Annotated in this window: 60 protein-coding genes, 1 tRNA gene and 2 pseudogenes (1 of these 63 running past the window's edge); 25 read left to right on the top strand and 38 right to left on the bottom strand. The window is 66.5% G+C overall.

Annotation, left to right across the window (positions count from 1 at the left end; genetic code table 11):
• Window positions 1-688, bottom strand: the 5' portion of a protein-coding gene (locus CWS39_RS19170; RefSeq protein ID WP_102144534.1) for a lysophospholipid acyltransferase family protein. 158 nt of this gene lie to the left of the window's left edge; the window shows 688 of its 846 coding nt (coding positions 1-688); it begins with the start codon at window positions 686-688; the stop codon falls past the left edge of the window.
• A gap of 119 nt (window positions 689-807) precedes the next feature.
• Here CWS39_RS19170 and CWS39_RS19165 point away from each other — a divergent pair.
• A pseudogene (locus CWS39_RS19165) lies at window positions 808-1,152 on the top strand (nuclear transport factor 2 family protein); the annotation flags it as partial.
• A 70-nt stretch (window positions 1,153-1,222) separates the two neighbouring features.
• Here the strand turns inward: CWS39_RS19165 and CWS39_RS19160 are convergent.
• Complete coding sequence (locus CWS39_RS19160) at window positions 1,223-1,714, bottom strand: NUDIX hydrolase (RefSeq protein ID WP_102144533.1); 492 nt, start codon at window positions 1,712-1,714, stop codon at window positions 1,223-1,225.
• A 53-nt stretch (window positions 1,715-1,767) separates the two neighbouring features.
• Window positions 1,768-1,917 carry a hypothetical protein gene (locus tag CWS39_RS29230; protein WP_199178203.1) on the bottom strand — a complete coding sequence of 50 codons (150 nt, stop codon included), beginning with the start codon at window positions 1,915-1,917 and terminating at the stop codon, window positions 1,768-1,770.
• A gap of 134 nt (window positions 1,918-2,051) precedes the next feature.
• Between CWS39_RS29230 and CWS39_RS19155 the strand changes: the two genes are divergently transcribed.
• Window positions 2,052-2,906, top strand: a complete 855-nt coding sequence (locus CWS39_RS19155; RefSeq protein WP_102144510.1) for an SGNH/GDSL hydrolase family protein — start codon at window positions 2,052-2,054, stop codon at window positions 2,904-2,906.
• Here the strand turns inward: CWS39_RS19155 and CWS39_RS19150 are convergent.
• On the bottom strand, window positions 2,812-3,159 hold the full coding sequence (locus CWS39_RS19150) for a DUF732 domain-containing protein (RefSeq protein WP_102144509.1): 348 nt from the start codon (window positions 3,157-3,159) through the stop codon (window positions 2,812-2,814). The two genes, CWS39_RS19155 and CWS39_RS19150, sit on opposite strands and share 95 nt — an antisense overlap.
• A 40-nt stretch (window positions 3,160-3,199) precedes the next feature.
• Between CWS39_RS19150 and cmaA1 the strand changes: the two genes are divergently transcribed.
• Entirely contained in the window at window positions 3,200-4,081 is an 882-nt protein-coding gene (cmaA1, locus tag CWS39_RS19145; RefSeq protein ID WP_102144532.1) for a cyclopropane mycolic acid synthase CmaA1, read from the top strand.
• A 15-nt stretch (window positions 4,082-4,096) separates the two neighbouring features.
• Here cmaA1 and CWS39_RS19140 read toward each other — a convergent pair whose 3' ends face one another.
• Both CWS39_RS19140 and CWS39_RS19135 read right to left on the bottom strand, forming a co-directional pair.
• Window positions 4,097-4,660: a hypothetical protein gene (locus CWS39_RS19140; RefSeq protein ID WP_102144508.1), complete on the bottom strand. Its 564-nt coding sequence runs from the start codon at window positions 4,658-4,660 to the stop codon at window positions 4,097-4,099.
• 82 nt (window positions 4,661-4,742) lie between these two features.
• The gene (locus tag CWS39_RS19135) at window positions 4,743-5,543 is read right to left on the bottom strand and encodes a nuclear transport factor 2 family protein (RefSeq protein WP_102144531.1); all 801 of its coding nucleotides are present in this window, start codon (window positions 5,541-5,543) and stop codon (window positions 4,743-4,745) included.
• Between the two features lie 86 nt (window positions 5,544-5,629).
• Between CWS39_RS19135 and CWS39_RS19130 the strand changes: the two genes are divergently transcribed.
• The 3 genes from CWS39_RS19130 (at window position 5,630) to CWS39_RS19120 (ending at window position 8,261) form a co-directional block, all read left to right on the top strand.
• Entirely contained in the window at window positions 5,630-6,037 is a 408-nt protein-coding gene (locus CWS39_RS19130) for a hypothetical protein (RefSeq protein WP_102144507.1), read from the top strand.
• A 94-nt stretch (window positions 6,038-6,131) separates the two neighbouring features.
• Entirely contained in the window at window positions 6,132-6,554 is a 423-nt protein-coding gene (locus CWS39_RS19125) for a hypothetical protein (RefSeq protein ID WP_102144506.1), read from the top strand.
• A gap of 39 nt (window positions 6,555-6,593) precedes the next feature.
• Window positions 6,594-8,261 (top strand): acyl-CoA synthetase, encoded by a 1,668-nt coding sequence (locus CWS39_RS19120; protein ID WP_102144505.1) that lies wholly within the window; start codon window positions 6,594-6,596, stop codon window positions 8,259-8,261.
• On the opposite strand, the gene CWS39_RS19115 is transcribed toward CWS39_RS19120, so the two are convergent.
• Both CWS39_RS19115 and CWS39_RS19110 read right to left on the bottom strand, forming a co-directional pair.
• A complete protein-coding gene (locus tag CWS39_RS19115) occupies window positions 8,258-8,449 on the bottom strand; it encodes a ferredoxin (protein ID WP_102144504.1) in 192 nt (63 codons plus the stop codon). The two genes, CWS39_RS19120 and CWS39_RS19115, sit on opposite strands and share 4 nt — an antisense overlap.
• An 18-nt stretch (window positions 8,450-8,467) precedes the next feature.
• The gene (locus CWS39_RS19110; protein ID WP_233213575.1) at window positions 8,468-9,640 is read right to left on the bottom strand and encodes a cytochrome P450; all 1,173 of its coding nucleotides are present in this window, start codon (window positions 9,638-9,640) and stop codon (window positions 8,468-8,470) included.
• A 179-nt stretch (window positions 9,641-9,819) separates the two neighbouring features.
• On the opposite strand from CWS39_RS19110, the gene frdD reads away from it, so the two are divergent.
• Window positions 9,820-10,173, top strand: coding sequence for a fumarate reductase subunit FrdD (gene frdD, locus CWS39_RS19105; RefSeq protein WP_102144502.1), 354 nt, complete (start codon window positions 9,820-9,822; stop codon window positions 10,171-10,173).
• Here frdD and CWS39_RS19100 read toward each other — a convergent pair.
• The 8 genes from CWS39_RS19100 to CWS39_RS19065 form a co-directional block, all read right to left on the bottom strand.
• Window positions 10,170-11,891: an AMP-binding protein gene (locus CWS39_RS19100; RefSeq protein ID WP_199178201.1), complete on the bottom strand. Its 1,722-nt coding sequence runs from the start codon at window positions 11,889-11,891 to the stop codon at window positions 10,170-10,172. The two genes, frdD and CWS39_RS19100, sit on opposite strands and share 4 nt — an antisense overlap.
• The gene (locus CWS39_RS19095) at window positions 11,878-12,735 is read right to left on the bottom strand and encodes an alpha/beta fold hydrolase (RefSeq protein WP_233213580.1); all 858 of its coding nucleotides are present in this window, start codon (window positions 12,733-12,735) and stop codon (window positions 11,878-11,880) included. The genes CWS39_RS19100 and CWS39_RS19095 overlap by 14 nt, the downstream gene beginning before the upstream one ends.
• 5 nt (window positions 12,736-12,740) lie before the next feature.
• Window positions 12,741-13,820 (bottom strand): fatty acid desaturase, encoded by a 1,080-nt coding sequence (locus CWS39_RS19090; protein WP_102144500.1) that lies wholly within the window; start codon window positions 13,818-13,820, stop codon window positions 12,741-12,743.
• A gap of 7 nt (window positions 13,821-13,827) precedes the next feature.
• Window positions 13,828-14,115, bottom strand: a complete 288-nt coding sequence (locus CWS39_RS19085; protein ID WP_102144499.1) for an acyl carrier protein — start codon at window positions 14,113-14,115, stop codon at window positions 13,828-13,830.
• Window positions 14,116-14,118: 3 nt separating this feature from the next.
• Window positions 14,119-15,063, bottom strand: a complete 945-nt coding sequence (locus CWS39_RS19080) for an acyl-CoA desaturase (protein WP_102144498.1) — start codon at window positions 15,061-15,063, stop codon at window positions 14,119-14,121.
• Window positions 15,047-15,970, bottom strand: coding sequence for an acyl-CoA desaturase (locus CWS39_RS19075; protein ID WP_233213574.1), 924 nt, complete (start codon window positions 15,968-15,970; stop codon window positions 15,047-15,049). Before CWS39_RS19075 ends, CWS39_RS19080 begins: the two co-directional genes overlap by 17 nt.
• On the bottom strand, window positions 15,967-17,613 hold the full coding sequence (locus tag CWS39_RS19070) for a fatty acyl-AMP ligase (RefSeq protein ID WP_158240378.1): 1,647 nt from the start codon (window positions 17,611-17,613) through the stop codon (window positions 15,967-15,969). The genes CWS39_RS19075 and CWS39_RS19070 overlap by 4 nt, the downstream gene beginning before the upstream one ends.
• 61 nt (window positions 17,614-17,674) lie before the next feature.
• Complete coding sequence (locus CWS39_RS19065; RefSeq protein WP_233213579.1) at window positions 17,675-18,457, bottom strand: acyl-CoA thioesterase; 783 nt, start codon at window positions 18,455-18,457, stop codon at window positions 17,675-17,677.
• 175 nt (window positions 18,458-18,632) lie between these two features.
• On the opposite strand from CWS39_RS19065, the gene CWS39_RS30065 reads away from it, so the two are divergent.
• From CWS39_RS30065 to CWS39_RS19030, 8 genes are all read left to right on the top strand, one after another.
• Window positions 18,633-19,349: a class I adenylate-forming enzyme family protein gene (locus tag CWS39_RS30065; protein WP_255413033.1), complete on the top strand. Its 717-nt coding sequence runs from the start codon at window positions 18,633-18,635 to the stop codon at window positions 19,347-19,349.
• Window positions 19,232-20,125: an AMP-binding protein gene (locus tag CWS39_RS30060; RefSeq protein ID WP_255413032.1), complete on the top strand. Its 894-nt coding sequence runs from the start codon at window positions 19,232-19,234 to the stop codon at window positions 20,123-20,125. Before CWS39_RS30065 ends, CWS39_RS30060 begins: the two co-directional genes overlap by 118 nt.
• A 234-nt stretch (window positions 20,126-20,359) precedes the next feature.
• On the top strand, window positions 20,360-20,962 hold the full coding sequence (locus CWS39_RS19055) for a glycoside hydrolase (protein ID WP_102144529.1): 603 nt from the start codon (window positions 20,360-20,362) through the stop codon (window positions 20,960-20,962).
• Between the two features lie 67 nt (window positions 20,963-21,029).
• The gene (locus CWS39_RS19050; protein ID WP_102144528.1) at window positions 21,030-21,836 is read left to right on the top strand and encodes an SDR family NAD(P)-dependent oxidoreductase; all 807 of its coding nucleotides are present in this window, start codon (window positions 21,030-21,032) and stop codon (window positions 21,834-21,836) included.
• A gap of 29 nt (window positions 21,837-21,865) precedes the next feature.
• The gene (locus CWS39_RS19045; RefSeq protein ID WP_199178200.1) at window positions 21,866-22,585 is read left to right on the top strand and encodes a Mut7-C RNAse domain-containing protein; all 720 of its coding nucleotides are present in this window, start codon (window positions 21,866-21,868) and stop codon (window positions 22,583-22,585) included.
• 47 nt (window positions 22,586-22,632) lie between these two features.
• Window positions 22,633-22,989 (top strand): hypothetical protein, encoded by a 357-nt coding sequence (locus tag CWS39_RS19040; RefSeq protein ID WP_233213573.1) that lies wholly within the window; start codon window positions 22,633-22,635, stop codon window positions 22,987-22,989.
• A gap of 33 nt (window positions 22,990-23,022) precedes the next feature.
• Complete coding sequence (locus tag CWS39_RS19035) at window positions 23,023-23,649, top strand: cutinase family protein (protein WP_102144492.1); 627 nt, start codon at window positions 23,023-23,025, stop codon at window positions 23,647-23,649.
• A gap of 4 nt (window positions 23,650-23,653) precedes the next feature.
• On the top strand, window positions 23,654-24,592 hold the full coding sequence (locus CWS39_RS19030; RefSeq protein WP_102144491.1) for a lytic transglycosylase domain-containing protein: 939 nt from the start codon (window positions 23,654-23,656) through the stop codon (window positions 24,590-24,592).
• On the opposite strand, the gene CWS39_RS19025 is transcribed toward CWS39_RS19030, so the two are convergent.
• Window positions 24,586-25,884: an acyltransferase family protein gene (locus CWS39_RS19025; protein WP_102144490.1), complete on the bottom strand. Its 1,299-nt coding sequence runs from the start codon at window positions 25,882-25,884 to the stop codon at window positions 24,586-24,588. The genes CWS39_RS19030 and CWS39_RS19025 overlap by 7 nt on opposite strands.
• Before the next feature lie 149 nt (window positions 25,885-26,033).
• Between CWS39_RS19025 and CWS39_RS19020 the strand changes: the two genes are divergently transcribed.
• From CWS39_RS19020 to CWS39_RS28925, 6 genes are all read left to right on the top strand, one after another.
• Complete coding sequence (locus CWS39_RS19020) at window positions 26,034-26,702, top strand: VldE C-terminal domain-containing protein (RefSeq protein ID WP_102144489.1); 669 nt, start codon at window positions 26,034-26,036, stop codon at window positions 26,700-26,702.
• A 333-nt stretch (window positions 26,703-27,035) separates the two neighbouring features.
• A complete protein-coding gene (locus CWS39_RS29225) occupies window positions 27,036-27,662 on the top strand; it encodes a VldE C-terminal domain-containing protein (protein ID WP_199178199.1) in 627 nt (208 codons plus the stop codon).
• Window positions 27,663-27,736: 74 nt separating this feature from the next.
• The gene (locus CWS39_RS19010) at window positions 27,737-28,006 is read left to right on the top strand and encodes a type II toxin-antitoxin system TacA family antitoxin (RefSeq protein ID WP_102144488.1); all 270 of its coding nucleotides are present in this window, start codon (window positions 27,737-27,739) and stop codon (window positions 28,004-28,006) included.
• 3 nt (window positions 28,007-28,009) lie between these two features.
• Window positions 28,010-28,522, top strand: coding sequence for a GNAT family N-acetyltransferase (locus CWS39_RS19005; protein ID WP_102144487.1), 513 nt, complete (start codon window positions 28,010-28,012; stop codon window positions 28,520-28,522).
• Between the two features lie 552 nt (window positions 28,523-29,074).
• Window positions 29,075-29,148 (top strand) — tRNA-Pro (locus tag CWS39_RS19000).
• A 353-nt stretch (window positions 29,149-29,501) separates the two neighbouring features.
• Window positions 29,502-29,894 carry a group I intron-associated PD-(D/E)XK endonuclease gene (locus CWS39_RS28925; RefSeq protein ID WP_102144486.1) on the top strand — a complete coding sequence of 131 codons (393 nt, stop codon included), beginning with the start codon at window positions 29,502-29,504 and terminating at the stop codon, window positions 29,892-29,894.
• A gap of 22 nt (window positions 29,895-29,916) precedes the next feature.
• Here CWS39_RS28925 and CWS39_RS18990 read toward each other — a convergent pair whose 3' ends face one another.
• The 9 genes from CWS39_RS18990 to CWS39_RS18945 all read right to left on the bottom strand — a co-directional run bounded on the left by CWS39_RS18990 (window position 29,917) and on the right by CWS39_RS18945 (window position 38,537).
• Window positions 29,917-30,870, bottom strand: a complete 954-nt coding sequence (locus tag CWS39_RS18990; protein WP_102144485.1) for a sulfite exporter TauE/SafE family protein — start codon at window positions 30,868-30,870, stop codon at window positions 29,917-29,919.
• Between the two features lie 224 nt (window positions 30,871-31,094).
• Window positions 31,095-31,862, bottom strand: coding sequence for a sulfite exporter TauE/SafE family protein (locus CWS39_RS18980; protein ID WP_199178204.1), 768 nt, complete (start codon window positions 31,860-31,862; stop codon window positions 31,095-31,097).
• An 82-nt stretch (window positions 31,863-31,944) separates the two neighbouring features.
• Window positions 31,945-33,348, bottom strand: coding sequence for a ribosome biogenesis GTPase Der (der, locus tag CWS39_RS18975; RefSeq protein ID WP_102144482.1), 1,404 nt, complete (start codon window positions 33,346-33,348; stop codon window positions 31,945-31,947).
• A complete protein-coding gene (cmk, locus tag CWS39_RS18970) occupies window positions 33,345-34,031 on the bottom strand; it encodes a (d)CMP kinase (RefSeq protein WP_102144481.1) in 687 nt (228 codons plus the stop codon). Before cmk ends, der begins: the two co-directional genes overlap by 4 nt.
• Window positions 34,028-34,771, bottom strand: a complete 744-nt coding sequence (locus CWS39_RS18965) for a pseudouridine synthase (RefSeq protein WP_102144480.1) — start codon at window positions 34,769-34,771, stop codon at window positions 34,028-34,030. Before CWS39_RS18965 ends, cmk begins: the two co-directional genes overlap by 4 nt.
• Window positions 34,764-35,459 (bottom strand): SMC-Scp complex subunit ScpB, encoded by a 696-nt coding sequence (gene scpB, locus CWS39_RS18960; RefSeq protein WP_102144479.1) that lies wholly within the window; start codon window positions 35,457-35,459, stop codon window positions 34,764-34,766. The genes CWS39_RS18965 and scpB overlap by 8 nt, the downstream gene beginning before the upstream one ends.
• The gene (locus tag CWS39_RS18955) at window positions 35,452-36,282 is read right to left on the bottom strand and encodes a segregation/condensation protein A (protein ID WP_233213572.1); all 831 of its coding nucleotides are present in this window, start codon (window positions 36,280-36,282) and stop codon (window positions 35,452-35,454) included. Before CWS39_RS18955 ends, scpB begins: the two co-directional genes overlap by 8 nt.
• On the bottom strand, window positions 36,279-37,142 hold the full coding sequence (locus CWS39_RS18950; RefSeq protein WP_102144477.1) for a ParA family protein: 864 nt from the start codon (window positions 37,140-37,142) through the stop codon (window positions 36,279-36,281). The genes CWS39_RS18955 and CWS39_RS18950 overlap by 4 nt, the downstream gene beginning before the upstream one ends.
• A gap of 132 nt (window positions 37,143-37,274) precedes the next feature.
• Complete coding sequence (locus CWS39_RS18945; protein WP_102144476.1) at window positions 37,275-38,537, bottom strand: amidohydrolase family protein; 1,263 nt, start codon at window positions 38,535-38,537, stop codon at window positions 37,275-37,277.
• 24 nt (window positions 38,538-38,561) lie between these two features.
• On the opposite strand from CWS39_RS18945, the gene CWS39_RS18940 reads away from it, so the two are divergent.
• The 3 genes from CWS39_RS18940 to CWS39_RS18930 all read left to right on the top strand — a co-directional run bounded on the left by CWS39_RS18940 (window position 38,562) and on the right by CWS39_RS18930 (window position 43,506).
• Window positions 38,562-39,410 carry an AraC family transcriptional regulator gene (locus CWS39_RS18940; RefSeq protein WP_102144475.1) on the top strand — a complete coding sequence of 283 codons (849 nt, stop codon included), beginning with the start codon at window positions 38,562-38,564 and terminating at the stop codon, window positions 39,408-39,410.
• A complete protein-coding gene (locus tag CWS39_RS18935; RefSeq protein ID WP_102144474.1) occupies window positions 39,407-40,162 on the top strand; it encodes an O-methyltransferase in 756 nt (251 codons plus the stop codon). Before CWS39_RS18940 ends, CWS39_RS18935 begins: the two co-directional genes overlap by 4 nt.
• A gap of 125 nt (window positions 40,163-40,287) precedes the next feature.
• Window positions 40,288-43,506, top strand: coding sequence for a DEAD/DEAH box helicase (locus CWS39_RS18930; protein ID WP_102144527.1), 3,219 nt, complete (start codon window positions 40,288-40,290; stop codon window positions 43,504-43,506).
• 11 nt (window positions 43,507-43,517) lie between these two features.
• Here CWS39_RS18930 and CWS39_RS18925 read toward each other — a convergent pair whose 3' ends face one another.
• The 6 genes from CWS39_RS18925 to steA all read right to left on the bottom strand — a co-directional run bounded on the left by CWS39_RS18925 (window position 43,518) and on the right by steA (window position 49,736).
• Window positions 43,518-44,066 carry a Uma2 family endonuclease gene (locus CWS39_RS18925; protein WP_102144473.1) on the bottom strand — a complete coding sequence of 183 codons (549 nt, stop codon included), beginning with the start codon at window positions 44,064-44,066 and terminating at the stop codon, window positions 43,518-43,520.
• A gap of 64 nt (window positions 44,067-44,130) precedes the next feature.
• On the bottom strand, window positions 44,131-45,078 hold the full coding sequence (gene xerD / locus CWS39_RS18920; RefSeq protein WP_102144472.1) for a site-specific tyrosine recombinase XerD: 948 nt from the start codon (window positions 45,076-45,078) through the stop codon (window positions 44,131-44,133).
• A complete protein-coding gene (locus CWS39_RS18915) occupies window positions 45,075-45,692 on the bottom strand; it encodes an NUDIX domain-containing protein (RefSeq protein ID WP_102144471.1) in 618 nt (205 codons plus the stop codon). Before CWS39_RS18915 ends, xerD begins: the two co-directional genes overlap by 4 nt.
• The gene (gene pyrG, locus CWS39_RS18910) at window positions 45,685-47,472 is read right to left on the bottom strand and encodes a CTP synthase (RefSeq protein WP_102144470.1); all 1,788 of its coding nucleotides are present in this window, start codon (window positions 47,470-47,472) and stop codon (window positions 45,685-45,687) included. The genes CWS39_RS18915 and pyrG overlap by 8 nt, the downstream gene beginning before the upstream one ends.
• A gap of 127 nt (window positions 47,473-47,599) precedes the next feature.
• Window positions 47,600-48,541: a copper transporter gene (locus tag CWS39_RS18905; RefSeq protein WP_102144469.1), complete on the bottom strand. Its 942-nt coding sequence runs from the start codon at window positions 48,539-48,541 to the stop codon at window positions 47,600-47,602.
• Between the two features lie 10 nt (window positions 48,542-48,551).
• Window positions 48,552-49,736 (bottom strand): putative cytokinetic ring protein SteA, encoded by a 1,185-nt coding sequence (gene steA, locus CWS39_RS18900; RefSeq protein ID WP_102144468.1) that lies wholly within the window; start codon window positions 49,734-49,736, stop codon window positions 48,552-48,554.
• A gap of 181 nt (window positions 49,737-49,917) precedes the next feature.
• Between steA and CWS39_RS18895 the strand changes: the two are divergent.
• Window positions 49,918-50,179: pseudogene (locus CWS39_RS18895) on the top strand (pyridoxamine 5'-phosphate oxidase family protein); the annotation flags it as partial.
• 7 nt (window positions 50,180-50,186) lie between these two features.
• On the opposite strand, the gene recN reads toward CWS39_RS18895, so the two are convergent.
• Genes recN through CWS39_RS18865 form a run of 6 tightly spaced genes read right to left on the bottom strand, consistent with a single transcriptional unit; the run spans window position 50,187 to window position 55,729 of the window.
• Entirely contained in the window at window positions 50,187-51,941 is a 1,755-nt protein-coding gene (gene recN / locus CWS39_RS18890) for a DNA repair protein RecN (RefSeq protein WP_102144467.1), read from the bottom strand.
• On the bottom strand, window positions 51,941-52,864 hold the full coding sequence (locus CWS39_RS18885) for an NAD kinase (RefSeq protein ID WP_102144466.1): 924 nt from the start codon (window positions 52,862-52,864) through the stop codon (window positions 51,941-51,943). Before CWS39_RS18885 ends, recN begins: the two co-directional genes overlap by 1 nt.
• Complete coding sequence (locus CWS39_RS18880) at window positions 52,861-53,670, bottom strand: TlyA family RNA methyltransferase (RefSeq protein ID WP_102144465.1); 810 nt, start codon at window positions 53,668-53,670, stop codon at window positions 52,861-52,863. Before CWS39_RS18880 ends, CWS39_RS18885 begins: the two co-directional genes overlap by 4 nt.
• A gap of 6 nt (window positions 53,671-53,676) precedes the next feature.
• Complete coding sequence (locus CWS39_RS18875; protein ID WP_199178197.1) at window positions 53,677-53,874, bottom strand: hypothetical protein; 198 nt, start codon at window positions 53,872-53,874, stop codon at window positions 53,677-53,679.
• A 21-nt stretch (window positions 53,875-53,895) separates the two neighbouring features.
• Entirely contained in the window at window positions 53,896-54,903 is a 1,008-nt protein-coding gene (locus tag CWS39_RS18870) for an HAD-IIA family hydrolase (RefSeq protein ID WP_102144463.1), read from the bottom strand.
• Window position 54,904: 1 nt separating this feature from the next.
• Window positions 54,905-55,729, bottom strand: a complete 825-nt coding sequence (locus CWS39_RS18865) for a tetratricopeptide repeat protein (protein WP_199178196.1) — start codon at window positions 55,727-55,729, stop codon at window positions 54,905-54,907.
• Between the last annotated feature and the right edge of the window lie 172 nt (window positions 55,730-55,901).

The following is a 55,901-nucleotide window of genomic DNA, read 5'->3' as shown; positions in this document are numbered from 1 at the left end:
GGATGTGCCCGGCCAGGTCGCTGATGTTCAGCCCCCACGGCAACGCCAGCGAAATCGGCACGCTCTTCAGCCGCAGCAACTTGTCGACCATCAGCAGCCTGGCCAGCCACTGCCCGCGGTCGAGGAACAACGCCGTCTCCTGTCCGCCGACGCTGGCCACCGGCACGATGGGCACACCCGCCTCACGGGCCAGGCGTACGTAGCCCTTGCGGCCGCCGAAATCGACCTCGTGACGCTTCCACGAAGGCCGGAACACCTCGTAATCCCCGCCGGGATAGACGAGCAGTGCGGCACCGGAACCCAGCGCCATCTTCGCGTTCTCCGGGTTGGCGGCGACCGTGCCGAACTTGCGCAGGAAGCCCAGCGGCGGCGCCGTCACCACCAGGTTGTGGGCCAATTGGTAGAACGGCCGCTCCACCCCGAAGTAGGAGCAGAAGGCCAGCGTGAACACGAAGGTGTCCGGCGGCACGTTGCCCCCACTGTGGTTGCCCACCAACAGCACCGCGCCCTTCGGGGGGATCCGGTCGAGGCCCCGCACGTCGGCGCGAAAGTACAGCGAGGCAAGGAGCCAGGTGCCCGGCAACTGGTCACGAATGTAATCCGGATCGCGACTGTCCAGATCGGCCTTGGGCACCCGAGACGCGACTTGATGCCTGACCCACCCGAGGACGTCGCCGAACCCTGCCATGTCGCTCATATTGACACCACCACGCGGTCGCAAACCGGCGTTCGGCGACTATGCCGAGGATTCGAGTGGATATATAACTTCAAACCTCGGCATAGCAACGCGTCTGTACTATTCCGGCCGTGAAGCTCAGCGTCGCGGACCGGCTGGCACTGACCGATCTCGTCCACCTGTACGCCGCCGCCGTCGACGACCGCAGATTCGACGATGTCGCCCAATTATTCACCGACACAGCCGAATTACGGTTGCCCGACCCGCCGAGACATCTCGAGCCGGTGCGCCACCACCACGGCCACGACGGTGTCCGTGCGGCGATGGCGCAACTGGCCACGATCGCCCGCACCGAGCACGCGATCGTCGGCGAGGTTTACGCCGAGGGACCTGACGCGAATTACGCGCTGGGCCGCATCACCGCCATCGCACATCACTGGAGCGTCGTCGACGACGAGGCGACCGATCTGATCTGGCACCTTCGCTACGACGACGAATACCTGCTCACTCCGACGGGATGGCGCATTCACGGCCGGGCGTTGACCATCAATGCGATCGAGACGCGGCCGGTTCGCCGCCTTCGAGCGCATCCATCAACCGATCGAGCAACGGACGCTGACCCTTCAGCAGCTTCGACCGCGCCTCATCGACGGAAAACCAACCCACGCGGTCGATTTCGGGATACTCCCTGACGTTTTTGGAGCCCTTCGGCCACTCCATCGTGAAGGTGTTGCTGACCGTGCCGTCCAAATCCAGGTCGCCCCGCACCGCGAACGCGGTGATGATCTTGCCGCTGGGCTGCCGCAACGGTTCGAAGTCGATGCGCGGTCCCTGCGGCGCAGTCTTGCCGAGTTCCTCGGCGAACTCGCGCAGGGCCACCGCCCATGGATCCTCACCCTCGGTGTACTCGCCCTTCGGGATCGACCACGCACCTTCGTCCTTACGCGCCCAGAACGGTCCGCCGGGATGCCCGATCAGCACTTCGACGATGCCGTCGGTGATCCGGTACAACAGCAGCCCGGCGCTCAGCTTCGGCATACCGAGCATCCTCTCATCACGAGATGCGCACTGCCGCAACCTTAGAACGACGGCTACTCGTCCCAGTCGGCCTCTTCGAGCAGTGCTTCGACCGCCCCGGCGAGGTGCGCCGCCGCATAGACGCTGTGGTGGCCTGACGCTTGTTTGAACTGTGCAAGTTCGCTGCCAACTTCGCGGAGCATGTCGTCGCTCACGCGTGCCATCGTGTCCCCTTCATGTCCCCCGACTGCGTCTGGCACGAATCACCATAACGTATTTGGCTTCGCCGGGGCAGTCGGCAGCAACGCGAACCGAACTGCGGTAGCCGAGTCCGTCACCACACCCTAAAGTCGCGTCCGTGGCGCGATACTCCCGGTATGTCGCGATCGGTGACAGCCAGACCGAGGGCCTGTGGGACGTCGACGAAACGGGCGCCCTCGTCGGTTTCGCCGACCGGCTGGCCGCGATGCTGGAGTCACTCTGCCCAGGTCTGAGGTACGCGAATCTCGCCGTGCGCGGTCGACGGGTGCGCCACGTCCTCGACGAGCAGTTGCCGGTGGCGCTGGCGATGCAGCCGGATCTGGTCACCGTGTGCGTGGGCATGAACGACGTGACGCGGCCAGGACGGCATTTCGACCGTGCCCTGGCCGATCTCGACGACCTCTACGCGAAACTCGCGGCATCCGGGGCGACCGTCGTGACGACCACCTTTCCCGACATCACCCGTATCTTGCCGGTCGGGCGGCTGCTCGCCGGGCGGGTGCGCAAAATCAACGACGCGATCCGGTCCGCGACCGACCGGCACGGCTTTCGCCTCGTCGACCTCTACATCGCGCCGTCGATGTCGGAGCCCGACACCTGGAGCGCCGACCGGGTGCACGGATCTACCAATGGACACATCCTTTTCGCCGCCGCGGCGGCCGAGGCGCTGGCGTTGCCGGGCAGCAGTCATGACTGGGCACATGCAACGGCGGGCGTCGACCCGTCATCGCCCCGCTCGCGGGCCTACTCGCAACTGTTGTGGACCCGCAACATGCTGATGCCATGGCTCTGGCGACACATCCGCGGCCGCTCCAGCAGCGAGGGCCGCCAGCCCCGGCGGCCGCAGCTCGCGTTACTCAGAAACCCAGAATTGACAGGGGAATCGGTGACGCCCCCGACCCGATCGACGACACCATTGCCGGGCAGAACATGGAGATCGCCAGGCCGGTGAACATCGTGCCCACGCCGAGTGGCATGCCACCGGTCTCGGCCACCTTCGCAGCCACATCGGCCGCGGTCTGGCCCGGCTCGGCCAGCATCGGGCAGACCGACTGACCCAGTGCCACCGCCTGCGCCGGGTCCGCGGCGCCGATTCCGGCTTCGGTCAGCGCCGCCAGGAAGGCGTCCTCGGCGGGTTCGGCCTGAGCTGGGGCGGCCAGCATGACAGCGGATGTGGCCAGGGCGCCGGCGAGCGCCAGCGGCATTGAGTATCTGCGGTGCACCGCAGAATCGTACGCTGTCACGATGGCCAATCCCCCGAAGGACCAGGACAGCCTCAAGCCGCACTTCGAAGATGTGCAGGCGCACTACGACCTGTCCGACGACTTCTTCCGGTTGTTCCTGGACCCGACCCAGACCTACAGCTGCGCGTACTTCGAACGCGACGACATGACGCTGGAAGAGGCGCAAATCGCCAAGATCGACCTGGCGCTGGGCAAGCTGGGGCTGCAGCCCGGCATGACGTTGCTCGACGTGGGCTGCGGCTGGGGCGCCACCATGCGCCGCGCCATCGAGAAGTATGACGTCAACGTCGTCGGTCTGACGCTGTCGAAGAACCAGGCCGCCCACGTGCAGAAGATGTTCGACGAGATGGACAGCCCGCGCACCAAGCGCGTGCTTCTGTCTGGCTGGGAGCAGTTCGACGAGCCCGTCGACCGCATCGTGTCCATCGGCGCCTTCGAACACTTCGGCCACGAACGCTACGACGACTTCTTCAAGATGGCACACGACGTGCTGCCCGAAGACGGAATCATGTTGCTGCACACCATCACTGGGCTGCACCCGACGGAGATGATCGAGAAGGGCCTGCCGCTGTCGTTCACGTTCGCCCGCTTCGTCAAGTTCATTGTGACCGAGATCTTCCCGGGCGGACGGCTGCCGTCGATCCCGATGGTCGAAGAGCACGCCACGGCGGGCGGTTTCCGGGTGACGCGGGTGCAGTCGCTGCAGCCGCACTACGCCAAAACGCTCGACATCTGGGCGGCGGCGCTTGAGGCCCACAAGGACGAGGCCATCAAGATCCAGTCCGAAGAGGTCTACGAGCGCTACATGAAATACCTCACCGGTTGCGCCGAGATGTTCCGCGTGGGTTATATCGACGTCAACCAGTTCACGCTGGAGAAGTAGCGCTTCAGATCCCCGTCAGATACCGGTCCAGGCGGCGTCGATGCTGTCGGCCACGTCGATGATCTTGGCCTTCTGCGACCCCGGGCTGTCGATCTCGCCGGCGACGTGGGCCGCGATGAATCGCCTGATCTCGGCGTCGACGCCGGCGACGATGCGCAGCACCTCGGCCCGCAGCGACTTCGACGTCACGTGGATGGCGATGTCGGCCGGCCGGGGTTTCTCGACGTCGAGGATCAACAGCAACGGTTCAGCCGCCCGTGCCGTGGCGCGTAAAGCGATCTCGCCGAACACGATGAATCGCGGGCGGTCGATCCGCAGGTCCACCACCATGTCGATCTCCAGCGGGATCCGGATGTCAAAGGTGATCTGCTCGCCGAGCGTGCGGCTCAGCCGTGGTTCCTGGACGCGTACCTTGGCGGTGACCTTGGCGATCTTGCCGGGACCCTGACCCATCGGACCCATTTCGAACTCGTCGCCGGCGATCGCGGCGATGGCGCCTCCGACGCGCTCTTCGGTCACCGCGATCTCGAAGAACCTGCGGCCGAATTCTTCGTAGGTGATGTAGTCGTGGGGTTCCATAGCGCCTATACCGTCTCACGCCGGGGCCGTCGCAAAGAGCAACATGCCCGATTCGTCGAATCAGCCGTTAAGTACGGGGTTGTCAATCGAGCTCGGAGAAGTAGCGAATCCGCTTGACGGTGAACGGGTTCGAACCCACATCGGCGAACAGCACGGCGTACTCGCCGGAACGCTCGACCGAGGCGACCATGGTGTGCCCGGAGCAGATCAGCTTGTACCATCGCGCCCCAGCCATCCGGTTGAGCAGCTCGGCCGCCGTGAGCGCATCGTCGTCACCCCTGGTGATGCGCGCTTTGCGGGCCAGTCGCCGCCGAACCGTGAGTTCGTCTCCAGCGCATGCCTGGTCCAAGAACTTCGCGAACTGCCGCCGCCCCGACGCGCCCGCCCCGCGCAGCCCGCTCAGAAACCCCAAGGTGCCCGCCAGGCCCTGGTTGCGGAGCAGCCCGACACTCAACTGGAGACCGGCGGGCACCGCCCGGGGACCGCCACGGAGAAACTGCAGAACCATCGAAGGAAGTTCCCAAAAGGCCAACAGCGCAGCGATTTTCAGCTCGCCCCCGTGCTCGCGCAGGTCGTAGCGCAGGTATGCGGGGATGCGCAGGGCCAGACCCGATCCCATCCTGACTTCGAGCTCGAGGTCGCGGATCACCGTGGTGCCGACGACGACGTCGACGTCGGGGTGCGCTCTGATGTCGCGCGGGCCGATGAACGTGTCGTAGAAGCGCCCGATCTGGGCTCGCCCGCGATGCGGGCGCGATCCGACCGGGTCTTCGACGCGGCCGTGCGGGGTGAACAGCGCCAGCCACGGGCTGCGCTCATGGGCGCCGGCCGCCTCGACCGACCGCTCGGCGGCGGCCAGCGCGTCGGCACGTGTGAAAGCCATCTGGTCGTCCATCCCCCAGTTCGCCGGCGACAGGCACAATGGTTACTACCGCGAGTCTCGCGGTTTGCGCCACAAGGAGGACGGCAATGGCCAACAACGGACCATTCGGATTCGACCCCGAGGAGTTCGACCGAGTTGCCCGCGAGGCGGGCGAGGGACTGCGCGAGGCGCTCGACGGCATTGCCAGGTTCTTCACCACGTCAGGCGAACGGGCAGGTTGGGCGTCGCTGGTCGACGAGTTCGGCAGGTATTCGCGCGGGCGCACCCGCCCCGAAACCACCGGCGAAACCGGGGACGGGGTCTGGGCCATCTACACGGTGGACGCCGACGGCGGTGCGCACATCGAGCAGGTGTACCCGACTGAGCTCGACGCGCTGAGGGCGAACAAGACCAACACCGATCCCGCACGCAAAGTGCGGTTCTTGCCGTACGGCATCGCGGTGAGCGTGCTCGACGCCGACACCGGCGACGCCGACGGCGCCGAGGAGCAGTAGCCGAAAATCGTTCGGATGCCCACCTCGGCCCGTTAGGCTTTGGCGCGGGGCAAACCAGGCAGGTGAGCCGGGTCGGACGAGACGAGGGTGGGACATGATTCGCGAACTTTTCGTCGCAGCGGCAATCGCGTCGGCCGCGATCGGATTGGCGCCCGCGGCAGCGGCCGACCCCTCCAACGACTACCACGACGATCCCGGGCGCTACCCCACCGATGTGCCCGGCATAAATTATGAGGCCCGCCTTGGTGCGCCGTGCTACAGCTGGGAGCGCAACGTCTTCGGCCGCGGTCGGGGCGGTGAGCCGCTGCAGTGTCGGTGGATTCCCAACCAGTGGCCACCGGTCTACACCGGTTTCTGGGTTGCGTCCTATCCACTGCACGGCGTGCAGGAGATCGGCGCGCCGTGCCCGTCGCCGCAGGCGGCGGCGCAGTCCCACGACGGTCGCCCGATGCTGTGCCTCGGCGCGCGGGGCTGGCAGCCGGGCGTGTTCACCGGAGACGGCTTCTTCCCGGTGTGACCGTGTGACCGGTTGACCATACATCTCGCCCATGGATGTATGGTCGGTGACGTGAACTTCAACTTGTCGACGGTCTTCGCCACCGTGGCCAAGGCGATTGGCGACCAGACGTTTGTGGTGTGGCGCGATCGGCGGCTCAGTTACGCCGACGTCGACGCCCGGGTGGACGGTTTCGCGCACTACCTCGCCTCGGTCGGACTTGGCTGCCACACCGAACGTCACGCGCTGGCCGAACACGAGTCGGGGCAGGACCACCTCGGCATCTACCTGCGCAACGGCAACGAGTACCTCGAGGCCATGATCGGCAGCTACCGCGCGCGGGTGGCACCGTTCAATGTGAGCTACCGCTATGTCGAAGAGGAACTGCTCTATCTGCTGACCGACTCGAAGGCCCGCGCGCTGGCGTACAACGCCGAGTTCGCACCGCGCGTCGCTGCGATCCGCGACCGGTTGCCGCACCTGCAGGTGCTCATCCAGGTCGCCGACGACTCCGGCAACGCCCTGCTTCCGGGCGCGGTGGACTACGAGTCGGTCATAACGACGCCGGCACCCGCCGCGGGCATGCCGACACCGTCGGGCGACGACCTCTACATCCTCTACACGGGTGGCACCACGGGCATGCCGAAGGGCGTGCTGTGGCGCCAGCACGACATCTTCCTGTCCTCCATGGGCGGACGGCCGTTCGGCAGCGACCAATTCCTGCAGTCCTACGAGGAACTGGCTCAACGCGCCCGCGCGTCCGCCGGGGCGATGTCGATCCTGATGATCCCGCCGCTGATGCACGGCGCCGCGCAGTGGGCGGCCTACAACGCCATCACGATGGGCGGCTGGCTGGCCATCCCCGACGACGTCGAGCGGCTGCGGCCCGACGCCGTGCTGCGCCTCGTCGAACGGGAGAAGGTGCTGAGCATCCCGGTGGTGGGCGATGCGATCGCCCGCCCGCTCATCGACGAGATCGAGGCGGGTGACTACGACTTGTCCAGCGTCGTCACCATTACCAACGGCGGTGCGCCGTTGTCGCCGACGGTGCGGGAACGCATCCTGGCCGCACTGCCGCACATCATGCTGCTCGACGCCGTGGGCGCCTCGGAGTCGGGCGCCCAGATGAGCACGTTCGCCACGGCCGGTGCGGACGTGCAAGCGGCGACGTTCAATCCGCAACCCGACACCGCGGTGATCGCCGAGGACTTCAGCCGCGTGCTGCGCCCCGGCGAGGGCGGTGGCTGGCTGGCCCGCAGGGATCTCATCCCGCTGGGGTATCTCGGCGACGAGACGAAGACGGCCCGCACCTTCCCGACCGTCGACGGCGTGCGGTGGTCGGTGCCGGGTGACCGTGCGAATGTGTTGGCGGACGGCCGAATCCAGCTGCTGGGCCGCGACTCGGTCACGATCAACTCCGGCGGTGAGAAGATCTTTGTCGAGGAGGTCGAGCGGGCCATCGCGGCGCATCCGAGTGTGTACGACGTCGTTGTGGTCGGTCGGCCGTCGGAACGCTGGGGCAGCGAGGTCGTTGCGATCGTTCAACTGGCCGAAGGCCTTTCGGCCACCGACGAGGAGCTGGTCGAGGTGTGTCAGCGGTCCATCGCCCGCTACAAGATCCCCAAGGCGTTCATCCGTACGCCGAAGATCGTCCGGTCGCCGGCCGGTAAGGCCGACTACCGGTGGGCCAAGGCACTGGCCACCGAAGGCGCCCTGGCCGACTCTTAATCCACCAGCCGCAGAGCGGCAGCGGGACATTGAGTCACCGCTTGTTGCATACGATCTCGGTCGGATTCCGGGCGGTCATTGCCATGGATCGTCACGGTGCCGTCGTCTTGGACTTCGAAAACATCCTCGGCGATCGATTCGCAGATGCCGTGGCCCGTGCATTTGGTGATGTCGACCTCGACCCGCATCGTCGTGCCTCCGATCTTCTACCGGACGAACGCCGGGAGACGCTTGATGCCGTGGACAAAATTGCTCAACAGGTAATCCGGCTCGCCGAATTCGATGCGACGCAATCGAGTCAGCAGCTCGCGGAACAAGCTGCGCAACTCCGCCTTGGCCAATTGATTGCCCAGGCAGAAGTGTGGGCCGCCACCGCCGAAGCCCAGATGCGGGTTGGGTGAACGCGTCAGGTCGAAGGTGTGTGGATCGACGAAGACGCTGTCGTCGCGGTTGGCCGAGCAGTAGAACAGCCCGAGCTTGTCGCCGGCCGTGATGGGCTGGCCGGCGATCTCGGTGTCGGTCGTCGCGACCCGGGCGAACTGCAGCACCGGTGAGGCCCAGCGGACGAATTCCTCGACGGCTTGGCCGATCCGGCCCTCGAAGTCCTCCATCAGCCAGTCGCGCTGAACCGGATTGTGCGCCAACGCCAGCATGGCGTGCGAGGTGGTCTGCTTGGTGGTGTCGTTACCGGCCGATGCGAGCAACACCATGAACGCCCCGACTTCCTCGTCGGTCAACCGGTGCCCGTCGACTTCGGCGTTGACGATACTGGTCATCAGGTCGTCGGCGGGATGGCGACGGCGGAATTTGGCCAACTCGATACCGCAGTTGCTTAGGTACAGCATCTCGTGCACGGTGTTTTCGGCGCGTTGTTCAAACGAGCTGTACTCGTCATCGCTTGCGCTGAACAACTTTTCGGCCGCTTGTGCCACGGCCTCGCGCTCCGACGATGCAACACCGAGCATTTCGGCGATTGTCAGCATCGGCAGCCGCGCCGAACACGCCGCCACGAAGTCGATATCCCCCGCGCCGACGAGGTCGTCGACGATGCTGACCGCGTTGCGGTGGATCTGGTCCTCGATGCGCCGCACGTTGCGTGGGGTGAAGGCCGAACTGATCAGCCGTCGGTAGCGGCTGTGCTCGGGTGGGTCCATCGTCAAGAAGAACGTCGCGATCCGCTGCACTTCGACCGGCATCGGGTCAAGCGCCACCCCCTGTGCGGAAGTGAACAGGTCCGGGTGCTGGCTGACGTGCACGATGTCGGCGCGCCGGGTCAGCGCCCAGAAACCGGGCTCGGTCGCGTCGAACAGCGACGGCAGCGGCCGATGCCAGGTCAGCCCGTCGGCCGCGCGCAGCTTCGCGAACGTTTCGTCGCGCACGTTGAACGGCTGACTCCAGAACTGTCGTGTGGAAACGTCGAATTCCGAGTATTCGCGAGCCTCACGCGGGCGATGGCCGTCCACGTGGCGGGGCGGCGGGTGCCGCCCGGCGCCGTTCTCACAGGGCATTACGCCGCGTGGATCGTCGTCTCGGCGGTCATCGCATGGGTGGTGCTGGCATGAGCGCCCCCCGTCGAACCGCCGAGCCGTTCCTGTGGCTGCTGTTCAGCGGTGGCGGCATGGCGGCCGCGCTGGTGCTCCCCATTTTGATGCTGTTGTTCGGGGTGGCGTTTCCGCTCGGCTGGCTCGACGCCGACTTCGCGCACCTGGAGGCGGTGCTGCTGCACCCGCTGACCAAACTCGTTCTCTTCGGGGTGTTTGCGCTCGCGCTGTTCCATTGGGCGCACCGGTTCCGGTTCACCGTCGAACACGGACTGCAGGTGGGCCGGTTCGACCGGGTGATCGCGCCGCTGTGTTACGGCGCCGCGCTCGCGGGTTCCGTTGTGCTGGCGGTGGTCTTGGTCGCTGCCTAGAGCCCGTCGATGCGCGTGAACTCGTTGCGCCGGTAGCGTTCGACGCACGCTGATCGTCGCACCTTGCCGCTTCTGGTCAGGGGAATCGAACCCGGCGACACCAGCACGATGTCGGCGACGCGCAGACCGTGCGACGTCGACACCGCCGACGTGATCGCGTCCTTGACGGTGCGAGGTTCGGGGGCGTTGTCGAGTTCGACGATGGTGACCAGCTTTTCGGTGCGCTCGCCGGGAACCGCGATGGCGGCCGCCCGACCCCCGGTGACGGCCTGGATCGTTGCCTCGATGTCGTCGGGATAGTGGTTGCGCCCGTACACGATCAAGACGTCTTTGATCCGGCCGATGATGAACAGTTCGCCGTCGGAGAGCGCGCCGAGGTCTCCGGTGCGCAGCCACGGGCCGTGCGGCGTACCCGGCGACGGCGAAACGAGGTGCGCGCCGAATGTGCGCTCGGTTTCCTCCGGCTTGTTCCAATAGCCCATGGCGACGTTGTCGCCGTGCACCCACACCTCCCCGATCGTTTCCGGCGGGCATTCGGTCTTGCTGTCGGGGTCCACAATTCGCACCGTGGTGGCGCGCGGCGGGCCGTAACTCACCAGCGGTGTGCCACCCGCGCTGCGACTACGCTCGGCACGGCCAGCCGAAAGCTTCTCGGGCTCGAACCGGACGACCTCCGGTGGATCACCCGGAGTTCGGGTCGCGACGTACACCGTGGCCTCGGCAAGGCCGTACGAGGGACGGATTGCCGTATCCCGGAAGCCGAAGCGGGCGAATCGATCGGTGAAGTGGCTGAGGGTCGTGGCGTGCACCCGCTCTCCACCACAGATCAGGTGCATCACGTTGCCGAGGTCAAGTCCGGCCATATCCTCGTCGGTGGTCATCTGCGCCGCTAGTTCGAGGGCGAAATTGGGTGCCGGCGAAAATGTTCGAGTGTGACCGGCCAATTGCTGCATCCATCGGGCGGGCCGTTGGATGAACGCCAACGGGCTCATCAACACCGTGTGCAGTCCGGCCAGAATCGGCGCGCACACACCGATGAACAATCCCATGTTGTGCGAAAGGGGCACCCACGACACGACGGTGGTGTCGGGCGGCGCGATGCGTCCGTGGTCGGCGAAGTAGTCGGACATCACCTGCTCGAAATTGGCCACCAAGTTCCGGTGTGACACCACCACCCCGGCAGGTTCACGCGTCGAACCGGAGGTGTACTGCAGATAGGCGCAGCCCGACCCCACATCCGTGTGGCTGTCCCCCTGTTTCGCCGAATCCAGGTTTAGCACGTCGATTTCGATGACGTGCGGTGCCGGATGGCCGGGCTGCGGTTCGGCGTAGCCGATGATGTCAGCGGTAATTGCCGACGTGGTCAGGATGACCGCGGGCGACGAATCGCGCATCACCGCACTCACATGCTCGTCGTCGGGACCGAAGGGAATCGACAACGGCACCGCGATGAGCCCTGCGTGCAGCACGCCGAGAAATGCGGCGACGTAGTCAAGGCCCTGCGGCGCCAGCACGACCGCCCGATCACCGGCAGTGGCGCACCGTCGCAACTCTTCTGCCACATTCAGTGCGCGACGATAGACCTGTGACCAGGTCAGGCTTTCGGCGCGACCTGCCGGGTCGGCGGCGTAGTCCATAAACGTGAACGCGGTGTCTGATGGCTGCAGACTCGCGCGCTCACGCAACACGGCAGAAAGGGAGGCCTCACTCACCAACATCGCGGTACCTTCCTGTTCGGCTCGGTTCACAGTGCAGAGTGGCCGCCAATGCGGTCCGCATTTCGTCGCTGCCCACTATCGCGTGGTGGCCGGTGCCTGCCGCCACGTGCTGGATGTGGGCAGGGACCGCCGCGGCAATCAGATGAGAGTCAGCCAGCGGCACCGACCTGTCGCCAGGGTCGTGAATGATCGTCACATCAACCGCGGCGGGCAGTGCGAGTGTCCTGATGTCCCAGTGTGATACGGCGATTCCGTCACGGCGCGCCAGTTCACGTTCGATCAGTTGCCCCACGCCTGCAGGAAGTCCCCGGTCCGCGACCCAGCGGTCCAGCACACGCGCCAGCGAGCATGCCGGTGCGAGCAGCAGCATGCTGCGCACATTGCTGGCACAACTCTCCGCCACCGCGCCGACGGCGGCGATGGCCGCCAGCGAATGCGCCACGACGGTGTGGATGCTCGAAAAGTGCTGCAGCACTTCACGTACGGCTCGGGCATATTCGGTGATCGTCGCCTGCGACCCCGGCGACGCACCATGTCCCGGCGCATCGAAACTGATCACAGTTGCCCCGGCGGCCACCGCGGCGTCGGCCACCGGTGTCATGGTGGTGCTCTCCGTACCCCATCCGTGCAGCGCCAAGACAGTGGGATCTCCTCCGCCCCAGCGGTATACCGCCGCCACTCTCGGCACACCGGCCACCGCCACCCGCTCAGCACCGAGCGGACACAGGTCGTTCGGCGCGCTGCCGAGGCCGCGCGTGTTGACGAACATCGCGGTGTGCACGTATCCCGCGGCTCGCGGCAACACTCGATGTGCCCGCGCCAGAGCCGGCGCGACAAGCGCCATCGCGTTCACACCCGACTCGCTTTGTCCGCGCGCTGCAGGCGATGCGTCGAATAGAGTCCGGAGATGGGGTCGTAGAACCGGCACTTGCGCAGAATGTTCCACAGCTTCGGCAGATTCGCCTTCTCGACGCGCACCATGCCCGGATAGGCCTGCGTCAGTGCGGCCTGCGCCTTGCGCAGGTGGTAGAACGGTATCGCGGTGGCGACGTGATGCGCCGTGTGCAGCGAGATGTTGTGAGTGAGATACAACAGCCAACGCGGGTAGACATAGTCGGTGGTGACCAGTAACCGGCTGGCGTTGCGTGTCCAGTACTTCTCGCTGAGGTACGGAATGTCCTCGCAGCTGTGGTGCATCAACGTGGTGATGCTGAACCACGTGTGGATCGCAAACCACGGCGCAACGAAGTACAGCAGCAGACCCTGCCACCCGGTGAAGTAGCCGAGGGTTGCGAGATAAGCGCCGCCGACGACGGCGACGAACGCGATCGACCGGCGCACGTCGCGTCGTTGCTCCCGCTTCGGGAAGTACGAGGGCGAAAATGCCGAGGACGCCCAGTAGTTGATCGATCCCGCCCACACCGCCCAGCTGCGCAGGCTGACGTAGAGGATGCGCTCCCTCAGCGGCATCCGGCGGTAGACGGCCTCGGATATCGGGCGCCAGTCGACATCGAGCTCCAGACTGTTGGTGTGTGAGTGGTGCCAGTTGTGCACATGCCGCCAGGCGTGGAACGGATACAGCAGCGGCAACAGCGCCAGGTGTCCGATCACGAAGTTCAGCCGGCGATTTCGCGAGAACGATCCGTGTCCGCAGTCGTGGCCGACACAGTGCAAACCCCATCCACCCAGACCGGCGACCACGACCAGTGGGACGGTGAAATACCATCGATCGAGCACGGCGATCGTGGCGATGGCGCCGGCGTAGATCACCAAACTTACTGCCAACCCGGCGAATCCGCGTGCGACCGACGGCTGCATGTACTCCCGCGGAATGGCCGCGGCTAGCCTGCGTCCCTCGATGGCCTGGCTCTTCTCGAGGAATGCGATGAACCTCGCATCAGGTTCGATCGGTGGGGCGGGTGACGTCATGACATGACTAGCTGTGCAGCCGAAGTTCCTGGGACAGATAGGCGGCGAGATCGTCGATCGTCGGATGATCGAACAGAATCGCTGGCGACAACCGCCGTTCGACGACCTTTTCCAGCGCCCCGGACACCTGCACGGCGGTGCGCGAGTCGAGCCCGTAGGCCTCGAACGATTTGGCCGTGTCGACCTCGGACTCCGGGCATTTGACGCGGCGTGCCAGTTCGGTGACCAACCAGCCCCGCAACTTGTCGTGCGTCAACTCGCCGTCGATGGTGGCGATCTTCGTGCGTCGGAACATACCTCACTCTTCTCGTCGCAGGCGTTCGGTGATCATCCGGCGATCCGGCATGCGCAGATCCCACACGATCCCGGCCCTGCGAAGCAGAGCCAGCACCCAACCACTGAGATCCGGTTCCCACCACCGCATTCCATGGCGATAGGCGCTGGGGAACGCGTGATGGTTGTTCTGCAGGCCTTCGCCGAAGGTGAACACCGCGACGGGCCAGTTGTTGGCGCTGTTGTCTCGGGTGACAAAAGGCCGCGACCCGAACATGTGACTGATCGATCCGACACACCACGCCGCCTGATTGGCCAGGAAAACGCGGGCCAGCCCGCCGAAGATGAAGCCCGAGAAGGCAGCCTGCGCCGTCCCGCCGATGGCGAGGCCCAGCACCGCGGGAAGGAGCAGGCTCAACAGCGCCCAGATGGGATAGGTGCGGTTGTACGTGTACAGATGCCGGTCGCGCAGCACATCAGGGGCGAACACGTTGACCCGTGATTCCTCACCGCTGAACATCCACGGGATGTGGGAATACCACAGGCCTTTCAACTTTCCACCCAGCCCGGCGCCGCTGAGGTTGGGCGAATGCGGGTCGCCGGGCTGATCGGCGAACCGATGGTGGCGCCGGTGGGTGCTCACCCAGAAGAACAGCGGACCCTCCAGCGCCATGGATCCGGTGATCATCAATATGCCCTCGAAGAAGCGGGAGGTCTTGAATGACTTATGCGCGGCATACCGGTGGAAACCGATGGTGATGCCGAACATCTGGATCGCGTAGAACACCGCGAACAGCGTGTAGTCGAGGGCGGTGGCGCGCCCGGTGGCGATCAGATAGCACGCGACGACGAAACCGATGGCGGGGACACCGATGGTGACCAACGCGACGACGCGTTTGGCGCGCGCACTTTGCGGGTTGAGTTGCACGATCGCGCGTGTCAGCGATTGGTCTCTAATTGCGGCGTCCATGCTCTTCTCCTGCACGTTCCGACGACGACAAGTAGCGAACGTTGCGGACCAGTCCGACCCGATCCAGGAGCCGGATCAACTCCCCTGCCAGATCAAGCTGCCACCAGTGTCTTCTGGTCTGCGCCAACGACGGTCGGGCGTGATGATTGTTGTGCCACGACCCGCCGAGGGTCGGCGGGGCCAACACCCCGACGTTGCGACTGTCGTCGCGCAGGGCGAACGCGCGGTTGCCGATGGTGTGCCCCAACGAGTTCACCGCCCAGGTGGCGTGGTCGAGTGCAAAGATCCGGGCAAACCCGCCCCACAGCACGCCGCCGATGACGCCGTGCAGGGACTGGGTCACCACGCCACCGACGACACCCGGCAGCGCAATTCCGAGCACCACCAGCGTGAAGTACTGGGTGTTGATGGACATCACGCGGCGGTCGGCGAGCCAGTCGCGGGTGTGCCGGCTCCAGTCGATCCTATTGACTCTGAACAGCCAACCGACGTGCCCGTGCCACAGGCCTTTCACCCGTCCACGCATTCCCGGCCCCTGTGGTCGCGGTGAGTGCGGGTCGCGATCCGTGTCTGCGAATGCGTGGTGGATGCGATGGTTGGCCACCCAGAACACGATCGGGCCCTGTGCGGCCATCGAGCCTGCGGCGCCGAGGAACACCTTGACGGGTTCGGTGGCGTCGAACGACCGGTGTGTGAAGTATCGGTGCAGGCCGACCTCGACACCTATCGCGGTGATGGTGTACATGACGACGAACAAGACGATGTCGGAGACCCACAGTCCGTCATGTATGGCGTACGCGACCGCCCCGGCAGTACCCAGAGTCGGCACGCCGACCGTCAGGTACGCCAGCCGCGAGGCGACGACATCGCGTTGCGCCTGTGAGGAATTGACTGTCTCGGTCGTCATGCCGTGCATTCCTGTTTCGCCTCGATCAGCGGCAATTCGTCGGCGACGAGCATCCGCCGAGCCTCCTGGCGTCGCACCTTCCCGCTGGTGGTGGTGGGAATCGCGCGTCGAGGACACAGCAGGATGTCCGGGGCGACGCCGAACTCCGACGTGACGGTGACGCGGATGCTCTCACGCACTGCCGACAACGCACCGGCGGTGACGTCGTGGTCGCCGACTTCGGCCACCACACACAGCCTTTCGATGTCATCCTCATCGAGGGAGAACGCGACCGCGGTGCGCAGGCTGCGATCGGCGGCCACGACGGCCGCTTCGACGTCGTGCGGGTAGATGTTGCGACCGTTGACGATGATCAGATCCTTCAACCTGCCGGTCACGTACAGCTCACCCGAGCGCAGAAACCCGAGATCACCGGTGCGCAGATAATCGTCGTCATCGCCAACGAGTCGCGCGCGGAAGGTTTCGCGGGTCAGTTCTGGTTTGTTGTAATAGCCTGCGGCAACGCTTCTTCCGGCTACCCAGATCTCGCCGACCACGCCGTCGTCGAGTCGCGTCAGCGTCTGCGGGTCGACGATTCGCACCGTGTGCGCGGCGTCGACATCGCCGCAACTGACCACAGTTCGCCCGCTCTGGTCGGGTGTGTGGTCGGTCCGGTAGCGGGCGCCGGCCCGCTTCCCCGAGACGAACAGTGTCGCCTCGGCCATGCCGTAGCACGGGATGAGTGCGCGCATGTCGAATCCGAACGGCTCGGTGGCGCGCTGGAACAGTGCGAGGGTGTCGGCGCTGATCGGCTCGGCGCCGCAGTACCACTGCCTGACGGTCGAAAGGTCCAACTCACCGACAGCTTCGTCGCACAGCGCTTCTGCGCACAGGGCGAGAGAGAAGTTCGGCCCGACGGTGATCGACACACCGTAGTCATCAATCGCCTGCAGCCAGCGCAGAGGCTGTTGGACGAAATGCATCGGCGACATCAGGACCAGCGGCCACCCGTGATACATCGACAGGATGATCGTCCCCATCAGTCCCATGTCGTGATACGGGGGCAACCAAGACAGGCCGACCCGATCGGGGTCGTGGCCCATGCTGCGCCCGAGGGCCTCGCAGTTGCTCACCACGTTGTCGTGCGTCAGGCAGACGCCTTTGGGGGATCCGGTCGAGCCGGAGGTGTACTGGATGAGGGCCAACGCATCCCGCCCGGGCGGATCCGAATTCGCCTCGGCGGCTTGGGTTGACGGTGCACCGTCGGTGTACACCGTCACAAGATCCAACCGGGCGAACGCCGGCCGATTCTTCAACGCCGCCATCTGGCCGTCGTACATCGCGTCGATGACAATCGCTCGGGGACGGCAATCGAGCGTGATCGCTTCGAACCGGTCCAGTTCTTTCGGGCGCAGTGGCGGAAAGCAGGGCACGGGCACCGCGCCGAGTTGCATGATCCCGTACAGCGCAGCGATGTACTCGAGGCTTGGGTTCACCGCGAGCAACACTCGGTCGCCACCGTCGACGCCGTTGTCGCGCAAGAGTGCAGCGAACCTGCGGGAGTTGTCCGCGACGTCGGCAAATGTCCATCGGAGTTCACTGGCGGAGGTGCCGTCCGCCAGGAACACATAGGCCAACGCCTCGCACGAGGCCCTGGCCGACACGACATCGACGATACTGCTTTGCTTGCCGCCCAATGTGTTTCGCTGTCCTGGTTGTTTCACCTCACCGCACGATTCTCAGTTGCGTGCAGCTCGCGAGATGACGTCCTGCCTCGGTCCACATATCGATCGTCTCCTGTACGAACCCGCGGGAGTCGGCGGATGTCGTCTCGGCCCGAACCAGCGCCCAGTCGAAGGCCGCATCGGCCGCACCCGCCGCCAGCTGAATCGACATCTCCACCGTGGGAACGGCTTTGAGCTCGCTCAGGATCGCGGTATAGGAGGGTGCCAACGAGTCGATGAGGATGGGTATGCGCTCGTCGTTGACCGGGACGTCGTCGCGCAGCCTCACCCAGCCGCACAGGACGGGGCGGGCTGAACCGCTGTACGGCAACTCGTCCGTCGCAGGCCGGATCTCCATCCGCTCGAAGATTGGCACGAACTCGGAGGGGAAGTCCAACGGCGGTGCGTCGTGGCGTCCGACGATGTCGGTCGGCATCTCCGGCGCGAACGTCGGGGCGTCCGACGCGGTGCCGTTGCCGTATGTGGCGGTGGCTTCGACGCTGGTGCCCGCCGAAAGTGTTGCGGTCGACGCCGTGGCGCTGGCAATCGTTATCGTCGCCCCCTGCTTGACGACGTCGGCATCGACGACGATCGGCCACACCAACGGCCGGATGAACCGCGCCGTGACCGCGACGAGTTCGGCCGTGGCTGGGACCACCGCGCGCATCTGATGCACCAGCTTGGCGACGGCCAACCCGCCGTGCAGCCCGCTGAAACCGTTGAAGGTCCGCTGATCCGCGGTGTCGATTCGGTCGCTGGCCCGCAGGAACTCGGCGATGGTCACCGTCAAGATCGCCACCCCCAGTCGGGACGAGCTACGACCGGTGCCCGCGCTGACACCGACGTTTCAGCAAGGGTAAAGCGAACGGTGGACGGGATGTCCAAAATTTCGCATCTCCTATCCAAATTTTGGTGTTTGCCGCCACACGGGTGCGCCAGGCGGGACGTACGGTTCGGATGTGCAACTGCTCCACGATCTGGTGTCGACGGCAGCGACCATCGCACCCCAGCGGCTGGCGGTGGTGTCTGCTGATGGCACGACGGCGACCTTCGAAGAGTTCAATCGCCAAGTCCGGGCTGTGGCGGGCTGGGTGGCCGGGCATACTCGGCCGCGCGACCGGGTGGCGGTGATCGCCGACAACAGCGTGGCCTATGCCCACCTCTATTACGGGGTGCCACGAAGCGGGCGAGTCCTCGTGCTGATCAACCAGCGACTCAGCCCGGGCGAACAGGCGGCGCAATTGGCGTCGACGGGGCCCGCGATCGTGGTCGGAGACTCCCACTACCTCGCGGCGCTACCCGATATCGCCGATCAGGTGCCATCGATCCAGAGAGTGGTGGAGCTGGACTCCGACGAGTGGTCGCTTGCGACGCAGGACGAACCACGCGTCAGCGAGTCGCCGCGGCCCGACGACCCCGCCTGGCTGTTGTTCACCAGCGGCTCGACCGGCACCCCGAAAGAGGTAGTGCACACGCACCGTTCCCTGCTGGCCGCGGTGCCGGTCAACACGCGGGCCGATCGGTCGCTGCGGGCGGTGTCTATCTCCTCCCCTTCCCGATGTGTCACATCGCCGGATACAACTTGCTCGTTCACCACGCAGCGCAGTCGACGGTGGTGCTCACGGCGCACTTTCGTCCGGCAAGCTTCGCAAAGCTCGTCACTACATACGGTGTGACGTCGTGTTCGCTGGCGCCGACGATGCTGCACGCGCTGCTGACATATATAGAGGAGAGCGCGACGAGGCTGCCGACGTTGCGGGCGATCGCCTACGGATCGGCGGCCATCCCGGCTGATCTTCTCCGCCGCGCGATCGCGGCGCTCGACGTCGACTTCCACCAGGGCTACGGCATGACCGAAACCGGCGGCAATGTCACCTTTCTCGGCCCCGACGAGCACCGGGCCGGCGCGGCCGGCGATCTGGCACTGCTGGCCACCGCCGGGCGCCCGCACGGCGATGTCGAGGTCGGCATCGTGGACGCCGGCGGTTCAGCCGTGGTGCCCGACGAAGTAGGTGAGATCGTGGTGCGCGGCGCGCAGGTGGCTCCCGGGTTGACCGACGCCGAGGGCTGGCTGCGCACCGGCGACGTCGGCCGGATCGACGCCGACGGGCGGCTGGTCGTGGTGGACCGGCTCAAGGACGTCATCGTCACCGGCGGAGAGAATGTGTCGTCGCGCGAGGTCGAGGACGCGCTGTCCGCTCATCCCGACGTCGATATGGCGGCGGTTGTCGGCGTACCCGACGAATACTGGGGCGAGGCGATCTGCGCCGTTGTCGTGGCCCGGACGGGCCGCCACCCCAGTGCCGACGACCTCATCGCACATGTCCGCTCCCGCATCGCCGCCTTCAAGCGGCCGCGACACGTCATATTCGTCGACTCGTTGCCGATGACCACCAACGGCAAGGTGGACAAGACCGCGGTTCGGCAGCGGGCGCGACACCTCACAATGTGACCCTGGTCTCTTTGCTGATTCCACACCAGCGGGTGCATTGTGATAGCCATCACAAAGATCGGTCTGTAACGAAATCCGGTACCGGAGCGAGGTTCTCACAGAATCGCTGGTCTGTACCGGTTGCCGGCTCAATCGAGCTTTCGAAACGTGTTGCGTAGACTATGATTTGAATCAGACGTGATGGGCGACACAGCTTTTGGCCGCCTTATGCCGCCGTTGTTATGGTCCATCGCCATGTTTGCTATCGCGACCGCGACCCTGATGACCCTCGTCAATCAGGTCTCAGGGACGCCATACGTCCCCGGCGGCAATTCGCCCGCCGGCACCGACTGCTCCGGCCTGGCCTCCTGGGTGGCCAATGTGGCCTCCGGTAGGCCCGCTTTCAGCGAGCGGTTCCACACCGGCAATCAGGAGCAAGCCCTGCTGGCACGCGGCTTCAAGTACGGAACCGCTCCCGGTGCTCTGGTGATCGGATGGAACAGCGGTCATACGGCCGTCACGCTGCCGGACGGCACCCCGGTGTCCAGCGGCGAAGGTGGCGGCGTGAAGATCGGTGGCGGTGGCGCCTACCAGAAGCAGTTCACCAAGCACATGTACCTGCCGATGCCGGCGGACCAGCCGATGCCGCTTCCGCCGCCCGGCGACCCCATGATCGTCAACGTGGCGAACACGCAGCCCGCGGCTCCGCCGCCGCCTCCGCCTGGGGCTCCGCTGCCGCCGCCGCCTCCGCCTGGGGCTCCGCTTCCTCCGCCGCCTCCCCCTGGCGCTCCGCTTCCCCCGCCGCCGCCCGCTGGCGCTCCGCTGCCGCCGCCTCCCCCGGCACCCTTCCCCGTCTAGGCACCGGCTGGGGCACCTCGTCGAGTCGTGATCAAGAATCATGAGCACGACTCGAGGAGATGTGCCGATGGTGTTGAAGCGCGACGCGGTGTCACTGGACGGCCGGGTGGCCGTGGTCACCGGCGGCGGTGCCGGAATCGGCCGCGGCATCGCGTTGGCGTTCGCTGAGTTCGGCGCCAAAGTAGCCGTCTGGGAAAAGAACCCGGATACCGCAGCTTCCGCGGCGAGAGAGTCCGGTGGCCTGGCGTGCACCGTCGATGTCCGCGACGAAGAGCAAGTCGATGCGGCGCTGGCCGAAACGGTCGAGACGCTTGGCGTGCCAACGGTTCTCGTCAACAACGCCGGCGGGGTGTTCTGGTCCGGCCTGCTCGACACCACGCCCAAAGGCTGGGACACGCTGATCCGGTCCAACCTCACCCACGTGCTGCTGTGCACCCAGCGTGTCGCGAAGGCCATGGTCGACGCGCAACGCGGCGGCAGCATCATCAACGTCACCTCGATCGAAGGTTTCCGTGCCGCGCCCGGCTATGCCGCCTATGCCGCCGCCAAGGCCGGCGTCGTCAACTTCACCAAAACCGCGGCGCTCGAACTTGCCCCGCACGGGATTCGGGTCAATGGGTTGGCGCCGGACGTGACGATGACCGAAGGGCTGGCGCAGATGTCGCAGCCCGGCTGGGAGGAGCGGACCGGGCAGATGATCCCGATGGGCCGCGTCGGTCACGTCGATGAGATGGCCGGCGCCGCCGTGTTTTTGGCGTCCGACCTCGGCGCCTATGTCACCGGCCAGACACTGCACGTCGACGGCGGCACTGCGGCGGCGGCAGGCTGGTACCACCATCCCGACGGCGGCCAGTACGTGCTGGGTCCTGCGTAAGGCGGTCGCTCAAGCGGACAATGGTGGGCATGAGCGGCGTCGAATTGCGCGTGTATGCCGAGCTCAATGATTTCCTGCCGGCCGAGGCGAGGTACACGGCGCAGACGAGGCCGTTCCGGGCCCACCAAACCGTCAAGGACGTCGTCGAAGCCGCCGGGATCCCCCACACCGAGGTCGACCTGATGCTGGTGAACGGTGAATCGGTCGACTTCGGCCACCGTCCGCAGCCGGGCGACCGGCTCACCGCATACCCGGTGTTCGAGTCACTGGATATCGGCTCGCTGACGCGGGTGCGTCCCCGTCCGCTGCGCGATCCGCGGTTCATCGTCGACGTCAACCTCGGCGGGCTGGCACGGCTGATGCGGTTGATGGGTCTCGACGTCCGATGCGACTGGGATGTCGACGACGCGGCGCTGGCCGCCAAGGCCGCCGACGAACACCGGATCCTGCTTACCCGCGATCGCGGACTTCTCAAGCGCCGCAACGTGACTCACGGTGTTTTCGTGCGGTCGGACCGGCCGTTCGACCAAGTCGTCGAAGTGATCGACGGACTCGACATGCGATGCGGTGGCGTGGTCAACGATGTCGCCAAGGAGGACGTCGTCGATCGATTGGAACCACTGACCCGCCGCTACCACGACGCGTTCCGGCAGTGCTGCGACTGCGGGCGCGTCTACTGGAAAGGGTCGCATCACAAGCATCTGGAGAACCTCGTCGACCAGATCCGCGCGGCGATCGGTGCGGCGTAGCGCCGAACTACACCCACAGGCGCGTCGTCCATGGTGGACTTGTGTTCGTGACCCGAAGGTTCATTGGCCGTCTGGCGGGTTTGATCGCGTTGGCCCTGGCGCCCATTGCGTTGATCGCGACGCCGCAGGCCGGCTCGAACCCGTGCCAGGTGCTGTGGGTGTGGAATCCGGCGACCAATGAGTGCCGGCCGCCGCCACCTCCGCCGCCGGCGACCACCGGGCGGCCGCCGCCACCGCCGGCGTGGTTCACCCAACCCCCGCCCTGGGCACCGCCGTGGGCGCCGCCCAACCTCCCACCGCCACCGCCCAAGCCGGCGTGGGCGAATCCGGATATGCAGCCGGTCTGGGACCCCGGTCATCGGCAGTGGGGCATCTGGGTGGGTGCCGCGTGGGTGCCCGTGTAGTCACATCTGTGGTTCGTTGTGCGACATAACAGCATGGGATCACAGAGCGCACGGATTGTGATCGCCGCCGTGATAGCCGCCGGTGGCTTGATCGGGGTTCCGACGGCAGTCGCGGCGCCATGCCCGGATGTTGAGGTGGTCTTCGCGCGCGGAACGACGGAGCCGCCCGGTGTCGGCGGGGTCGGGCAGGCGTTCGTCGACTCGCTGCGCTCGCAGCTGGGTGGGCGTTCGGTCGGGGTGTACGCGGTCAACTACCCGGCGACCAACGATTTTGTCAGGAGCTCGGCCGCGGGCCGCGACGATACGATCGCGCGTGTCCAGGCGATGGCCGCACAATGCCCGACGACCAAGATGGTTCTGGGCGGCTTCTCGCAAGGGGCGGCCGTGATCGACCTGGCGACGACGGCGATGCCGCCGCAGGTCGCCGATCACGTCGCGGCGGCCGCGGTATTCGGTGGTCCGAGAACAGCTTTCGCGGATTCACTGTCTCCCGGACCACTGCCGTCGATCGGTCCGCTCTACGTAGCCAAGACCATCGAGTTGTGTGTGCCCAACGACCCGATCTGCTTCGAGGGCGGGTGGGATATGCGCGCGCACAATGCGTATGTGCAGACGGGAATGGTCAACCAGGCGGCCGCCTTTGCGGCGAGCAGGATTTAACGCGATGCGAGTGAACGCGGCGCTGCTCGTCGTCCTCATGACGTACGCGCTCCTGGCTTGCTCGGAGTCGACCCGATCTGCGACCCCGTCGACCACCACGTCGTCCTCGGTGTCGAGCCCAAGCCCGACCGCGATGCCGTCACCGGCCGCGACTACGGTTCCGCCCGCGCAGCCACGGCTGGCGCCAGATCCCGCGCAGGTGGCCGACGATCTTGTCGCCGACGCGCAGGTGCTGCGCGACCAGTCGTCATCGGAGGCGGCGCTGGTGGCTGCGGCGCGCCGTCAGCAGGTGGCCTACCGCGAACTCGCCCGGCATCCCGACTGGGATGCTATTGCCCGCAAGCGGATCCCGCCGTCGCTCACCTATGTCTACGGGCGCAACATTGACGCGCGCCGACAGCTCGACGCGCTGGTCCGCAGCGAACCGCGAGACACGTTGCCGGCGTGGCGAATTGATCCGCCCGCACCGCCCGACGAACTCCTTGGCTACTACCGCAAAGCCGAGGCCGCGACCGGCGTCGGCTGGAATTACCTGGCGGCGATCAACTTCATCGAAAGCCGCTTCGGCCGCATTGTCGGTCTGAGTTCGGCCGGCGCGCAGGGCCCGATGCAGTTTTTGCCGTCGACGTTCGCGGCTTACGGCGACGGCGGCGACATCTTCTCGCCGCACGACAGCATCATGGCGGCCGGTCGCTATCTCGCCGCCAGTGACTTCGCCGGCAACCGCGACCACGCACTCTTCCGCTACAACAACTCCGACCTCTACGTCGAGGCGATCAAGGCCTACGCCGACGTGCTGGCGGCCGACCCGGCGGCGTTCACCGGGTATTACCGATGGGATGTCTACTACCACACCACTTCTGGCGATGTGTTGCTCCCGATCGGTTACGTCGCAACCACACCCATCCCCGTCGCCGACTGGCTGGCGACGCATCCTCAGTGAGAGCCAGCTTTCGCAGCTATGCGCGCGGTCGCGGCCGCGGCGACAAAGCAACCGAGCGTCGTCCACCCCGCGGCATCGGCCAGCCCGTTCTTGGCCAGCAGCACCAGCGCAATGCCGGCGAGGCAGACCAGCACACCGGCCGCGGTCGAGCGCGCGCCGACCGCCGAAGTGGGTGCGTCCCACCAGGGCAGCCGCCGATGCTCCAGCGGTGAGAGCAGTCGGAACATCGCGGCCATGACGACTGCGAACACGACCGCCCGCAGCGCGAGCAGAGCCCAAAAGTCCTGTGCGTGAACGTCGTACGCGTCGAGGCCGACGGCGTGTAAGCAGAACGCGGCAACGGCGATCGCCGCGATGTGCCAGAGGTACAGCGTCATTGCTCCGGCGTTGCCGACTGCGACGATATACCACACTCGCGGGCGGGCGGCCCACCGCCGGATCGCACCCGCGGCCGCCGCGAACAGCAAGGACATCCAGGTGCACTGCAGCGCGAGCAACAGCGTCGGCGGAGACACATTGGACATCCGCTCGGTGCCCGTGACGACCAAGGACACCTCGTATACACCCGCCACGGCGAGCACCGTTTGAGCGGAAAGCGCGACGGCGGCGACGGCGAGAGCCACCCGCGGATTGATCAGCCGTCGTGCGTAGGCCACCCCGATGACCACCGGAATGAGCCAGACGATCAGGAAGTTGGCGACCCCGGACATGGGCGTGCCCGCCGCGAACCGGATGGCGTCGACGGCTGCGGTGGTTGCCAGAAGGGCGGCGACGACGACGGCGACCGCGCTACCGGTGCCGAGCCGGGTGAGCACGGGCACGAACGCGAGTACCACGAGGTACACCCCGAGGAACCACAGCAGCGCAACGCATTCGCGCCCGAGGGCCAGCGCGGAAGCGGGTCCGAGAACCGCGCGTGTGATGAGAATGGCCATAGACCACGCCGCGAGATACCAGAACACGGGCCTGCACAGTCGCTGCGCCCGGGTGAATAACCAAGTGCCCCATGAGGTATCGGCGCGCCAGCCGTATGCGCCCGCGGCGCCGCCGGCGACGAAGAACAGCGGCATGACCTGAACGACCCAGGTGATCGGGGTGATCGCGGGCAGTTCGCCGAGCAGGTTGGCGATCCGCACGCCGCCGGCGTCGATGGTGGCGAGCAGCAGAGCGCAATGCCCGAACATCACCACCAGCAGGGCGGCGAGGCGGGCGACGTCGACGGCGCGATCGCGCCCGGGCGGGGTGTCTGCGGCGACCTTGTCCGGGTGGGTCATCGGCGTGCTGAGCGGCATGCGTCAAGAATGCCGGGGACACGGCCCGGGGCGGATGAGTAGGACTACCCGTATCGCGCGCTAACCTTCCATACCTGCGGCCGCAGCGATCTGAAAAGGACGGTCGAAAAGTTGCCATACCTGGCAGGACACGACAGTAAGGTGCTTTCGTGGGCAGAAACCTGTTAGCCAACGGCCGCGGCCGCTGGTTGGCGTTTCTGGCGTCGGTCGTCGTCGCCGCCGCCGCACTGCATGCCCAGGGCAACGACGCCCGCTGCTGTGCCGAGAACGCGGCGGAAAAGCCGCCGAGCGCGCAACCTTCCCCGGCGCCCGCCCCGAAGATCGCCAGTCCCGCAGAGGCCGAGTTGTTGGCGGCGAGCGCGCCCGTCGCTGCCCGTGACGTCCCCTTCGCGCTGCCCCCCGGCGTCGCGCCCGAGGAAGGGCTGCAAGTCAAAACCATCTGGGCGGCTCGCGCCATCAGCGTGATGTTCCCCGAGATCACCACCATCGGCGGGCATCGTCAGGATCCCTTGCCGTGGCATCCCAACGGGTTGGCGATCGACGTGATGATCCCGAATCACAACACCGAAGCAGGGATCGAGCTGGGCAACCAGATCGCCGGCTTGGCGCTGGCGAATGCCAAGCGGTGGGGTGTGATCCATGTGATCTGGCGGCAGGGCTTCTACCCGGGCATCGGCGCGCCGAGCTGGACGGCGGACTACGGCAACGAAACCGCCAATCACTACGACCACGTTCACATCGCCACGAACGGCGGCGGGTACCCCACGGGAAAAGAGACGTACTTCATCGGGTCGATGCGCCCGATGCCGGATAACTGACCGCCACAGGCGTCACCGCTTTATCGATGTTTGCTGCGATGTGGCGAACGGCATACATTTCGCCAGCGGGGGTGTAGGTCACTTCGGATGGCGAGGGCTGCGTCACTGTGTGAGAATCGACTCCAGCGCTACATGACTGGACTTCGCGCGCACTAATGGTGTCCTTGAACTGCGCTTTTACCGGTTCCCACTAATGGCGTCCGCGGTCGCGATCACCGCTGCCCTATGTCAACTTATGGTTGACGGACTCGTGCTGGCTTGACTTCAGGCGTCCAACGACGGACGACGACGTGTTGGCGAACTTTGCTAGCTCGCCGGTAGGGTGCGGATTCCGTGAGTACAGAACTGCTAGCCAGCGGCCGGCGCCGTCGCTCGGCGGCCATTTCTGCGCTCGTCGTGCCAGCCGCCATGCTTCTCGTCGTCGGCGCCGATGCGCTTCCGCAGAGCGGTGGCACCGCGCCGGCTTCTCCTGAGGTCAACGCCGCGGCGCCCGCCGCACCTGCCGCACCAGCCGTGCCTGCGTCGCCAGCCGCGCCTCCGCCTCCCCCGGCCCCGCATCCGTTGCCAGTCGGCGTCGCGCCGGAGAACGGGCTACAGGTCAAGACGATCTTGGCGGCCCGGGCGGTCAGCGCGAGGTTCCCCGACATCCTCACCATCGGCGGGGTGCGATCGGACTCGTTGAAGTGGCATCCCCACGGGTTGGCGATCGACGTGATGATCCCGCACTACAGCACCCCCGAGGGCAAAGCGCTCGGCGACCAGGTCGTCGAGTATGTGCTCGCCCATGCGGATCGCCTCGGCGTGAACCACGTGATCTGGCGGCAGGTGCTGTATTCGCACAACGGCTCGCGCAGGCCGATGAGTAGCCGTGGTTCAGACACCGCCAACCACTACGACCACGTGCACATCGCCACGGAGGGCGGCGGCTACCCGACGGGACGCGAAACCTACTTGATGTAGGCGTCGCGTTCGGAGCCTGGATCTGTACGTACATTCGCCGTACACTCGGATCCATAGGGCAAGGAGGCGTCATCGTGGCAGCCAAAACCAAACGCATCGAGCTGCGCGCGGAGGAAGCGACGCTGGACCGCATCCAGCAAGCCGCGAATATTGTGCAGGAGCCGACTTCGGAATTTGTTCGCAAGGCTGCGATGCAACGCGCCGAAGACATCCTGCGCCAGAATCTGATGACGGTGATGGAGCCCGAACAGTTCGACAAGCTGATGTCCTCGCTGGAGGTCGCCGACGCCGCGCCCCGCCTGGCGGCAGCCGCGCGTAAGCCCGCGGTATACAAGCGGCGTTGACCGATGTTCGAATCGGCGCGACTGAACGACGACCACACGCTCAAAGGATTCGACTGCGGTAAAGAGCCGGTGAATGCCTGGCTGGTCGAGCACGCGAGACGCGCTGACAGCAGCGGAATAGCGCATGTGTACGTCTGGACGCCACTCGGGGAGCACAAGGTCTGCGCCTACTTCGCCATCTGTCCGACCGAGGTCGTGCGCAAAGATGACGGCATATCAGGGTCCATGGCCGGCGGGTATTCGCGCATACCCGGATACTTGATCGCCCGTCTGGCAATCGATTCGGCGCTACACGGTCAGGGTTACGGCGAGCAGCTACTCCTGGATGCACTCGGGAAAGCCGTCGCCGCATCGGAGATCGGCGGCGGTCGACTGATCGTTGTCGACGCGATAGATGACGAGGCGAAGTCGCTTTACGAGCACTACCACTTCATCCCGGTGAGGAATCGCGAGCGTCGTCTGGTGATGAAGGTGTCGACAGCGGCCAAGGCGCTTGGCGAGCGCTGGCACAACTGAGCCCACCAACCCCAATAGTTTGCGATCTAGCGAAGCACGTCGTCTTCAGTCAACGGCAGCCGAAAGCTGGCAGGACACCCGTCGAATCGGAAAACCGATTCCGTTGAATCACCCCGCCTTTGGGTCAGTCTGTGACTGTAACGAGTTTCTCGCCAACGTCAGGTATGAAGTCGTCGTCGCACCCGACGGTCGTTCGGAGGCTCCCGGGGCACGCCGCGACCCGGACGTGTCGGTGCCGCCAAGTAGGCGAGCCGTGCCACCACTCGGTATCCGACGGACATGGGCTGCTCCTCACAGCGGGCGAGGTTTGGCGACTGTACGTGGATCGAGATCCCAGGCCGACGGCTACTGGGTCCCCGGCAAATTCCAGAGACGCACCGGCCGTGTTCTTGCTTGGCGGTGAGGGGTGGCGCGAGTTCATCAGCGCTTTGCGTGGGACTTGCGGAGGTTCCTAACAGCACCGGGGTACGCCGTTTCCGGGATGGTTTCGAGCCGGGCAGGAGGCTTGAGGTATCGTTCCATCGCGTCCGTCGATCTGTTCCGACGGATCCGCGGGCTGTGGCGCAGTTTGGTAGCGCACTACACTGGGGGTGTAGGGGTCGCAGGTTCAAATCCTGTCAGCCCGACCGATTTTGGTGGCGCGTCGTGGGAGCGCGTTACGGTAGTGTCGTCTCATTAGGCGCTATTCGGATGCGCAGTTACTCGACCCCATACTGGCTTCCCGCTCGTGGCGGGGCGTGCTCCGGGCACTGGGCCTCTCTGCCACATCTGCGGCTGCGATGCGCTCGGTTCGCCTGCATGCCGATCGACTAGGACTCGACTACAGCCACTTCACCGGCCAGCGACGCTGGACGGACCAGCTGCTCGCCGCCGCGATTGCCTCGGCCACAAGTTGGGCACAGGTTGCGGAGACACTCGGGCTCGGCCTCGACACTAAACACCTCGCATCCCCCCGAAAGCCCCAGCCGCCACCGGATTAATGTCTCCACAACTGGCCAATCTGGCCCAGGCTGGCTCGCTCATCGCTGCGGCGTGGTTTGAGCTCTGCGGTCATTCCGTCTCCTGGCCGCTCGAGCCATGCCGCTACGACCTCCTCGTCTGGATGGGGAAGTCGGCTACGCGCGTGCAGGTAAAGACGACAACAGTGAAGCAAGGGACGTCGTGGACGGTGTGGATCTCCAATACCGGTAAGCAGCGCACCACGTACGACCCGGATGAGATCGATAACTTCTTCATCATCGACGGCGACTTCAACTACTACCTGATCCCGGTGGCAGCCGTCGGTGGCTTGACGGCGATCCAGCTGTCCGCGTATGCCGCGTACCGTCTCCCTCGGGATGTCCTTGACCGGCCGCTAAGATGGACGAGCTAGGCACAACCAACACCGCGGCGCGTCAGCGCGCGGACGTATCCGGTCCCCCGGCCAGTTCGCGATCCTCCACCGTCTCGGCGGACACGTCGGCCTCGAGTTCCTCGGGGATGAACTCCGGCGCCCGGGACACCCGCCAGGCGTAGAGCACCAGCGACGCCCACACCGCCACAATCGCCGCGTAGATCGCCGCCGACCACGGCCCCGTGATCCCGAAGTAGTGCACCAGCTTCTGACTGTTGGTCAGCACGATGACACCGCCCACCGCGGTGCCCAGCAGTGCGGCACACACCCGGCTCACCAACCACGCCGCGAACGGCGCGACGAGGATGCCGCCCGCCGCCAGGCCGAGCACGACCGGCATGTTGTTGATGAAGTCCTCGCGCAAGCCGACGAGGAAGCCCAGCGACGCCGACGCAGCCACCAAGAACTCCGAGGCGCTCACCGAGCCGATCACCGTGCGCGGCGCGGCCTTGCCCCGCGACAACAGCGTGCTCGTCGTCACCGGACCCCAACCCCCGCCGCCGGAGGCGTCGATGAACCCGCCGAACAGGCCCAGCGGGGTCAGGAACTTCGCGGTGTGCGGCGTGACGCCCGCGCGGAACGCCGGCGGCGTGCGCAGCGAGAACCGCAACAGCACGTAGGCGCCGATGACCACGAGGATGCCCGCCATGAGCGGGGCCGCATCCTTGGTCGACAGCGACGACAGCACCGTCGCGCCCAGGAACGCGCCGATCGCGCCGGGCACGCCCAATTTGAGGACGATGGACCAGTCGAGGTTCTTGAACCGCCAGTGCGATACCCCGGAGGCCAGCGTGGTGCCGACCTCCGCGAGGTGGACGGCCGCGCTGGCTTGCGCGGCACCGAGGCCGCTGAGCACCAGCAGCGTCGACGCGGTCACGCCGAACGCCATACCCAACGCACCGTCGACGAGCTGCGCTCCGGCACCGACGAGCGTGAAAATCAGAAGCGAACGCACAGGTTCAGCTGCTTTCGATCAGCGGTCGCACTGCGACCGGACGGACTGATGGCCGGGATCAGATGCCCGCGCGACACCACTCGTCGAAAGCAATGAGGCGGCGCGACGGCCAGAACGGCTCCAGCGCCCAGAGGGCCGACGGTGCGGTGCGGAACGCGTGTTCGGCCACCGGTCGCCTCCCTCCCATAGTCGATAGACAGACTTCGCAATGTTACCCGAAGGAATCAGATTGCGAGCAGTCGGTACAGCCCGATCAGGCCGACGACGACGATGACCGCCCGCAGCACGTTGGGCGAGAGTCGGCGGCCATAGTGGGCGCCCAGGAATCCGCCGAGCAGGGAACCCGCCGCGATCAACCCCGCGGCGGCCCAGCTGATCCGGTCGAACGCGACCACGGTGAACGCCAGTGCCGCAACGATGTTCACGATCAGCGACAGCAGGTTCTTGGCGGCGTTCATCCGCTGCACCGACTCCGGCAGCAGCGCGCCCATCGCGCCCATCAGCAGGATTCCCTGTGCGGCGGTGAAGTAGCCGCCGTAGGCCCCGATGCCGAAGGTTGCGGCCACCAACGCGGTCATCCGCCGTGGTGAGACGTGGTCGGCGGAGCGGCCGGCCTCCTCGGCCCGTCGCCGCGCCCACGCCTGGATCCGCGGGCCGATCACCACGAGGATCAGCGCCGCGATCAGCAGCACCGGCACCACCTGCTCGAACACCCGCTCGGGCAGATGCAACAGCAGCCACGCCCCCACTCCCGCGCCCACGAAGGACGCCGGGATCTGCCAGGCCAGGCGGTTCCATTGCCCGCGAAGCTCGCGGCGGTATCCCCAGGTCCCGGACACCCCGCCCGCGACGAGGCCCACCGCGTTGGACATCGTCGAGGTCACCGGCGGATAGCCGAGCGCGACGAGCGTCGGGAAGGTGATCAACGTGCCCGACCCGACGAGGGCATTGATCGCGCCGGCGCCGACACCGGCCAGCGCAATCAAGATCATGTCGACAACAGGCACTCCGGCAACGCTAGTCGAGCGATTTCGGCGCGCTGGGTCGCGGTGAGCGCAACTGCGCGCGCCGAAGTCACCGGCGCGATCGAGCGCCCCGCTTCTCGCGCACCCGCACGTTGATCCGAATCGGGCTGCCCTCGAAGCCGAACGTCTCGCGCAGCCGCCGCTCCAGGAACCGGCGATAGCCCGCCTCCAGGAAGCCACTGGTGAACAGCACGAAGGTCGGCGGCCGCGCGGTGGCCTGGGTCGCGAACAGGATGCGCGACTGCTTACCGCCCCGCACCGGCGGCGGGGTCGCCGCGACGATTTCCTTGAAGAAGGTGTTCAGCCGGCCCGTCGGCACCCTGGTGTCCCACGACTCCAGCGACTTCTCCAGCGCCGGCACCAGCTTCTGCACCGCCCGGCCGGTCATCGCCGAGATGTTCACCCGTGGCGCCCACTGCACCTGCACCAGTTCGCGGTCGATCTCGCGGTCAAGCTGATAGCGCCGGTCCTCGTCGACCAGGTCCCACTTGTTGAACGCCAGCACAAGCGCCCGGCCAGCCTCGATCACCATCGAAAGGATCCGCAGGTCCTGCTCGGTCAGCGGCTGCGACGCGTCGATCAGCACGATGACGACTTCGGCGGCGTCGATGGCGCCGTGGGTGCGCACCGACGCATAGAACTCATGCCCGCTGACTTGCCCGACCTTACGTCGCAGCCCCGCAGTGTCGACGAAACGCCAAGTCTTGCCGCCCAATTCGATCAGCGAGTCGACCGGGTCGACGGTGGTGCCCGCCACGTCGTGCACCACCGATCGTTGGTCGCCCGCCAGCCGGTTCAAAAGCGAGCTCTTGCCGACGTTGGGCTTGCCCACCAGCGCCACCCGCCGCGGGCCGCCACCACCCGACGCCAGTTCGGAGACGGCGGGCAGTGATTCGATGACCTCGTCCAGCAGATCGGCCACTCCGCGGCCGTGCATCGCGCTGATCGGATGCGGCTCCCCCAGCCCCAACGACCACAGCGCGGCGGCGTCGGCCTCGCCCCGCTCGTTGTCAACCTTGTTGGCGGCCAAGAACACTGGCTTACCGGACCGCTGCAGCAACCGAGCCGCCGCCTCGTCGGCGGTGGTGGCGCCGACAACGGCGTCGACCACGAAAATGATCGCATCGGCGGTGCGCATCGCCACCGACGCCTGCTCGGCCACCAGCTGCTGCAGACCCTTGGCGTCGGGCTCCCAGCCGCCGGTGTCCTGCACGACGAACCGTCGTCCGCTCCACAGCGCGTCATAGGACACCCGGTCGCGGGTCACGCCGGGAACGTCCTGCACCACGGCCTCGCGACGGCCCAGGATCCGGTTCACCAGCGTCGATTTGCCGACGTTGGGCCGGCCGACGACCGCGACCACCGGCGGTGGCGCGGCCTCCTCGATCGCCTCGGCGACCTCTTCCGCGCCAAGCTCCCAGTCGCTTTCGTCCACCCAGGTGCCGTCACTCATCGCGCCGCCCCGGCCTTCTGTTGGACGAGCGCCTGCAGATGTGCGATCACTTGGGCCTCGGTCATATCGCTGGTGTCGACGATCAGCGCATCGTCGGCGGCCCGCAACGGCGACACCGCCCGCGTCGAATCCAGATGGTCGCGGCGGCGGACATCGGCCAGCACTGCCTCGTAATCGTCGCCCAGACCCGCAGCGACGTTCTGCTCGTTGCGCCGTCGCGCCCGCTCCTCCGCGGACGCCGTCAGGAAGATCTTCACGTCGGCGTCGGGCAGCACGACCGTGCCGATGTCGCGGCCTTCCACCACGACACTGCCTGGGCCCGAAGCCAACTCGCGCTGCAGGCCAACCAATCGCGCTCGCACGGCCGGCACGGCCGACACCGCTGAGACCGCCTTGGTCACCTCGTCGCCGCGGATCTCACCCGAAACATCTTCGGCGTCAAGGTAAGCGCGGTCCTCGTCGGGGTCATAGCCCACCGACAAGGGGACATCCGCGGCGACGGTTTCGATTGCAAGCGTGTCGGAAATGTCGACGCCGGCGCGCAGCACGGCCAACGTGACGATCCGGTACATCGCGCCGGTGTCCAGGTAGCGCGCACCGAGCGCCCTTGCCAATCCCCTTGATACCGAAGACTTCCCGGTTCCGGCCGGACCGTCGACCGCGACGACCAGCGATCTGGTCACAGACCCACCGCCTTGTAGAGTTCGCCGATTTCCTTACGGGTCAGCACCCGGATGCTGCCCGGCCGCTGATCCCCCAGCGACACCGCGCCGATGTCGGTGCGCACCAACTCCTGCACCGGATAGCCGACGGCCGCCAACAACCGCCGCACGATGCGTTTGCGTCCCTCATGCAGTGTGACCCGCACCAGCGTCTTACCCGGAACCGTGTCCACCACCGCGAAATCATCGACATGTGCTGGGCCGTCGTCCAATTCGATGCCGCTGCGCAGCTTGCGCCCCAACCCGCGCGGCACCGCGCCGAGCACCGTCGCCACATACGTCTTGGGCACCTCGAAGGACGGATGCATGAGCCGGTGCGCCAACTCGCCGTCGTTGGTCAACAGCATCAGCCCTTCCGTATCGGCATCGAGGCGCCCGACGTGAAAGAGCTTCTTGTTGCCGCGAACCCGATGCTCCACCAGGTCACCGATGCAGGGCCGTCCCCGGTCGTCCGACATCGTCGAGTGCATACCGCGGGGCTTGTTGATCGCCAGGTGCACCAGGGTGTCGTCGACCGTGACCCGGGCCCCGTCGACGCGGATCACCGAAACCGTCGGATCGACGCGGGTGCCCAGCTCGGTCACCACGCGATCGTCGACCTCGACGCGTCCGTCGAGAATCATCTTCTCGGCCACGCGACGTGAAGCAACTCCGGCCTGCGACAACACTTTCTGTAAGCGCACGCCCTCGGCGTCAGTCATCAGACTGGTCCACGTCGAACGACAGTGATCCCTCATCGGCAGGCTTGCCGCTGAGCTTGACGAAACGTGGTTCGTCTCCGAGGGATTCGCTCAGATCGTCGATCACGTCGACATCGGGCAGCAGCGGGGCGATGTCGGGCAGATCGGCCAGTGACGACAGCCCCAACCGCTCGAGGAACAGCTCGGTCGTCGCGAACGTCACCGCGCCGGTGTCGGGATCGGTGCCGGCTTCGGTGATCAGCCCGCGCGCCAACAATGTTCGCATCACCGCATCCACATTCACGCCACGCACCGCGCTGACCCGGGCCCGCGTCACCGGCTGCCGGTAGGCAACCACCGCCAACGTCTCCAACGCGGCCCGGGTGAGCTTGGAGCGGGCCCCGTCGAGCAGCAGCCGCTCGACGTAGGGCGCGTAGCGGGCGCGGGTGTACATCCGCCAGCCGCCGCCGGCCTCGCGCAGGTCGATACCGCTGTCGCGGGCCGCGAGTTCCTCCGCCATCAGCCGCAGCTTCGCGGCCACCCGATACGCGGGCTGTTCGGTCGCGACCGCCAGCGCCTCCACCGTCACCGGGGTGTCGACCACCAGCAGCAGTGCCTCCAGCACGGCGCCGAGTTCGGAATCCTCCAGCTCCGGCGCCGTCGCGACATCGATACCCAGATCGAGATCCGTCGGGACTTCGTCAGTCATCACCGTCTACTTCCACCGTCTCAGCGGTTGCCAGTTGTTCGTTGGTTGGCAAATCTCCGGTCCACGAAACCTGGAGCACACCAAGCGGTTCTGATTGGTCGAATGCTACCGCCCGGGCCCGATACAGCTCGAGCAGCGCCAGGAAGCGCCCGACGATCTCGATCGCCCCGTCGCAGTCGGCCACCAGCTCGGAGAACGTCGCCCACTGCCCCGCGCCGCGGCGTTCCAGCAGCGACAGCAGCTTCTCGGCCTGTTCGGGCACCGACACCATCGGCGCATGCAGGTGCTCGGTCGCCACCGTCGGCACCGGGCGCGGAGTGAACGCGGCGGCCGCGATCTGGGCGAACGTGTCGGCGTCGACGCCCAGCATCACCTCGGGCAGCAGTTCGGCGTAGCGGTCCTCGAGTGTCACCGCCCGCGGATAGCTGCGCAGCGCCGCGGCTTCCAGTTCGGCGAACATCTCCGCGACGTGCTTGAACGCCCGGTACTGCAGCAGCCGGGCGAACAGCAGATCGCGCACTTCGAGCAGCGCCAGGTCCTCTTCGTCGTGCACCTCCCCGGCCGGCAGCAACCGGGCCGCCTTGAGGTCCAGCAGCGTGGCGGCGATGACGAGGAACGCGGTCGTCTCGTCGAGTTCAAGCTGCGGCCCGATTTCCTTGGTGTAGGCGATGAAGTCGTCGGTGACCTGATGCAGCGCCACCTCGGTGACGTCGAGGCGGTGCGCGAAGATCAGCTGCAGCAGCAGATCGAAGGGCCCCTCGAAATTGCTCAGCCGGACCTGGAACCCTGCCTGCGGAGTCTCGGCGGCCGTAACCTCGTTCACGCGCCGAACCGGTCGATGACCTCGCGAGCCAACGACCGATATGCCTCGGCGCCACCGGATTTCGGCGCCCATGTGGTGATCGGCTCGCCGGCGACGCTGGTCTCGGGGAAACGCACGGTGCGGGTGATGACGGTGTCGAACACCAAGTCGCCGAACCGCTCGAGGACCCGCGCCATCACCTCGCGGGAGTTGACGGTGCGCGGGTCGTAGCGGGTGATCAGGATGCCGCTGATGGACAGCTTGGGGTTGAGCCGGTCGTGCACCTTGTCGACGGTGTCGGTCAGCAGGGCCAGGCCGCGCAGCGAGAAGTACTCGCATTCGGTCGGGATGATCACGCCGTCGCTGCATGCCAGCCCGTTGACCGTGAGCAGACCCAGCGACGGCTGGCAGTCGATCAGCACGTAGTCGTACTGGTCCAGCACCGGATACAGGGCGCGGGCCAGCGACTGCTCGCGACCCACCTCGTTGACCAGCTGGATCTCCGCGGCGGACAGATCGATGTTGGACGGCACTAGGTCCATGTGCTTGACCCGGGTGCGGATCAGCACGTCATCGATCGACACCCGCGGCTCGACCAGCAGGTTGTGGATGGTGTGGTCGAGTTCGTAGTGCGGCACGCCGAGCCCCGCCGACAGCGCGCCCTGCGGGTCGAGGTCGACCAGCAGCACCCGCCGGCCGTACTCGGCGAGGCTGGCACCGAGGTTGATGGTCGACGTGGTCTTGCCGACGCCGCCCTTCTGGTTGCACATCGCGATGACCTTCGCCGGACCATGGGCGGTCTTGGGCTTGGGTTCGGGAATGGTTCGCGGCGGGCGGCCGGTCAGGCCGAGTTCGGCACCGCCTCCGCCGTCGTCACTCATACCCGACCACCGCTGGTCAGGTAACCGACTGGCTTCGCGAACATCCGGGCAAGTTTAACGTCGTGGCAGGACCGGAATGGGCAGACCCGCGGGCAACCTCGCTTTCGATTCGAGATGGCGGCGCCGGCAGGCTCACGCCTTGGCGAGCTGCTTCTGTTCGTAGAGCCGTGCCCACTCCGCCCGCGGCCGGATCGACACGTCGACGTCGGTCGCCTTGGCCCGCAGCGCGCCCACGTTGGCCTGCTCCCGCGGCGTCCATGTGAACGGGTCCCAGCTGAAGAACCGGCAGGAGTTCTCCCACGTGATCTTGTTGATGTCGGAGTCGTCGGCGCCTGCGGCTTCGAGCTCGGCCAGCACCTGCTCGGGCGCGTCGGGCCAGAAGCAGTCCGAATGCGGGTAGTCGCACTCCCACGCGATGTTGTCGATGCCGATCTCGTGGCGCAGCTTCAGCGATGTCTTGTCGGTGACGTAGCACGCCAGCGAGTGCTCGCGGAACACCTCGCTGGGCAGCTTGTCGCCGAAGTCGCGGCGCAGCCACTTCTGGTTGGTGTAGTGCCGGTCGCTGCGGTCCAGATAGAACGGGATCCAGCCGATGCCGCCCTCGGAGAACGCGAACTTCAGGTCGGGATAGTTGCGCATCGCCGGCCCCCACAGCAGATCCTGTGCGCACATCGCCGACACCTGGGTGGCCAGGATGATCAGGTTGTCGATGGGTGCGTTGGGCGCCATGCTGATCGCGCCGAAGCCGGTGCCGATGTGCAGGCACATCACCACGTTCTCCTCCGACAGCGTGCGGAACACCGGCCCCCAGTAGTCCTCGTCGTGATAGCTGGGCAGCCCTTCGAGGTGCGGCAGCTCCGGCATCGTCACGGCGCGGCAGCCCTTGGCGGCGACGCGACGGATCTCGGCGCACATTGCTTCGGGGTTCCACGTCGGCAGCACCGCGATCGGGATGAAGCGGCCCGGATACGAGCCCGCCCACTCGTCGATGTGCCAGTCGTTGTACGCCGACACCATCACCAACGTCACATGCTCGCGATGCATGTTGAGGTGGCGCGCCGAGAATCCGGTGAACGTCGGGAAGCACATCGAGGCCAAAATGCCGTTGCGGTTCATATCGCGGACGCGCTCGTGGACGTCGTACACCCCGGGCCGCATCTCGGCGAACCCGGCCGGGTCGCGGCCCCACTCCTCGGGCGGCCACGACACCACGGCGTTCAAGCCGCTGACGCCCTGCGGGCGGCCCTGGTACATCCACTGGTCGACGCCCTTTTCGTCGGTGACCACGATCGGGGCCTCGTCCTTGTATTTGTCCGGAACGTGGCGCAGGAACATGTCGGGCGGTTCCACGACGTGGTCGTCGATGCTCACCAGGATCAGGTCGTTGACGTTCATACCCAAGTAGTACCGTCTAGCGCTATGACCGTCTCTGCGCGTTCGGCCAAAGGCTTAGCCGAATCGGCCAGAATCGGGCGGGTGGAGTTGCGCCGCGGCGGGCGCGCTCTGGCCGGCAGTCACCTGTACGAGGGCGACCACCTGGTGACGGGCTGGCACTCCCACGACATGCACCAGATTCAGTACGCCGTCGGCGGCGTCGTCGAGGTCGAGACGGCGTCAGCGCACTATATGCTTCCGCCACAACAGGCGGTGTGGCTGCCGGTCGGGCTCGAACACCAGGCGACGATGGTGCCGCCCGTTCAGGTCGTCGCGGTGATGTTCGATCCACAACTCATTCCGTACTCCGGTGACCGTGCCCGGATCCTCGCGGTCTCGCCGCTGCTGCGCGAAATGATGCTCTACGCGTTGCGCTGGTCCATCGACCGCGCGGACAGCGACGAGGTCTCCGACGCGTTCTTCCGCACCCTGGGGCACCTGGTGTCCGACGCGCTGGACCGCGAGGCACCGCTGAGCTTGCCGACGTCGGACGACCCGGTGGTGGCCGCCGCCATGGCCTACACCAAAGCGCATCTGGATTCGGTGACCGCCGAGGAGGTCAGCCGCGCCGTCGCGGTCTCGGAGCGGACGTTGCGCCGGCAATTCCAGCTCAAGCTCGGCTTGTCCTGGCGGACGTATCTGCTGCACGCTCGCATGCTGCGTGCGATGGCACTGCTCGCCTCACCCGGCCAGTCCGTTCAAAAGACCGCCACCGCAGTGGGTTTCGACAGCCTCGGGTCGTTCAGCAGGGCCTTCGCCCAGTTCTGCGGCGAGTCACCGTCCTCGTATCGACGGCGCGTCAGCGAGGGAGCACCGCTAACCTCAACGGCATGAACTGGAAACAGCGGATGCCGCTGCTGCGGTGGTCGTTTTTGCGGCTGGCGCTCGGTGCCCGAAATATCACCAAGACGGGCCAGATCGGCGACGGGCGCGAAGCCGCGGCGGCCGATTACGTCGTCGCCAATGCCCGCGAGGGCGATATCGATGACGTCATCGCCACCATCGACAGGTTCGCGTACGAGAAGTCGTTTCTGATCAACGTCGGCGACGAGAAGGGCGAACTGCTCGACGCCGCGGTGCGTAAAGCGAATCCCGCGCTGGCGCTTGAACTGGGCACCTACTGCGGTTACGGCTCGCTGCGCATCGCCCGGGCCGCACCGACCGCGAAGGTGTTCTCGGTGGAACTTGCTGAGGCCAACGCCGAGATCGCCAGGCGCATCTGGGCGCACGCCGGGGTGGCCGACCGAGTCACCTGCGTCGTCGGGACCATTGGCGACGGCGGCCGCACGCTGGACACTTTGGCCACCCAGTACGGTTTCGCCCCAGGCAAATTGGACTTGTTGTTCATCGATCACGACAAGAAGGCCTATCTGCCCGACCTGCAGAGCATCCTTGACCGCGGATGGCTGCATCGCGGTTCGATCGTGGTGGCCGACAACATCCTGATCCCCGGCTCGCCGAAGTACCGCGAGTACATGAATCAACAGCAGGGCAAGCTCTTCCACACCGTGGAGCACAAGGCCCACGGTGAGTATCAGACGCTGGTGCCCGACATCGTGCTGGAGTCGGAGTACCTGGCCGGCTGATCTTTTGGGGTGTAAGTCATCGCCACACGAGAATCCCAAACCTCAGCTGCACCAGTTTGGGCTGTCGCGCGGCGTGGTTGAGGCTTCACGTCGGACCCCGCCGATACGGTGCGGGCGTGAAGTCGATGGTGTTCCCGTCAATCGACCTGTCAAGTGCCCTCGCGCTGCTCGGTGCCGAAACCTATCGCCGCGGAGTCGTCTACGCGCGCGAGGGCCGGGTGATTCGCAGCCTGTGGGACCCCGACGCGGGCAGCCTGCTCGGCAACGTTCGAGGCAACCGGGGTCGTATGTACACCACAACGGTGCAGCTGTTCCCGGATCGTGGTGACGCGTGGGCCGTCGACGGCGGGTCGTGTAGTTGTCCGATGCAGGAGGACTGCAAGCATGTTGCGGCGATCGTCATCGCGGCCTCCTGGACGACCAAGGCCGGCGTCCAACACAAGCCGCCGCCCGCGGCCGTTCCGTTGTGGCGGCAGTCGCTGGATGCGTTGCTTCCCGCGGATCCCTCGTTCGACGCGTCCACCACGCCGCTGGCAATCGAGCTGACCGTTTCCCAACCCGGCCAATCGCCTGCGCTTGATGCGCGGCTGGTGCGCCCCGGCAAGCGGGGCGGCTGGGTCGCGGGGAACTTGAGCTGGAGCAAGGTCGACATGTTGCGCCACGACGGTTATCCGGACGCTCAGGTTCGGCTGGTGCGGGAGTTCTACGCGACCTACCGCACGTCGAATTCGACCGGCTACTACCACTATTCGTACGGGGACATGAAGACGATCCCGCTGCTGCAGTTCGACTCGCCGCAACTGTGGCCGCTGCTCGACGAGGCGCGACGAGTGGGCGTGCGACTGGTGCAGGCCGGTGCGCGACAGGATGTGCCTTGGTACGCCACGGCGCTGCTGTGCCTCGACGTCAGCCTCGACGAATCCGGTGGTCTTGCAGTCACTCCCGTGCTTCATGTCGACGGCGTAGAAGTACGGCCAATGGCGTTCATCGGATCGTCGGGTCACGGCGTGGTGTACACCGACGGCGGGTTGCGGCTGGCTCGCCTGGAATCGCCCGCGCCGGCGCCGCTGCAACGCATGGCGCTCGGCGACGAATCCCTGGTGATACCCGCGGAGGAGGCGGCCCGGTTCGCCACCGAGTACTACCCGAGACTGCGCCACGTCGCGGCGTTCACCTCGTCGGACGAGTCGTTCACCCCACCGGCGATCGCCGGGCCTGCATTGGTGCTGTGCGCCACCTACCAAGCCGAACATGACTTGGAGCTGTCGTGGGAGTGGGCATACCGCGTGGGCGACAACGAGTTTCGCGCACCTGTCGGTAATATGACCGATGCCGGCTACCGCGACGTCGCCGCGGAGAACACGCTCGCAGCCAGCATCGACGCCCCGTTGGAGCGCTTCGGGTTGCGCGCCACCGACGGCACCCTCATGCCGACGCGGCTGTCCGACCTAGAGACGATGCGGTTCGCCACCGAGCTACAGCCGCTGCTCGTCGAGCATCCCGATATCGCGCTTGAGGTCATCGGAGATCCCGCGGATTACCGCGAGGCCGGCGGCTCCCTCGTCGTCTCGGTGACGACTGATGCCGTCCCCGGTGAGACCGACTGGTTCGACCTGGGTGTCACGATCAGCGTTGAGGGCAAACAGGTTCCGTTCGTCACGGTGTTCACCGCGCTCGCGTCCGGGCAATCGCACCTGCTGCTTTCCGACGGCGCCTACTTCGCGTTGGACAAGCCTGAACTTGTGAAGCTGCGCCAACTGATCGAAGAAGCCCGCGCGCTGACCGACGCCGAGGAAGGGCCGACGCGGATCAGCCGTTTCCAGGTCGGATTGTTCGACGAACTCGCCGAGCTCGGCGTGGTGACGCGACAGGCTGACGAATGGTGCCGCCAGGTCGACGGACTGCGCGCCCTGCAGGGCCTGGAACCGGTTTCCCTTCCGGCCGGATTGTCCGCGGACCTGCGGCCGTATCAGGCCGACGGCTTCGGGTGGCTGGCCACATTGTTCACCTATGGGCTTGGTGGGATCCTGGCCGACGACATGGGCCTCGGCAAGACCGTTCAGTCGCTGGCGCTGATCTGCCGTGTCCGAGAAGAGAATTCGGGCACGCCACCGTTCCTGGTGGTTGCCCCGTCGAGTGTGGTCGCGAACTGGGCCGCCGAGGCCGCGCGGTTCGCTCCCGGACTGTCGGTGGTCGCGGTCACCGACACCCTGCGGCGCGCCGGCGCCGACCTCGACGAGCTGGCCGCGGGTGCCGACGTCGTCGTCACCTCGTACACCCTGTTCCGGCTTGACTTCGACTCCCACGCCGCCCGGCCTTGGTCGGGGCTGATTCTGGACGAAGCTCAGTACGTGAAGAACCGCCACGCCAAGACCTACCACTGCGCACGCAAGCTGGCCGCGCCGTTCAAGCTGGCCATCACCGGCACGCCGATGGAGAACAACCTCATGGAGCTGTGGTCACTGCTGTCGATCACCGCGCCCGGGCTGTTCCCCAGCCCGACGAAGTTCGCCGACTTCTATGCCAAGCCGATCGAGAAGACCGGCGACCCGGAGCTTCTCGCGCTGTTTCGCCGCCGAATCAAGCCGCTGGTGAAGCGCCGCACCAAGGAGCTCGTCGCCACCGAGCTGCCCGCCAAGCAGGAGCAGGTCCTCGACATCGACCTGCCGGTCCGGCATCGCACGCTCTATGACAAGCGGCTGCACCGCGAGCGCCAAAAGGTGCTCGGGCTGCTCGATGACATGCACAAGCACCGCTTCACCATCCTGAAATCGCTGACCGTGCTACGACAGATGGCGCTGCACCCCGGTCTCGTGGACCCCGCACACGACGCGTTGGCCAGCGCGAAGATCGACGTGCTCACCGAGCACCTGCGCGATGTCGCCGACGGTGGCCACCGCGCGCTGGTCTTCAGTCAGTTCACCCGCTTCCTCGGCCGAGTCCGCGACCGCCTCGACACCGAGGGTATCGACTACTGCTACCTTGACGGGCGAACCCGCAACCGCGCCACGGTGATCCAACGGTTCAAGGACGGAACCGCGCCGGTGTTCCTGATCAGCCTCAAGGCCGGTGGGTTCGGGCTGAACCTGACCGAGGCCGACTATTGTTTCCTACTCGATCCGTGGTGGAACCCGGCCACTGAGGCCCAAGCCATCGACCGCACCCACCGCATCGGCCAGAGCCGCAACGTGATGGTGTACAGGCTCATCGCCCGCGACACCATCGAGGAAAAGGTCGTGGCGCTCAACGCCCGCAAGGCAAAGCTGTTCGCCAGCGTCATCGACGACGGCAATGCCTTCGGCTCGGCCATCACCGCCGACGATATCCGCGGGCTGCTCGCGTGACGCAGCAGATGTCAATCTCCCAGGCCGTCAAGGTCGAGGTGCAGTGCGGCGGGAACGCTCGTCGTGAATCTGCCGGTGATCGATGGTGATTCCTGGTAGCCGAAATCGCCTGCTAGATGGAGTGCCGTAAGTGTTGCCGGCGGGCCGAGCTCGATGATCCAGTAGTGCCCGATCCCCGCCTCCGCGTATTCCGATCGCTTGGTGACGGTATCCGTTCGTCTGGAACCGGGTGACACCACCTCGATCGCGACCAGTACATCCGAGCCGTCCAAGCGTTTATCCGAGCCAGCCTTGCGCGTGATAACGATGTCGGGGATGCGAACGGTGGGCGGGTAGGAGTCATCGACACAGACCTCGAACTCGATGAGCGCTTCCAGATCATCTGGCAGCTGATCATCAAGTTGCTTCGCGATACGGAACACCGCCCTTGCATGGGGTCGCAGTGGCCTCGGAGTCACGATAAGCACGCCCTCCTGCAGCTCGAAGTGGGCGCTGTTGTCCTCTGGGCGCGCATCCCACTCCTCAATTGACAGCAGCCCAGGCAGGTGGACGCTCGTCATCGCATTCCCGCCTCCTCTGACAGTCGCGAATCTCAGCGTAGCCGCCGTAAAGGCGTTCAAGCGGCTACCGCGCCCGCGGATGCGCCCCCGCCCATACCTCACGCAGCGCGTGCACGGTGACCATCGTGTAGATCTGCGTGGTGGTCACCGATGCGTGGCCGAGTAGTTCCTGCACCACCCGGACGTCGGCACCGCCGTCGAGCAGGTGGGTGGCGAACGAGTGCCGCAGCACGTGTGGTGATACCGCCGACGTGATGCCCGCGCGCTCGGCGGCGTCTTGCAGCACCTGCCATGCGCTCTGCCGGGATAGCCGCCCGCCGCGGGCGTTGAGGAAGATCGCCGGCGTGCCCCGGCCACGACGGGCCAGGTCCGGTCGTCCGCGCACCAGGTAGGCGTCCAGCGCGGCGACGGCCGGCCGGCCGATCGGCACCAGCCGCTGCTTACCGCCCTTGCCGTGCAATAGCACTGACCGCGCTTCGGTGTCGATATCGTCGAGGTCCAGACCGACAGCTTCGGAGATGCGCGCGCCGGTGGAGTACAGCACTTCCAGCAGCGCCCGGTTGCGCAGCGTCAGTGGTCCATCCGCCTCGCTCTCGCCGCCGGCGGCCTCCAACAGGGCCAGCACCTCGTCGATGGTCAGGCTCTTGGGCAGCCGCCGGCTCGGGGTGGGCGGTTTGACCGCACGCGCGACGTCCAGTTCGGTGAGCCCCTCGGCGGCCGCGAACCGGTGCAGGCCGCGCACGGCGACGACGGCCCGGGCCGCCGAGACCGCCGACAGTGGCGGGGTCCCGGTGTCCGGGTCGCCGCGACGCAGCGACACCAAGAAGTCGCTGACGTCGGTCTCGGTGACCTTGGCGAGATCGTCGACTCCCCGCTCGGTCAGATGTGCGACATATCGCCGAAGGTCGCGGCGGTATGAGCTCAAGGTGTTCGCGGCCACGCCCCGCTCGATCGTCAGATGGTCCAGGTAACCCTGCACCTGGTCCTCCAACGCCGACCTGAAGGTGGTCATTGGTGTCCCTTCCGGCGCGCGAAGGCCGTCGGCCTGTCGACCCACGGGGCGTCCACCGGCCTCAGCGTGGCCTCGGTCGCGGTGTGCGCGGCGAGAATCCCCGCCACCGCAATGGCATTGGCGATCTCACCACCCAGCACCATACGGACCGCCTCCGACAACGGGAACCATTTCACGGTCAGATCGGCTTCCTCGTCGTGGGCGTGCGGTCGACCAACATCGGTCAGCCCGGTGGCCAGATAGACCCGCACGCTCTCGTCGGAAAAGCCTGGCGTGGAATCCAGATCGACCAGCGTCCGCCAGTTTCTGGCGGCCAGACCCGCTTCTTCTTCGAGCTCGCGCGCCGCGGTCACGTGCGGCGGTTCGCCGCCCAGATCGAGAAGCCCTGCCGGCAGCTCCCACAACCGCCGGCCCAGCGGATGGCGGTACTGGTACACGAGCACGATGTTGTCGTCGTCATCCATCGCAACCACGGCCACCGCGCCGAAATGTTCGACGACTTCACGGCGGGCGACGTTGCCGCCCGGCATACGCACCTCGTCGGCGCGCAGCGCGAAAATCTTTCCGACGTAGATCGTTTCGCTGTTAAGCGTCTCGAAGTCGTGTTCAGCCACGGACTTCGGATTTTTGCAAGGGAGCATCTTGCAGCAGTCGTCCGACGGCTTCGGAATTGCCGTCGGCGTGTTCGGCCCCGTTGGACTTCTGTTCGGGGATCTCGACCGGCAATCGCTCGGCGGCCTTGTACTCCAGTGACGCACCGATGAATGCGACGAACAGCGGATGCGGCCGGGTGGGCCGGCTCTTCAACTCGGGGTGGGCCTGCGTACCGACGATGAACGGATGCACATCGGCGGCGTACTCGACGAATTCGACCAGGTGCCCGTCGGGTGACGTTCCGGAGAAACGCAACCCGCTTTCGGCGATGCGGTCGCGGTACGCGTTGTTGACCTCGTAGCGGTGGCGGTGTCGCTCGGACACCTCGGTCGCCTGATAGGCCTGCGCCACAATGGATCCCGGTTCCAGGATCGCCGGATATGCGCCCAGCCGCATCGTGCCGCCGAGGTCGGCTTCGCCGGCCACCGCGTCGCGTTGGTCGGCCATGGTGGAGATGACCGGGTCGGGCGTCTTGGGGTCGAACTCCGCGGAGTTGGCCTCGGTGAGCCCGACCGATCGGGCCGCCTCGATGACGATGCACTGCAAGCCGAGACACAGCCCGAGCACCGGCAGACCCCGTTTACGGGCGTAGTGGATGGCGCCGATCTTGCCTTCGATACCGCGGATGCCGAATCCACCGGGGATCAGCACGCCGTGTACGTCGTTGAGCACGGCCGCTGCGCCGCTTTCGGTTTCGCAGTCATCGGACGCCACCCAGCGCATCTCAACCTTCGCGCGGTGCTTGAAGCCACCCGCGCGCAGCGCCTCAGCGACCGAGAGATACGCATCGGAGAGGTCGATGTACTTGCCCACCAAGGCAATGCGCACCGTCTCCTGCGGTTCGTGCACCCGGCGCAGCAGATCGTCCCACTCGGTCCAGTCGACGTCACGGAACGGCAGGCTGAGCCGGCGCACCACGAACGCGTCGAGTTCCTCGCGGTGCAACACTTTCGGGATGTCGTAGATCGACGGAGCATCCGGCGTGGAGATCACGCCGTCGATGTCGACGTCGCACATCAACGCGATCTTGTTCTTCAGCGGTTCGGGCACATCACGGTCACAACGCAGGATCAGCGCGTCGGGTGTGATACCGATGCTGCGCAGCGCCGCAACCGAATGCTGGGTGGGTTTGGTCTTGAGCTCACCCGACGGCGCCATGTACGGCACCAGCGAGCAGTGCAGGAAGAAGCAGTTCTCCCGGCCCACCTCGTGTCGCACCTGGCGCGCCGCCTCGAGAAAGGGCAGCGACTCGATATCGCCCACGGTGCCGCCGATTTCGGTGATCACCACATCGGGCCGGTGCCCATCCGCGTCGGGTTTTGCCATCGCCAGGATGCGGCTCTTGATCTCGTCGGTGATGTGCGGAATCACCTGAACGGTGTCACCGAGGTATTCACCGCGGCGTTCCTTGGCTATCACCGACGAATACACTTGTCCGGTCGTGACATTCGCCGAACCGGACAGATTGCGGTCGAGGAAGCGCTCGTAGTGGCCGACGTCGAGGTCGGTCTCCGCGCCGTCCTCGGTGACGAACACCTCGCCGTGCTGGAACGGGTTCATGGTGCCGGGATCGACGTTGAGATACGGGTCGAGCTTTTGCATCGTCACGTGCAGACCCCGCGCGGTCAGTAGCTGCCCGAGGCTGGACGCGGTCAGCCCCTTGCCCAGTGACGAGACGACGCCGCCGGTTACGAAGAGGTGCTTGGTAGCCGTTTGCGGGTGCTTGCGTAACGCTGGCAAGAGCAACCTCCGTGACGACGGGCAGGGCTTGATTTTCTAGGCCGAGTCCTAGTTGGGGGCCTGCCGACCCACGGAATCTCACCTTAACACCGACGCCGACAAGCCGTCGCTGACGCGCCGAGTGAGGCTATTGCGGGACGGTGACCGACGACGCCGCTTGACCGACGCCGTACTGGCCGGGCCGACCACCGTTGATCAGGTCGGCCAGCGCCAACACCGCGGTGATCCGCCCGGAGCTGGCGTTGAGATTGTCGACGGTGGTCACGGCCGCCGTCAGCGCGGGATCGGACCTGGTCACCGCTACCGCCGCGGTGCCGGACGCGGAGCCCTCGCGACCGGCCAGCACGGTGCCCGAACCGTGCGCCGCCAGGCCTGACGCGAATCGAGCCACGGTGGCGCCGGCGTTGCCCGCATCCTCGGCCAAACCACCACCCGTCACGACCAGCGCGGTGTTTGCCGGACCGACGCGTTGCTCGCCGTATCTCACAAAGCCGGTGTCGCGAAGCGCCGCCAACACGGTGTCGCGCTGTTGGTCATTGACCCCCGGCGCCTTCGGGTCCTTGTTGAGCAACAGCGCGATGCCCAGCAGATCGCCGGCCTGAGAGCCTTGATCGACTGCTTTGGTGCTCAACTGCGCACCCGCGGGCACGATCGGCGAGTTCACCACCGAGAGCAACTTCTCCGCGGAGTTGGCGTCGACGAATTCCTGCGTGAGTGTCACGGTTCCGGTGACCGAACCGCCGGCCTGGCCGACCAACCGGGTCAGCGCCTCGACGTCGTCGTCGGACGCGTCGGGCGTGCGAAACATCACCACCGACTTGTCCCGCATCGTGTCGCGCAGAATGCGCGGCGCCATCTGAGCGTCAAATTCCCCTGCAGCGCTGAGTTTTTCGTTCAGTGCATTCTTGTCCTCGGTGAGGACGTTGATCTGGTCCTGCAGCTCGTTCTTGTCGTCACGCAGGCCGGACAGCACCGTGTTCGACAGCAGTCCGGATCCCAGCGCCACCCCGATGGCCAACGCGATGAATACCGACGCCAGCGAGATCGCATGTGCGCGTAGGGAAATCACTGGATGGCCCCTAGCTGATCCAGCCCTGTACCCACAGCGTGAATCGGTTCCAGTAGTCGACGATCCAGTCGAGCACCGCGCCGTCGGCTTGCGAGACCCACAGCGCGACGATCACCGCGACCAGCATGGCCAGCACCAGCAGCGCGATCGCACCGCCCGACACCCGGCTGCGGTACAGGGTCGCAACGGCTTTCGCGTCGACGAGCTTTTCGCCGACCTTCAGCCGGGTCAGGAACGTCGACGGCAGGCTGGACTGGCGCGAGCGGTCGAAGAACTCCTCGATCGTGGCGGTGTGCCCGGCGGTGACGATCAACGACGCGCCGTGGTGGTCGCACAGCAGCAGCGCCAGGTCGGCCGCCGAGCCGGCCGCCGGGAACGTCATCGCCCCCACGCCGAGATCCTGGATGCGTTCCAGCCCCGCGGCGTGCCCGTCGGCGTCGGCGGGCAGCACCACCTGTGCCCCCGAACGCAGCACCTCGGCGCTCATCTTGTCGGGGTCGCCGACGATGAGTTGCGGGCGATACCCCGCCTTGCGCAGCACGTCGGCGCCGGTGCCGACACCGACCAGCACCGGTTGGTACTCCTTGATGAACGGCTTGAGTGCCTTCAGATCGTCGGCTGCGTTGGGTTCCTCGGCGACGACGACCACGTGCCGACGATTGACGTCGACAGCGATGTCGGGGATGCCGATGCCGTCGATCAACAGCGGACTCTCGCTGCGGATGAATTCGATGGTGTTACCGGCGAACGCCTCCAGATGGGCCACCAGGCCGCTCTTGGCCTCGTGCATGAGGTGGTGGATCTCGTGGTCGGTGCGTTCGGTGCCGAGGATCAGCCGGCGATCGCCGGAATAGACGCCGCCGTTGTGCAGGCGGACCCGGGCGCCGTCCTTGACCTTCTTGAACACCTCGGGGCCGGTCTCGTCGATCAGCGTGACGCCGTTGGCGACGAGGACTTCCGGACCCAGATTGGGATAGCGACCGGAAATGGACGGCGACGCGTTGACGACCCCGGCGACATTGGCCTCTACCAGCGCATCTGCGGTGATCCGGTCCAAGTCCAGCGCGTCGATGACGACGATGTCGCCGGGTCCGACGCGCCGCAGCAGCCGATCGATGTCGCGGTCCACTCGGGCCGTGCCGATGACGCCCGGCCGCGAGCTGGCATTGCGGGACAGCAGTGCAGACATCTTCATGCGCCCGATTCTGTCCAGGCGCGGCGGATATCTGGCGGAGGCGCGCCGTAACATCAGCCCCACAAGTTAGCTTTTGTCACCCCTGCCACAGCCTTTTCCGTCGAGACTGCAGCCAGATCGCGATTTTCGACGATTTCGCGATCTGTGCGCAGTCTCGACGACGCGCAGCACGGCGCGGCGCTCGCCGACGCGACTGCGCTGGCCGGATTACCGGGGCAACTCCATGTTCATGACCCTCGGCAACATCGCGGTCGATCCTCGTGCTCGATTGGCGCACCGGCGCGACGCTGCAGATGACCGGCACCGCCGAAATCATTTGGGAGGCTTCAGGTCCGGGCTCGCAGTGCGCGGTGGAGTTGACGATTCAGCGCGTGGTGCAGCTCGCCGGCGTAAGCCCGCTGTCGTGGGGCGCCGCCGAGCTCTCGCCCGCCAACCCCGTGTGACGGAGACTCAGAAGGCGTTGACCTCCTCCCGCGCCGCCTCCAGCAGCTCGCGCGCGTGCGCCCGGCCGCTGTCGGACTCCCCCAGCCCGGCCAGCATGCGGGCCAGTTCGGCGACCCGCTCGTCGTCGTCCAACCGGCGCACGCCGCTGGACTTCTTGGGTCCACCCCCGTCCACCACCAGGTGCACGTCGGCGTAGGCGGCGACCTGCGGCAGGTGCGTAACCACGATGACCTGGTGGGTGCGGGCAAGACGAGCCAGTCGTCGGCCGATCTGCACCGCGGCGCGGCCCCCGACGCCGGCATCGACCTCGTCGAAGACCATCGTGGTGCCCTCGGCGGAGGCGGCCAGAACCACTTCGAGCGCGAGCATGACACGGGAGAGCTCTCCGCCCGAGGCGCTCTTGGCCAGTGGCAGCACATCGGTGCCCCGGTGTGCTGCGAAGCCGAACTCCACACCGTCGACGCCGTCGTGGCCGGCGTGCACCACCACGCCCGAGGGCAATGTGACGGGTGCCGAGTCGTCGGCCCGTGCGGTCAGCGGCGCGACGGTGACGGTGAACTGGGCGTCTGCCATCGCCAGCCCGGCCAACTCTGCGGTCACCGCCTTGGCCAGCCGCTTGGCAGCGGCGGTCCGCGCTTTGGTGAGGTCGACGGCGGCGTCGACGACCTGGGCTTCGAGTTCGGCGACGCGGCGATCCAGGCCGGCAAGCGCTTCTTCGGACACATCCAGCTGCGCCAACCGCTCCGCCGACTCGCGAGCCCAGTCCAGCACACCGTCGATGTCGGCAGCATACTTGCGCGTCAACGTCCGCAGCTGGGTTTGGCGGGCCAGCTTTGATTCCAATGTCGATGCGTCGCTGGGCAATTCGGACAGATAGTCACCGAGTTCGCCCGACACGTCGGTGATCACCGCCAGCGCTTGGCCGAGCTGTTCGGCCAGCGTCCTCAGGGTCGTGTCGTCGGTGGACTCCAGCGTCGACTTCGCTTGTGCCACACCATCGCCCGCAGCAAGCGCATCGGGCAGCTCGTCGGCTCCCGACAGCGCCGCCCGCGCAGTCTGGGCGGCTTCTCGCAGCGCGTCGAGTTCCGAGAGCCGCCGGATCTCCTCAACCAAAGCGGTGTCCTCGCCGGGTTCGGGTGCGACGGTCTCGATCTCGTTGATTCCGAACTTGAGCCGGTCGGCTTCCTGCGCGAGTTCGCGCGCCCGCTGTGTGCGGTCGGCCAAGTCGCGACGGGCCTGCAGCCATTCGTCGCGGGCGGTGCGGTACCGCTTCAGCTGAGTGTCGACATCGGCGAACCGGTCCAGCGCAACCCGTTGCTCGTCGGCGCGCATCAATCGCAGTTGGTCGTTCTGGCCGTGCAGCGCCAGCAGTTCGGTGGTGAAGGTGCTCAACGACTTCGCGGGGACGCTGCGGCCACCGAGGTAGGCGCGCGACGGCCCGTCACGGCTGACCGAGCGCGCCGCGATGATGCTGCCGTCATCGTCACGGTCGGCGCCCGACGATTCCAGGATCTCGTCGACGAGACCGCTTACGCCGTCACCGAGTTCGGTTGTGGTGAAGCGACCTTCGACCACCGCGCGGTCGGCTCCAGAACGAACCCTGGTGGGGTCGGCGCGGGCTCCGCCGAGCAGATGCAGGCCCGTCACCACCATCGTCTTGCCTGCGCCGGTTTCCCCGGTCAGCACCGTCAGCCCGCGGTCGAATTCGGCGGTCGCCGCGCTGATCGCGCCCAGTGACTCGATGCGGATTTCGGATAGCACTACTGTCCGCGCCACCCCGTGACCGGCAACCGGAACTTGCGCACAAGGCGGTCGGTGAACGGCGCGCTGTCCAGGCGCACCCATTTGACCGGCGTGCCGCAGCGCGTCACCTCCAACCGTCCGCCGGCCGGCACCACCATCTGGCGACGGCCGTCGCAGAACACGAGGGCGTCGTGACCCCTCGCTTCGACCTCAATCGCGATCGCAGCGTCCGGGCTGGTGACCATCGGCCGGGCGAACAGTGCGTGAGCGTTGTTGGGCACCACCAAAATCGCATCCAAGTCCGGCCACACGATCGGTCCGCCGGCGGAGAAGGCCCATGCGGTGGAACCGGTCGGCGTCGCCACCAACACACCGTCGCAACCAAACGCCGACACCGGACGCCCGTCGACCTCCAGCACCGCCCCGAGCACGCCGAGGCGGGGCCCCTTTTCCAGGCTCGCTTCGTTCAACGCCCAGCCACGGTCGACGATTCTGCCTTCGGCCCGCACCACCACGTCGAGCGTCATGCGTTCCTCGACCCGGTAGTCACGACTGATGACGTGGTCGAGCACTGCGTCGATGTGGTCGGCTTCGGCTTCTGCCAGAAAACCGATGCGACCGAGATTGACGCCCAGCACCGGGATCTCGACGTTGCGGGCCAATTCGGCGCCGCGCAGGAACGTGCCGTCGCCACCGAGCACGATCACCAGCTCGCAGCCTTCGGCGGCACGCTCGTCGGGATCGACGACCTCGATGTCGACGCCCAATGCGCGCATTTCGTCGGGGGCCAGGTGCACAGGCCCACGGTCGACAGCTTCCGCGGACAGGACGCGCAGCCCAATGGCATTGTCGCCAAGCACTTTCTCCACCCGGCGGGCCACTTCGGTCGCCTCGTCGCGTCCCGTGTGGACGACCAGCAGGACGGTGCGTTCGCGCGTCATTGGGGTCCCTCCGTGACGGCCTCGCGCACCGCCCGCTCGAGCGCTTCGCCCTGCAGCGGTTCGTCGGTTTGGGCGCGGAGCCGCAGGAAGTACTCGACGTTGCCGGCCGGCCCGGGCAAGGGGCTGGCTGTCACGCCGACGGTGCGCCACCCCAGCGAGTCCGCCCGCTTGGCGACGCTGAGCACCGCCTCGGCACGCAACTGTGGGTCTGTGACGACGCCACCGGCGCCGACGCGATCCTTTCCGACTTCGAACTGGGGCTTCACCATGGGAACGATATCGGCGTCGTCCGACGCGCAAGACACCAGCGCGGGCAGCACCGTCGCCAGGGAGATGAACGACAGGTCCGCAACCACCAGGTCGACCGGTCCACCGATCGCCGCGGCGGTCAATTCCCGCACGTTGGTGCGTTCGAGCACCCTCACCCGCTGATCGGACCGCAGCAACCAGGCCAGCTGCCCGTATCCGACGTCAACGGCGACGACTTCGCGTGCGCCGCGGTCCAGCAGCACCTCCGTGAAGCCGCCGGTGGAGGCGCCGGCGTCAAGGCAGCGTCGAGCGGTCATCTCGACACAGAACGCATCCAGTGCGCCGATGAGCTTGTGCGCACCGCGCGACACCCACGACCGTTCGTCGGGGTTTTCGACGGTGAGGTTGGCGGTCACCGCGATAGCAGTCGCCGGTTTGGCCGCCCTCATCCCGTCGATGCTGACCCGCCCGGCGCCGATCAATTCTGCTGCCTGCTGGCGAGAGCGTGCCAGCCCGCGACGGACCAGCTCAGCGTCAACACGAGCGCGCCGCGCCACCAGTGCTCACCTGTCCGTTCCCGGGGCCGCCGGTCCCTTTTCAACCGATTCCAGCGCGCGCACCAGCAGGTCGTGCGCTTCCTCCAAACGTGCGGCAATGGTGTTGATGTCGGCCTCGGCGACGTCGCCGTCCACATCGAGGTCAGGCAGATCGGCCAGCAATGCGGCGATCTGGGCTCGAATCTGGTCGGGGTCGGTGCTCATAACGCTATTCACGCTAGTCGATCAGACCGTCACCAGTGACCAGCGCGCCAGCGCCTGCCGCGCCGTGTCATCGCCGGCGGCGACCGTCCATGCCGCGCCGTCGCGGTCGCTGTTCCACATCGCGTGAGCGACGGCACGGACCACCGACAGCGAGTCGGCGGGTTCTTTGCCGGTGGCGCGCACCGTTACACGCGTCGCATCGACGTCGACGTGCCAGGCGGGCTGCGGCGCGATCCGAAGCGTTTCGGCAGGCGCGAAAATCGAGCGCAGATCTTCGGCGAGGTAGTAGGGGCGCTGCGCCGCGACAGCGTGCACGGTTTCGGCGGCCGTGCTGACTCCGCTGAGCACCAGCAGGCTGGGCAACCCGGCGGCGTTGGCTCCGGCGATATCGGTGTCCAACCGGTCGCCCACCACCAGCGGAGCGCGAAACACCCCGCGGCTCAAGGCATCCGTCAACAGCGTCGGCTGTGGCTTGCCCGCCACTTGTGGCTCCCGTTCCGTCGCCGCGCGAAGCGCCGCGACCATCGCCCCGTTCCCCGGAAGGAGTCCCCGCTCGGACGGCAAGGTCAGATCGACATTGGCGGCAACCCAGAGCGCTCCACCGCGAATGGCCAACGCCGCCTCGGCCAGGTCCGGCCAGCCGGTCTGCGGTGAATGGCCTTGGACCACAGCCACGGGTGCCTCCGAGGCGAGCCGGACGGGTTTCAGCCCGACGTTTCTCACTTCGCCGGCCAATGCTTCGGTGCCGACGACCAGAACCGCTGCGCCGGCGGGCAATTGCGTCGCCAGCAGATGGGCGGCGCTTTGCGCACTCGTCACCACATCGTCTGGTGCGGCGTGAAATCCCATCGCCCGCAGGTGTTCGGCGACCTCATCGGGCCCACGCGAGGCGTTGTTCGTGACGAACAGGACACGCGCGTCAACCGCGGCCAGGGTTTCCACGGCGCCAGTGGTCGGCTCATGGCCGCGGAAAACAGTGCCGTCGAGATCCACCAGCAGGCAATCATGTTCCTGCGCAAGCGTCGTCACGTCAGCTGAGCTCCGTGATCCGCTCTTCAGCATCGGTGACACCGTCGACGTCGGCGGCGGCGGCGTTGATGAACCATTGCAGCGCCTCATCCTTTCGCTCAACAGCGAGCAGCGTCTCGGCGTAGGCGTAGAACAAGCGCGCCGCCGTTTGTCCGGTTCGGGTGCGGTCAAGTTGAGGCGTGGACAAAATGGCCAGGGCTTGTTCTAACTGCCCGAGGTCGGATCGGGCGCCGGCGACCACGATGCGGAGTTCGTCGGCATCGTCCCCGGTGAGTTGGGCGGCCTCGGGGCTGCGGGCCAGCTCGATGGCCCGTTCCGGCCGGCCGACGCCACGCTCACAGTCCGCAATCAACGGCAGCAGAGGCGATTTGCTGCCCAGCCGGCGAGCGGCGCGGAGTTCGGCGAGGGCCTGCGCCCAGTCACCGCAGTGGTAGGCAGCGATGCCGACGGCCTCGCGCACCGCCGGGATCCGGCCCGACCGGGCGCGGGCCGCGCGGGCGTGGGCAAGAGCCGCTTCGGGATCGTCCTGGAGAAGCTCGCCGGCGGCGACGAGGTGGCGCGCGACGGTGTCGGCGGTGGCTCGGTCCAGGGTGGTGAGCTCGCGGCGGATTTCGGGCGCCAGCTGTTTGGCCTCGATCTCCGGCGGAATTCGCGGGCCATCCGAGCGAGAGGTTTCGTCGGATTTGGGCTGGGAGCGACGCGCCCGATCGGGCCCCGACGAGCGCGGCGCCGAAGGGCGATCGCGTGGTCCCCGGCGCGGACCACCGGCCCCTGCGCCGTGCCGTGAACGCCGGCCGTTGTCACCGCCTTGCTTGTCTGGAACCACGGATGCCTTTCTACCCGACGAGCCGTCCCGCAAATGATACGGGTATCACCGACCACAGAGAATTTGCTCGATCGAGAATTCGAATTCGGGGCAAACATAGAATCACCCCCCACGTAATTGTGGGGGGTGATTCTAATGTGTGTTCGGCGGTGTCCTACTTTTCCACCCGGGT

Origin of the sequence: Mycobacterium hubeiense, from assembly GCF_002838065.1 — a bacterium.
Classification (GTDB): Bacteria; Actinomycetota; Actinomycetes; order Mycobacteriales; family Mycobacteriaceae; genus Mycobacterium; species Mycobacterium hubeiense.
Note: the sequence above shows the minus strand (reverse complement) of the source record. Positions and strands in the feature narration are given on the sequence as shown.

Coding starts and splice junctions, on each gene's coding strand:
- CWS39_RS19030 (WP_102144491.1), top strand. CDS start 23,654: ATGCGAGTGAACGCGGCGCTGCTCGTCGTCCTCATGACGTACGCGCTC.
- CWS39_RS18885 (WP_102144466.1), bottom strand. CDS start 52,864: ATGACGCGCGAACGCACCGTCCTGCTGGTCGTCCACACGGGACGCGAC.
- CWS39_RS19025 (WP_102144490.1), bottom strand. CDS start 25,884: ATGCCGCTCAGCACGCCGATGACCCACCCGGACAAGGTCGCCGCAGAC.
- xerD (WP_102144472.1), bottom strand. CDS start 45,078: ATGACCACCTTCAGGTCGGCGTTGGAGGACCAGGTGCAGGGTTACCTG.
- scpB (WP_102144479.1), bottom strand. CDS start 35,459: ATGACTGACGAAGTCCCGACGGATCTCGATCTGGGTATCGATGTCGCG.
- CWS39_RS18875 (WP_199178197.1), bottom strand. CDS start 53,874: ATGAGCACCGACCCCGACCAGATTCGAGCCCAGATCGCCGCATTGCTG.
- CWS39_RS18980 (WP_199178204.1), bottom strand. CDS start 31,862: ATGATCTTGATTGCGCTGGCCGGTGTCGGCGCCGGCGCGATCAATGCC.
- CWS39_RS18940 (WP_102144475.1), top strand. CDS start 38,562: ATGACCGTCTCTGCGCGTTCGGCCAAAGGCTTAGCCGAATCGGCCAGA.
- der (WP_102144482.1), bottom strand. CDS start 33,348: ATGAGTGACGGCACCTGGGTGGACGAAAGCGACTGGGAGCTTGGCGCG.
- CWS39_RS19140 (WP_102144508.1), bottom strand. CDS start 4,660: ATGGAACCCCACGACTACATCACCTACGAAGAATTCGGCCGCAGGTTC.
- CWS39_RS28925 (WP_102144486.1), top strand. CDS start 29,502: ATGTCTCCACAACTGGCCAATCTGGCCCAGGCTGGCTCGCTCATCGCT.
- CWS39_RS29230 (WP_199178203.1), bottom strand. CDS start 1,917: ATGGCACGCGTGAGCGACGACATGCTCCGCGAAGTTGGCAGCGAACTT.
- CWS39_RS19160 (WP_102144533.1), bottom strand. CDS start 1,714: ATGCCGAAGCTGAGCGCCGGGCTGCTGTTGTACCGGATCACCGACGGC.
- CWS39_RS19045 (WP_199178200.1), top strand. CDS start 21,866: ATGAGCGGCGTCGAATTGCGCGTGTATGCCGAGCTCAATGATTTCCTG.
- CWS39_RS18945 (WP_102144476.1), bottom strand. CDS start 38,537: ATGAACGTCAACGACCTGATCCTGGTGAGCATCGACGACCACGTCGTG.
- cmaA1 (WP_102144532.1), top strand. CDS start 3,200: ATGGCCAATCCCCCGAAGGACCAGGACAGCCTCAAGCCGCACTTCGAA.
- CWS39_RS19090 (WP_102144500.1), bottom strand. CDS start 13,820: ATGACGTCACCCGCCCCACCGATCGAACCTGATGCGAGGTTCATCGCA.
- CWS39_RS19095 (WP_233213580.1), bottom strand. CDS start 12,735: ATGGCGCTTGTCGCGCCGGCTCTGGCGCGGGCACATCGAGTGTTGCCG.
- CWS39_RS19075 (WP_233213574.1), bottom strand. CDS start 15,970: ATGACGACCGAGACAGTCAATTCCTCACAGGCGCAACGCGATGTCGTC.
- CWS39_RS19130 (WP_102144507.1), top strand. CDS start 5,630: ATGGCCAACAACGGACCATTCGGATTCGACCCCGAGGAGTTCGACCGA.
- CWS39_RS19005 (WP_102144487.1), top strand. CDS start 28,010: ATGTTCGAATCGGCGCGACTGAACGACGACCACACGCTCAAAGGATTC.
- CWS39_RS19115 (WP_102144504.1), bottom strand. CDS start 8,449: ATGCGGGTCGAGGTCGACATCACCAAATGCACGGGCCACGGCATCTGC.
- CWS39_RS30060 (WP_255413032.1), top strand. CDS start 19,232: ATGTGTCACATCGCCGGATACAACTTGCTCGTTCACCACGCAGCGCAG.
- CWS39_RS19125 (WP_102144506.1), top strand. CDS start 6,132: ATGATTCGCGAACTTTTCGTCGCAGCGGCAATCGCGTCGGCCGCGATC.
- steA (WP_102144468.1), bottom strand. CDS start 49,736: ATGAAGATGTCTGCACTGCTGTCCCGCAATGCCAGCTCGCGGCCGGGC.
- CWS39_RS19135 (WP_102144531.1), bottom strand. CDS start 5,543: ATGGCTTTCACACGTGCCGACGCGCTGGCCGCCGCCGAGCGGTCGGTC.
- frdD (WP_102144502.1), top strand. CDS start 9,820: ATGAGCGCCCCCCGTCGAACCGCCGAGCCGTTCCTGTGGCTGCTGTTC.
- CWS39_RS19080 (WP_102144498.1), bottom strand. CDS start 15,063: ATGGACGCCGCAATTAGAGACCAATCGCTGACACGCGCGATCGTGCAA.
- CWS39_RS18935 (WP_102144474.1), top strand. CDS start 39,407: ATGAACTGGAAACAGCGGATGCCGCTGCTGCGGTGGTCGTTTTTGCGG.
- CWS39_RS19150 (WP_102144509.1), bottom strand. CDS start 3,159: ATGCCGCTGGCGCTCGCCGGCGCCCTGGCCACATCCGCTGTCATGCTG.
- CWS39_RS19055 (WP_102144529.1), top strand. CDS start 20,360: ATGTTTGCTATCGCGACCGCGACCCTGATGACCCTCGTCAATCAGGTC.
- CWS39_RS18930 (WP_102144527.1), top strand. CDS start 40,288: ATGGTGTTCCCGTCAATCGACCTGTCAAGTGCCCTCGCGCTGCTCGGT.
- CWS39_RS18950 (WP_102144477.1), bottom strand. CDS start 37,142: ATGAGTGACGACGGCGGAGGCGGTGCCGAACTCGGCCTGACCGGCCGC.
- CWS39_RS19035 (WP_102144492.1), top strand. CDS start 23,023: ATGGGATCACAGAGCGCACGGATTGTGATCGCCGCCGTGATAGCCGCC.
- CWS39_RS19100 (WP_199178201.1), bottom strand. CDS start 11,891: ATGTTGGTGAGTGAGGCCTCCCTTTCTGCCGTGTTGCGTGAGCGCGCG.
- CWS39_RS18965 (WP_102144480.1), bottom strand. CDS start 34,771: ATGACTGACGCCGAGGGCGTGCGCTTACAGAAAGTGTTGTCGCAGGCC.
- CWS39_RS18925 (WP_102144473.1), bottom strand. CDS start 44,066: ATGACGAGCGTCCACCTGCCTGGGCTGCTGTCAATTGAGGAGTGGGAT.
- CWS39_RS19120 (WP_102144505.1), top strand. CDS start 6,594: ATGGTCGGTGACGTGAACTTCAACTTGTCGACGGTCTTCGCCACCGTG.
- CWS39_RS19050 (WP_102144528.1), top strand. CDS start 21,030: ATGGTGTTGAAGCGCGACGCGGTGTCACTGGACGGCCGGGTGGCCGTG.
- CWS39_RS19085 (WP_102144499.1), bottom strand. CDS start 14,115: ATGTTCCGACGCACGAAGATCGCCACCATCGACGGCGAGTTGACGCAC.